Source organism: Burkholderia sp. AcTa6-5 (assembly GCF_017815075.1).
Taxonomy (GTDB): domain Bacteria; phylum Pseudomonadota; class Gammaproteobacteria; order Burkholderiales; family Burkholderiaceae; genus Burkholderia; species Burkholderia sola.
Genome location: NZ_JAGIQE010000022.1, coordinates 1 through 56,428 on the forward strand (window position 1 = coordinate 1; position 56,428 = coordinate 56,428).

52 protein-coding genes, 1 tRNA gene and 1 riboswitch (1 of these 54 cut by a window edge) are annotated in these 56,428 nt (G+C 68.0%); of the genes, 25 read left to right on the plus strand and 28 right to left on the minus strand.

All coding sequences use genetic code 11. The features are described 5' to 3' along the window. Positions 1 to 71: 71 nt before the first annotated feature. Positions 72 to 596, minus strand: coding sequence for an Lrp/AsnC family transcriptional regulator (locus tag J8I33_RS25420; RefSeq protein ID WP_040143005.1), 525 nt, complete (start codon positions 594 to 596; stop codon positions 72 to 74). Positions 597 to 811: 215 nt separating this feature from the next. Between J8I33_RS25420 and hppD the strand changes: the two genes are divergently transcribed. Then, positions 812 to 1,909: a 4-hydroxyphenylpyruvate dioxygenase gene (hppD, locus tag J8I33_RS25425; RefSeq protein WP_050011865.1), complete on the plus strand. Its 1,098-nt coding sequence runs from the start codon at positions 812 to 814 to the stop codon at positions 1,907 to 1,909. Positions 1,910 to 2,042: 133 nt separating this feature from the next. Here the strand turns inward: hppD and J8I33_RS25430 are convergent, their stop codons facing one another. Continuing rightward, complete coding sequence (locus tag J8I33_RS25430; RefSeq protein ID WP_050011864.1) at positions 2,043 to 2,237, minus strand: hypothetical protein; 195 nt, start codon at positions 2,235 to 2,237, stop codon at positions 2,043 to 2,045. Between the two features lie 330 nt (positions 2,238 to 2,567). On the opposite strand from J8I33_RS25430, the gene J8I33_RS25435 reads away from it, so the two are divergent. Continuing rightward, positions 2,568 to 6,158: an indolepyruvate ferredoxin oxidoreductase family protein gene (locus tag J8I33_RS25435; RefSeq protein WP_209939374.1), complete on the plus strand. Its 3,591-nt coding sequence runs from the start codon at positions 2,568 to 2,570 to the stop codon at positions 6,156 to 6,158. Between the two features lie 148 nt (positions 6,159 to 6,306). Here the strand turns inward: J8I33_RS25435 and J8I33_RS25440 are convergent, their stop codons facing one another. Further along, positions 6,307 to 8,577, minus strand: coding sequence for an NADP-dependent malic enzyme (locus J8I33_RS25440; RefSeq protein WP_050011862.1), 2,271 nt, complete (start codon positions 8,575 to 8,577; stop codon positions 6,307 to 6,309). 459 nt (positions 8,578 to 9,036) lie between these two features. Here J8I33_RS25440 and J8I33_RS25445 point away from each other — a divergent pair, with 459 nt between their 5' ends. The 7 genes from J8I33_RS25445 (at position 9,037) to J8I33_RS25475 (ending at position 16,574) form a co-directional block, all read left to right on the plus strand. Continuing rightward, on the plus strand, positions 9,037 to 9,723 hold the full coding sequence (locus J8I33_RS25445; protein ID WP_011546659.1) for an orotate phosphoribosyltransferase: 687 nt from the start codon (positions 9,037 to 9,039) through the stop codon (positions 9,721 to 9,723). Between the two features lie 239 nt (positions 9,724 to 9,962). Next, on the plus strand, positions 9,963 to 10,559 hold the full coding sequence (locus tag J8I33_RS25450; RefSeq protein ID WP_124556850.1) for a YbhB/YbcL family Raf kinase inhibitor-like protein: 597 nt from the start codon (positions 9,963 to 9,965) through the stop codon (positions 10,557 to 10,559). 216 nt (positions 10,560 to 10,775) lie between these two features. After that, positions 10,776 to 11,348, plus strand: a complete 573-nt coding sequence (locus J8I33_RS25455; RefSeq protein WP_011546661.1) for a flavodoxin family protein — start codon at positions 10,776 to 10,778, stop codon at positions 11,346 to 11,348. Between the two features lie 178 nt (positions 11,349 to 11,526). Then, on the plus strand, positions 11,527 to 12,477 hold the full coding sequence (gene argC, locus J8I33_RS25460) for an N-acetyl-gamma-glutamyl-phosphate reductase (protein WP_209926124.1): 951 nt from the start codon (positions 11,527 to 11,529) through the stop codon (positions 12,475 to 12,477). A 434-nt stretch (positions 12,478 to 12,911) separates the two neighbouring features. After that, the gene (locus J8I33_RS25465) at positions 12,912 to 14,333 is read left to right on the plus strand and encodes a DUF2957 domain-containing protein (RefSeq protein ID WP_050011857.1); all 1,422 of its coding nucleotides are present in this window, start codon (positions 12,912 to 12,914) and stop codon (positions 14,331 to 14,333) included. Between the two features lie 147 nt (positions 14,334 to 14,480). Beyond that, a complete protein-coding gene (locus tag J8I33_RS25470) occupies positions 14,481 to 15,722 on the plus strand; it encodes a DUF2957 domain-containing protein (protein ID WP_209926125.1) in 1,242 nt (413 codons plus the stop codon). Between the two features lie 18 nt (positions 15,723 to 15,740). Then, the gene (locus J8I33_RS25475) at positions 15,741 to 16,574 is read left to right on the plus strand and encodes an OmpW family outer membrane protein (protein WP_089488059.1); all 834 of its coding nucleotides are present in this window, start codon (positions 15,741 to 15,743) and stop codon (positions 16,572 to 16,574) included. 190 nt (positions 16,575 to 16,764) lie between these two features. On the opposite strand, the gene J8I33_RS25480 is transcribed toward J8I33_RS25475, so the two are convergent. Then, positions 16,765 to 17,694 (minus strand): LysR family transcriptional regulator, encoded by a 930-nt coding sequence (locus tag J8I33_RS25480; protein ID WP_050011854.1) that lies wholly within the window; start codon positions 17,692 to 17,694, stop codon positions 16,765 to 16,767. A gap of 94 nt (positions 17,695 to 17,788) precedes the next feature. Here J8I33_RS25480 and J8I33_RS25485 point away from each other — a divergent pair, with 94 nt between their 5' ends. Beyond that, positions 17,789 to 19,078: an MFS transporter gene (locus tag J8I33_RS25485; RefSeq protein WP_209939375.1), complete on the plus strand. Its 1,290-nt coding sequence runs from the start codon at positions 17,789 to 17,791 to the stop codon at positions 19,076 to 19,078. Positions 19,079 to 19,167: 89 nt separating this feature from the next. Here J8I33_RS25485 and J8I33_RS25490 read toward each other — a convergent pair whose 3' ends face one another. From J8I33_RS25490 to J8I33_RS25500, 3 genes are all read right to left on the minus strand, one after another. Continuing rightward, positions 19,168 to 19,806: a LysE family transporter gene (locus J8I33_RS25490; protein WP_209939376.1), complete on the minus strand. Its 639-nt coding sequence runs from the start codon at positions 19,804 to 19,806 to the stop codon at positions 19,168 to 19,170. 76 nt (positions 19,807 to 19,882) lie between these two features. Next, complete coding sequence (locus J8I33_RS25495) at positions 19,883 to 20,869, minus strand: NAD(P)-dependent oxidoreductase (protein WP_280920983.1); 987 nt, start codon at positions 20,867 to 20,869, stop codon at positions 19,883 to 19,885. 62 nt (positions 20,870 to 20,931) lie between these two features. Further along, positions 20,932 to 21,165 carry a hypothetical protein gene (locus tag J8I33_RS25500; protein WP_209939377.1) on the minus strand — a complete coding sequence of 78 codons (234 nt, stop codon included), beginning with the start codon at positions 21,163 to 21,165 and terminating at the stop codon, positions 20,932 to 20,934. A 359-nt stretch (positions 21,166 to 21,524) separates the two neighbouring features. On the opposite strand from J8I33_RS25500, the gene J8I33_RS25505 reads away from it, so the two are divergent. Genes J8I33_RS25505 through J8I33_RS25520 form a run of 4 tightly spaced genes read left to right on the plus strand, consistent with a single transcriptional unit; the run spans position 21,525 to position 25,780 of the window. After that, positions 21,525 to 22,730 carry an efflux RND transporter periplasmic adaptor subunit gene (locus J8I33_RS25505; protein ID WP_204383556.1) on the plus strand — a complete coding sequence of 402 codons (1,206 nt, stop codon included), beginning with the start codon at positions 21,525 to 21,527 and terminating at the stop codon, positions 22,728 to 22,730. A gap of 3 nt (positions 22,731 to 22,733) precedes the next feature. Further along, positions 22,734 to 23,432 (plus strand): ABC transporter ATP-binding protein, encoded by a 699-nt coding sequence (locus tag J8I33_RS25510; RefSeq protein WP_050011849.1) that lies wholly within the window; start codon positions 22,734 to 22,736, stop codon positions 23,430 to 23,432. An 18-nt stretch (positions 23,433 to 23,450) separates the two neighbouring features. After that, positions 23,451 to 24,605, plus strand: coding sequence for an ABC transporter permease (locus J8I33_RS25515; RefSeq protein ID WP_050011848.1), 1,155 nt, complete (start codon positions 23,451 to 23,453; stop codon positions 24,603 to 24,605). Between the two features lie 8 nt (positions 24,606 to 24,613). Next, positions 24,614 to 25,780 (plus strand): ABC transporter permease, encoded by a 1,167-nt coding sequence (locus J8I33_RS25520; protein ID WP_050011847.1) that lies wholly within the window; start codon positions 24,614 to 24,616, stop codon positions 25,778 to 25,780. Positions 25,781 to 25,802: 22 nt separating this feature from the next. On the opposite strand, the gene J8I33_RS25525 is transcribed toward J8I33_RS25520, so the two are convergent. Next, on the minus strand, positions 25,803 to 27,134 hold the full coding sequence (locus J8I33_RS25525) for a carotenoid oxygenase family protein (RefSeq protein ID WP_209926127.1): 1,332 nt from the start codon (positions 27,132 to 27,134) through the stop codon (positions 25,803 to 25,805). Positions 27,135 to 27,149: 15 nt separating this feature from the next. After that, complete coding sequence (locus tag J8I33_RS25530; protein ID WP_209939378.1) at positions 27,150 to 27,782, minus strand: DUF2239 family protein; 633 nt, start codon at positions 27,780 to 27,782, stop codon at positions 27,150 to 27,152. Between the two features lie 463 nt (positions 27,783 to 28,245). Here J8I33_RS25530 and J8I33_RS25535 point away from each other — a divergent pair, with 463 nt between their 5' ends. From J8I33_RS25535 to J8I33_RS25545, 3 genes are all read left to right on the plus strand, one after another. After that, positions 28,246 to 29,586 (plus strand): MFS transporter, encoded by a 1,341-nt coding sequence (locus J8I33_RS25535; protein WP_124556840.1) that lies wholly within the window; start codon positions 28,246 to 28,248, stop codon positions 29,584 to 29,586. A 62-nt stretch (positions 29,587 to 29,648) separates the two neighbouring features. Further along, on the plus strand, positions 29,649 to 31,052 hold the full coding sequence (locus J8I33_RS25540) for an enolase C-terminal domain-like protein (RefSeq protein WP_209939379.1): 1,404 nt from the start codon (positions 29,649 to 29,651) through the stop codon (positions 31,050 to 31,052). Positions 31,053 to 31,195: 143 nt separating this feature from the next. Next, positions 31,196 to 31,507, plus strand: coding sequence for a hypothetical protein (locus J8I33_RS25545; protein ID WP_209939380.1), 312 nt, complete (start codon positions 31,196 to 31,198; stop codon positions 31,505 to 31,507). Positions 31,508 to 31,574: 67 nt separating this feature from the next. Here the strand turns inward: J8I33_RS25545 and J8I33_RS25550 are convergent. From J8I33_RS25550 to J8I33_RS25570, 5 genes are all read right to left on the minus strand, one after another. Then, a tRNA-Ala gene (locus tag J8I33_RS25550) sits at positions 31,575 to 31,650 on the minus strand. A 66-nt stretch (positions 31,651 to 31,716) separates the two neighbouring features. Then, on the minus strand, positions 31,717 to 32,079 hold the full coding sequence (locus J8I33_RS25555; protein ID WP_209939381.1) for a c-type cytochrome: 363 nt from the start codon (positions 32,077 to 32,079) through the stop codon (positions 31,717 to 31,719). After that, positions 32,076 to 32,876 carry a BON domain-containing protein gene (locus J8I33_RS25560; RefSeq protein WP_050011839.1) on the minus strand — a complete coding sequence of 267 codons (801 nt, stop codon included), beginning with the start codon at positions 32,874 to 32,876 and terminating at the stop codon, positions 32,076 to 32,078. Before J8I33_RS25560 ends, J8I33_RS25555 begins: the two co-directional genes overlap by 4 nt. Before the next feature lie 17 nt (positions 32,877 to 32,893). Further along, a complete protein-coding gene (locus J8I33_RS25565; RefSeq protein ID WP_209926131.1) occupies positions 32,894 to 33,478 on the minus strand; it encodes an SIS domain-containing protein in 585 nt (194 codons plus the stop codon). 126 nt (positions 33,479 to 33,604) lie between these two features. Further along, positions 33,605 to 34,033 (minus strand): YraN family protein, encoded by a 429-nt coding sequence (locus J8I33_RS25570; protein WP_176016556.1) that lies wholly within the window; start codon positions 34,031 to 34,033, stop codon positions 33,605 to 33,607. 46 nt (positions 34,034 to 34,079) lie between these two features. On the opposite strand from J8I33_RS25570, the gene rsmI reads away from it, so the two are divergent. Next, a complete protein-coding gene (rsmI, locus tag J8I33_RS25575) occupies positions 34,080 to 34,967 on the plus strand; it encodes a 16S rRNA (cytidine(1402)-2'-O)-methyltransferase (RefSeq protein WP_124556836.1) in 888 nt (295 codons plus the stop codon). A gap of 103 nt (positions 34,968 to 35,070) precedes the next feature. On the opposite strand, the gene J8I33_RS25580 is transcribed toward rsmI, so the two are convergent. Next, on the minus strand, positions 35,071 to 35,682 hold the full coding sequence (locus J8I33_RS25580; protein WP_209939382.1) for a septal ring lytic transglycosylase RlpA family protein: 612 nt from the start codon (positions 35,680 to 35,682) through the stop codon (positions 35,071 to 35,073). Here J8I33_RS25580 and J8I33_RS25585 point away from each other — a divergent pair. The 4 genes from J8I33_RS25585 (at position 35,564) to J8I33_RS25600 (ending at position 38,190) form a co-directional block, all read left to right on the plus strand. Continuing rightward, entirely contained in the window at positions 35,564 to 35,878 is a 315-nt protein-coding gene (locus J8I33_RS25585) for a hypothetical protein (protein ID WP_209939408.1), read from the plus strand. The genes J8I33_RS25580 and J8I33_RS25585 overlap by 119 nt on opposite strands. 461 nt (positions 35,879 to 36,339) lie before the next feature. Continuing rightward, positions 36,340 to 36,984, plus strand: coding sequence for an MBL fold metallo-hydrolase (locus J8I33_RS25590; protein ID WP_050011834.1), 645 nt, complete (start codon positions 36,340 to 36,342; stop codon positions 36,982 to 36,984). Further along, entirely contained in the window at positions 36,981 to 37,640 is a 660-nt protein-coding gene (locus tag J8I33_RS25595) for an exonuclease (RefSeq protein ID WP_050011833.1), read from the plus strand. Before J8I33_RS25590 ends, J8I33_RS25595 begins: the two co-directional genes overlap by 4 nt. Before the next feature lie 79 nt (positions 37,641 to 37,719). Next, a complete protein-coding gene (locus J8I33_RS25600) occupies positions 37,720 to 38,190 on the plus strand; it encodes an Lrp/AsnC family transcriptional regulator (RefSeq protein WP_006477376.1) in 471 nt (156 codons plus the stop codon). A gap of 69 nt (positions 38,191 to 38,259) precedes the next feature. Here J8I33_RS25600 and J8I33_RS25605 read toward each other — a convergent pair whose 3' ends face one another. From J8I33_RS25605 to J8I33_RS25615, 3 genes are all read right to left on the minus strand, one after another. After that, positions 38,260 to 39,417, minus strand: coding sequence for a cation diffusion facilitator family transporter (locus J8I33_RS25605; protein ID WP_050011832.1), 1,158 nt, complete (start codon positions 39,415 to 39,417; stop codon positions 38,260 to 38,262). 242 nt (positions 39,418 to 39,659) lie between these two features. Beyond that, complete coding sequence (locus tag J8I33_RS25610) at positions 39,660 to 39,953, minus strand: H-NS histone family protein (RefSeq protein ID WP_006491875.1); 294 nt, start codon at positions 39,951 to 39,953, stop codon at positions 39,660 to 39,662. Positions 39,954 to 40,312: 359 nt separating this feature from the next. After that, the gene (locus J8I33_RS25615; RefSeq protein ID WP_050011831.1) at positions 40,313 to 40,972 is read right to left on the minus strand and encodes a pyridoxamine 5'-phosphate oxidase family protein; all 660 of its coding nucleotides are present in this window, start codon (positions 40,970 to 40,972) and stop codon (positions 40,313 to 40,315) included. 179 nt (positions 40,973 to 41,151) lie between these two features. Here J8I33_RS25615 and J8I33_RS25620 point away from each other — a divergent pair, with 179 nt between their 5' ends. After that, on the plus strand, positions 41,152 to 42,369 hold the full coding sequence (locus J8I33_RS25620) for an MFS transporter (protein ID WP_209939383.1): 1,218 nt from the start codon (positions 41,152 to 41,154) through the stop codon (positions 42,367 to 42,369). A gap of 88 nt (positions 42,370 to 42,457) precedes the next feature. On the opposite strand, the gene J8I33_RS25625 is transcribed toward J8I33_RS25620, so the two are convergent. Both J8I33_RS25625 and J8I33_RS25630 read right to left on the minus strand, forming a co-directional pair. Continuing rightward, positions 42,458 to 43,600, minus strand: a complete 1,143-nt coding sequence (locus J8I33_RS25625) for a branched-chain amino acid ABC transporter substrate-binding protein (RefSeq protein WP_050011830.1) — start codon at positions 43,598 to 43,600, stop codon at positions 42,458 to 42,460. A gap of 437 nt (positions 43,601 to 44,037) precedes the next feature. Next, a complete protein-coding gene (locus tag J8I33_RS25630) occupies positions 44,038 to 45,120 on the minus strand; it encodes a nitronate monooxygenase (RefSeq protein ID WP_209926138.1) in 1,083 nt (360 codons plus the stop codon). A 223-nt stretch (positions 45,121 to 45,343) separates the two neighbouring features. Between J8I33_RS25630 and J8I33_RS25635 the strand changes: the two genes are divergently transcribed. Next, positions 45,344 to 46,036 (plus strand): dienelactone hydrolase family protein, encoded by a 693-nt coding sequence (locus J8I33_RS25635; protein WP_050011828.1) that lies wholly within the window; start codon positions 45,344 to 45,346, stop codon positions 46,034 to 46,036. Between the two features lie 81 nt (positions 46,037 to 46,117). After that, the gene (locus tag J8I33_RS25640) at positions 46,118 to 47,596 is read left to right on the plus strand and encodes an amidase family protein (protein ID WP_050012091.1); all 1,479 of its coding nucleotides are present in this window, start codon (positions 46,118 to 46,120) and stop codon (positions 47,594 to 47,596) included. A 105-nt stretch (positions 47,597 to 47,701) separates the two neighbouring features. On the opposite strand, the gene metF is transcribed toward J8I33_RS25640, so the two are convergent. The 8 genes from metF to flhB form a co-directional block, all read right to left on the minus strand. Continuing rightward, complete coding sequence (gene metF / locus J8I33_RS25645; protein WP_050011827.1) at positions 47,702 to 48,532, minus strand: methylenetetrahydrofolate reductase [NAD(P)H]; 831 nt, start codon at positions 48,530 to 48,532, stop codon at positions 47,702 to 47,704. A 34-nt stretch (positions 48,533 to 48,566) separates the two neighbouring features. Continuing rightward, positions 48,567 to 48,920, minus strand: coding sequence for a phage holin family protein (locus J8I33_RS25650; RefSeq protein ID WP_011882923.1), 354 nt, complete (start codon positions 48,918 to 48,920; stop codon positions 48,567 to 48,569). A 96-nt stretch (positions 48,921 to 49,016) separates the two neighbouring features. Next, the gene (ahcY, locus tag J8I33_RS25655) at positions 49,017 to 50,435 is read right to left on the minus strand and encodes an adenosylhomocysteinase (RefSeq protein WP_050011826.1); all 1,419 of its coding nucleotides are present in this window, start codon (positions 50,433 to 50,435) and stop codon (positions 49,017 to 49,019) included. Between the two features lie 32 nt (positions 50,436 to 50,467). Then, positions 50,468 to 50,596: riboswitch (S-adenosyl-L-homocysteine riboswitch) on the minus strand. 112 nt (positions 50,597 to 50,708) lie between these two features. Continuing rightward, positions 50,709 to 51,443: an RNA polymerase sigma factor FliA gene (locus J8I33_RS25660; RefSeq protein ID WP_006484033.1), complete on the minus strand. Its 735-nt coding sequence runs from the start codon at positions 51,441 to 51,443 to the stop codon at positions 50,709 to 50,711. A gap of 22 nt (positions 51,444 to 51,465) precedes the next feature. Further along, complete coding sequence (locus J8I33_RS25665; RefSeq protein ID WP_124556831.1) at positions 51,466 to 52,284, minus strand: MinD/ParA family protein; 819 nt, start codon at positions 52,282 to 52,284, stop codon at positions 51,466 to 51,468. Beyond that, positions 52,277 to 54,049, minus strand: coding sequence for a flagellar biosynthesis protein FlhF (gene flhF / locus J8I33_RS25670; protein ID WP_209939384.1), 1,773 nt, complete (start codon positions 54,047 to 54,049; stop codon positions 52,277 to 52,279). The genes J8I33_RS25665 and flhF overlap by 8 nt, the downstream gene beginning before the upstream one ends. Next, positions 54,046 to 56,148 carry a flagellar biosynthesis protein FlhA gene (flhA, locus tag J8I33_RS25675; RefSeq protein WP_050011823.1) on the minus strand — a complete coding sequence of 701 codons (2,103 nt, stop codon included), beginning with the start codon at positions 56,146 to 56,148 and terminating at the stop codon, positions 54,046 to 54,048. The genes flhF and flhA overlap by 4 nt, the downstream gene beginning before the upstream one ends. Then, positions 56,145 to 56,428 carry the 3' end of a flagellar biosynthesis protein FlhB gene (gene flhB / locus J8I33_RS25680; RefSeq protein WP_050011822.1) on the minus strand. 916 nt of this gene lie beyond the right edge of the window, so the window shows 284 of its 1,200 coding nt (coding positions 917–1,200); the start codon falls outside the window, past its right edge; its stop codon occupies positions 56,145 to 56,147. The genes flhA and flhB overlap by 4 nt, the downstream gene beginning before the upstream one ends.

Below are 56,428 nucleotides of genomic sequence, written 5' to 3' on the forward strand. Positions count from 1 at the left end.
TGTTTGGCGACTTCCAGTCTCCCAGACTCAGTCCGGATGAACCATCGATACAACCTATTGAAGCTTCACAGCTAGCGCACCGAACGAATCGGCAACGCCGTCGTTTCCTTGAAGCAATCGAGCGAGAAGCTCGTCTTCACGTCGATCACCGACGGGTGATGCAGCAGATGCTCCTGCACGAAGCGGGAGAAATGCGCCATGTCCTCGACCTGTACGCGCAGCAGGTAATCCATGTCGCCCGTCATCGCATGGCACGCGACCACTTCCGGCCAGGTCTGCACGGCCGCGCGGAACAGCTCCGCGTGGGTCGCGCCCGCGCGCGCCGACGTCTCGTCGGCCCGGACCGGCGCGAGGCCGCCGCGCTTTTCGAGCCGCACGCTCACGTAGGCGAGCAGGTCGAGCCCGAGCTTCTGCGGATTCAGCAGCGCGACGTAGCCGGTGATCACGCCGATTTCCTCGAGCCGCCGGATTCGCCGCAAGCACGGGCTCGGCGACAGGTTCACGCGCTCGGCGATCTCCTGGTTCGACAGGCGCCCGTTCTCCTGAAGAATCGCGAGAATGCGCCGGTCGATGGCATCCAATTCGGCTTGCGCCATCTTCTGCCCTCCACTGAGTGTTTTGAGACTGGAAATTGCGCCATCGTAGGCGCGGGCGATTAAGTTCGCAAGTTTCCGCTCGCGGCCGCCCGCTACACTCTGTCGCATGTCTCGGCTTGCCGCGCACGCTCGTGATGGGCGCGGCCGTCGACATCGAACCACGCCGGGCACGCGCACGCCGCCCCCGGCCGATCGCCCCGCACAGGAGACACGACATGCAGATCCCCACCTGGGACAACCCCGTCGGCACCGACGGCTTCGAATTTATCGAATACACGGCACCGGACCCGAAAGCACTCGGACAACTGTTCGAACGGATGGGTTTCACCGCGATCGCGCGCCACCGCCACAAGGACGTGACGGTGTACCGCCAGGGCGACATCAACTTCATCATCAACGCCGAACCCGATTCGTTCGCGCAACGCTTCGCGCGGCTGCACGGCCCGTCGATCTGCGCGATCGCGTTCCGCGTGCAGGACGCCGCGAAGGCGTACCGGCACGCGCTGGAACTCGGCGCATGGGGCTTCGACAACAAGACGGGCCCGATGGAGCTGAACATCCCGGCGATCAAGGGGATCGGCGATTCGCTGATCTACTTCGTCGACCGCTGGCGCGGCAAGAACGGCGCGCAGCCGGGCGCGATCGGCGACATCAGCATCTACGACGTCGACTTCGAGCCGATTCCCGGCGCGAACCCGAACCCGGTCGGCCACGGCCTCACCTACATCGACCACCTGACGCACAACGTGCATCGCGGCCGCATGCAGGAATGGGCCGAGTTCTACGAGCGCCTGTTCAACTTCCGCGAGGTGCGCTATTTCGACATCGAAGGCAAGGTGACGGGCGTGAAGTCGAAGGCGATGACGTCGCCGTGCGGCAAGATCCGCATCCCGATCAACGAGGAAGGCTCGGACACGGCCGGCCAGATCCAGGAATACCTCGACGCATATCACGGCGAAGGCATCCAGCACATCGCGCTCGGCGCGAGCGACATCTATCAGGCGGTCGACGGGCTGCGCAGCAAGGAAGTGAAGCTGCTCGACACGATCGACACGTATTACGAACTGGTCGACCGCCGCGTGCCGAACCACGGCGAATCGCTGGACGAACTGAAGAAGCGCAAGATCCTGATCGACGGCGCACGCGACGACCTGCTGCTGCAGATCTTCACCGAAAACCAGATCGGGCCGATCTTTTTCGAGATCATCCAGCGCAAGGGCAACCAGGGCTTCGGCGAAGGCAACTTCAAGGCGCTGTTCGAATCGATCGAGCTCGACCAGATCCGCCGCGGCGTCGTGCAGGACAAGGCCTGACGCCCCCGCCGCGCGGCGGCTCCGGACAACCGGGGGCGGCCGCGCGATCCGGCCGCACAAAGAAAAAGGGCGGGAATCCGAGGATTCCCGCCCTTTTTGCATGCCGGCGAGGCCCGCGGGCCGCGCGATCGCATCAACGCACGTTCGCCTTCGACGCGGCGGCGCGCTCGACCGACGGCTGCGCTGCGGCGTCCTGAGCGGGCACGATCTGCTGCATCTGTGCGCCGGCTGCCGCCAGCGCGCTCGCGCCTCGCGCGTGCACCGGGCCCGTCATCGAGAAAAACGCGGCGGACACGATCAGGAAACTCTGGATATGACGTGTGTTCATTGCACCTCCTGTAAAACTGCCGGCGCCTCCCCGACTGCGTCGGAACGAACCCACGCGGCCGGGCACCTCCGGCAGGCCGACAAGATTAACGGCATTTGCCCGCAGATCAACGCCGCTTTACATGCTTTTACATGATGTAACGCATGATCTCGCCCTGTTTCATGGTGCGTGGCGGCCCTTTCCCTCGCGTTGCGACCGATGGGCGGCGGGTTTGCCCCAGTGCTACCATCCCTTAAAACCGGCGAACATGCCGGCCACTGCGGACGCGTCCAAAAGATGCCGACGCAACCGAAGTTTTGGTGATCCCAGACCGGGTGGAGGAGACAGTTAATGAATGCCCCGCTAGACGCAGACCAACGCGCGTCGCTAGAAGCCGCGCTGAAGTCCGTCACGCTTGACGACAAATACACGCTGGAACGCGGCCGCGCGTACATGAGCGGCATCCAGGCCCTCGTGCGCCTGCCGATGCTCCAGCAGGAACGCGACCGCGCCGCCGGTCTCAATACGGCCGGCTTCATCTCCGGCTACCGCGGCTCGCCGCTGGGCGGCCTCGATCTGTCGCTGTGGAAAGCCAAGCAGCACCTGGCCGCCCACCAGATCGTGTTCCAGCCCGGCCTCAACGAAGATCTCGCCGCCACCGCCGTGTGGGGCTCCCAGCAAGTGAACCTGTACCCCGGCGCGAAGTACGACGGTGTGTTCGGCATGTGGTACGGCAAGGGCCCGGGCGTCGATCGCACCGGCGACGTCTTCAAGCACGCGAACTCGGCCGGCTCGTCGCAGCACGGCGGCGTGCTGGTGCTGGCCGGCGACGATCACGCGGCGAAATCGTCGACGCTCGCGCATCAGTCCGAGCACATCTTCAAGGCCTGCGGGCTGCCGGTGCTGTTCCCGTCCAACGTGCAGGAATATCTCGACTTCGGCCTGCATGGCTGGGCGATGAGCCGCTACTCGGGCCTGTGGGTCGCGCTCAAGTGCGTGACGGACGTCGTCGAATCGTCGGCGTCGGTCGACATCGACCCGCATCGCACCGAGATCGTGCTGCCGACCGACTTCATCCTGCCGGAAGGCGGGCTGAACATCCGCTGGCCCGACCCGCCGCTCGTGCAGGAAGCGCGGCTGCTCGACTACAAGTGGTACGCGGCGCTCGCCTACGTGCGCGCAAACAAGCTCGACCGGATCGAGATCGACTCCCCGCATGCGCGCTTCGGGATCATGACCGGCGGCAAGGCGTACCTCGACGTGCGCCAGGCGCTGACCGACCTCGGCCTCGACGACGAAACCTGCGCGCGGATCGGCATCCGGCTCTACAAGGTCGGCTGCGTGTGGCCGCTCGAAGCGCAGGGCGCGCAGGCGTTCGCGCGCGGCCTCGACGAAATCCTGGTCGTCGAGGAAAAGCGCCAGATCCTCGAATACGCGATCAAGGAAGAGCTGTACAACTGGCCCGACGCGCAGCGCCCGCGGGTGTTCGGCAAGTTCGACGAGAAGGACGGCGCCGGCGGCGAATGGTCGGTGCCGATGGGCAACTGGCTGCTGCCCGCGCACTACGAGCTGTCGCCCGCGATCATCGCGAAGGCGATCGCGACGCGGCTCGAGAAGTTCGAGTTGCCGTCCGACGTGCGCGCGCGCATCGCCGCGCGGCTCGCGGTGATCAACGCGAAGGAAATGGCGCTCGCGAAGCCGCACGTGCAGACCGAGCGCAAGCCGTGGTTCTGCTCGGGCTGCCCGCACAACACGTCGACCAACGTGCCGGAAGGCTCGCGCGCGATCGCCGGCATCGGCTGCCATTACATGACCGTGTGGATGGACCGCAGCACGAGCACCTTCAGCCAGATGGGCGGCGAAGGCGTGCCGTGGATCGGCCAGGCGCCGTTCACCGACGAGAAGCACGTGTTCGCGAACCTCGGCGACGGCACCTATTTCCATTCGGGCCTGCTCGCGGTGCGCGCGGCGATCTCGTCGAAGGCGAACATCACCTACAAGATCCTCTACAACGACGCGGTCGCGATGACGGGCGGCCAGCCGGTCGACGGCGTGCTGACGGTGCCGCAGATCACGCACCAGCTCGCGTCCGAAGGCGCGAAGAAGATCGTGATCGTCACCGACGAGCCGGAGAAGTACGACAGCCAGAAGGCGCTGCTCGCGCCGGGCGTGACGATCCACCATCGCGACCAGCTCGACGACGTGCAGCGCGCGCTGCGCGAGATCGAAGGCACGACGATCCTGATCTACGACCAGACCTGCGCGACCGAGAAGCGCCGCCGCCGCAAACGCGGTACATACCCGGACCCGGCGAAGCGCGTCGTGATCAACGACGCGGTGTGCGAAGGCTGCGGCGACTGCTCGGTGCAGTCGAACTGCCTGTCGGTCGAGCCGCTGGAAACCGAATTCGGCACGAAGCGCCAGATCAACCAGTCGAGCTGCAACAAGGACTTTTCTTGCGTGAAGGGGTTCTGCCCGAGCTTCGTCACGGTCGAGGGCGGCCAGTTGAAGAAGCCGAAGGCGGTGGCGGTCGACGGCGGTGCGCTGCCGCCGATTCCCGAACCGACGCTGCCGGCGATCGACCGCGCGTACGGCGTGCTCGTCACCGGCGTGGGCGGCACGGGCGTCGTCACGATCGGTGCGCTGCTCGGGATGGCCGCGCACCTGGAAAACAAGGGCGTGACCGTGCTCGACGTCACCGGCCTCGCGCAGAAAGGCGGCGCGGTGATGAGCCACGTGCAGATCTCGCACGCGCCGACCGACATTCATGCGACGCGGATCGCGATGGGCGAAGCCGATCTCGTGATCGGCTGCGATGCGATCGTCACGGCCGGCGACGAATGCACGTCGCGGATGCGGCACGATACGACGCGCGTGGTCGTCAACAGCGCGCAGACGCCGACCGCCGAGTTCATCAAGAACCCGAACTGGGCGTTCCCCGGCGTGTCCGCAGAGAGCGACATCCGCGCGGCAGCCGGTGAAGCGGTCGACTTCATCGATGCGAACCGCTTCGCGGTCGCGCTGCTCGGCGACGCAATCTACACGAACCCGTTCGTGCTCGGCTACGCGTGGCAGAAGGGCTGGCTGCCGCTGACGCTCGCGTCGCTCGAACGCGCGATCGAGCTGAACGCGGTATCGGTCGACAAGAACCGCGCGGCGTTCGACTGGGGCCGCCGCGCCGCGCACGACCTGGCCAGCGTGAAGCAGGCCGCGGCCGGCGACGCCCGGCCCGCGCAAGGCGCGACGGTGATTTCGCTGCACACGAAGAAGGCGGTCGACGCGCTGATCGCGAAGCGCGTCGAATTCCTCACCGCGTACCAGAACGCCGCGTACGCGTCGCGTTATGCGGCATTCGTCGACAAGGTGCGCGCCGCCGAGCGCGCGCTCGCCGACGGCGACACGGTGCAGGAGCCGCTGACCGAAGCGGTCGCGCGCAACCTGTTCAAGCTGATGGCGTACAAGGACGAATACGAGGTTGCGCGGCTGCAGTCCGATCCCGCGTTCCTCGCGCGGCTGATCGCGCAGTTCGAAGGCGACTGGAAGCTGAAATTCCACCTCGCGCCGCCGCTGTTCGCGAAGACGGACGCCCACGGCCATCTCGTGAAGAAGGCGTACGGCCCGTGGATGATGTCCGCGTTCCGGCTGCTCGCGAAGGCGAAGTTCCTGCGCGGCACGGGGCTCGACCCGTTCGGCCGCACCGCGGAGCGCCGCACCGAGCGCGCGCTGATCGGCGAATATGAAGCGCTGATCGGCGAGGTGCTGGGCAGGCTGAACGCGGCCAACCGGCCGCTCGCGCTCGAGCTTGCGGCGCTGCCGGACGGCATTCGCGGCTACGGCCACGTGAAGGAGAACAACCTGCGCGCGGTGCGGCAGAAGTGGGACACGCTGCTCGCGAAGTGGCGCTCGCCGGCAGGCGGCCAGTCGCATCAGCAGGTCGCCTAACGGCGCGCGCGGCGGGCGTTCGCGGTCCGGATGCCCGCCCCGCGCCGCCGTCGCCCTTAGAGTTCACGCGAAAAAAAACGCCACGGAACGCAGGTTCCGCGGCGTTTTTCATTGTGCCGCGCGTGACGCGCGGCACACGAGCGTGGACTTACTTCGTGTTCACGTTCGCGGCGGCAACGGCCGTCATGTTGATGATCCGGCGCACGGTCGCGGCCGGCGTCAGGATGTGGACCGGCTTGGCCGCGCCGAGCAGGAACGGGCCGACCGTCACGCCTTCGCCGCCGACCATCTTCAGCAGGTTGTACGCGATGTTCGCCGCTTCGACGTTCGGCATGATCAGCAGGTTCGCCTCGCCCGACAGCGTCGTGCCCGGGAACGCCTGCTTGCGGATCAGTTCCGACAGCGCCGCGTCGCCGTGCATTTCACCGTCGACTTCGAGGTTCGGCGCACGTTCGACGATCAGCTTGCGGGCCTCGGCCATCCGGCGCGACGACGCCGACGGCGCACTGCCGAAGTTCGAGTTCGACAGCAGCGCGGCCTTCGGCGTGATGCCGAAGCGCTCGATCTCGGCCGCGGCCTGGATCGTCATGTCGGCGAGCTGGTCGGCGCTCGGCAACTCGTTCACGTACGTGTCGCACACGAACAGGTTGCGGCCCGGCAGCATCAGCAGGTTCATCGCGGCGAAGTGCTCGGCGCCCTTCGCGCGGCCCAGCACCTGCTCGATGAACTTCAGGTGGCTGTGGAACGTATCGATCATCCCGCAGACCATCCCGTCCGCATCGCCCAGGTGCACGAGCATCGCGCCGATCAGCGTGTTGAACTTGCGCATCGCGGCCTTCGCGACTTCCGGCGTCACGCCGTCGCGCGCGCCGATCTCCTGATACGCCTGCCAGTAGCGGTGGTAGCGCGCATCGTCTTCCGGATCGACGATTTCGAAATCGGTGCCGGCCTTCAGCTTCGAGCCGATCTTCGCGAGGCGCATGTCGACGACCGACGGACGGCCGATGATGATCGGCTTCGCGATCTTTTCCAGCAGCACGAACTGCGCGGCGCGCAGCACGCGCTCATCCTCGCCTTCGGCGAAAACGATGCGGGCCTCCTTCTGCTTCGCGGTCGCGAACACCGGACGCATCACCATGCCGGTGCGGTAGACGGTCGCGCCGAGCTGTTCGCGGTACGCGTCCATGTCCTGGATCGGGCGCGTGGCGACGCCCGAATCCATCGCGGCTTGCGCCACGGCCGGCGCGATCTTGATGATCAGGCGCGGGTCGAACGGCTTCGGAATCAGGTATTCCGGCCCGAACTCCAGCGAATGGCCTTCATACGCCTTCGCGACCTCCTCGCTCTGGTCGGTTTCCTGCGCCAGCTCGGCGATCGCGCGCACGCACGCGAGCTTCATTTCTTCCGTGATCGTCGTCGCGCCGACGTCGAGCGCGCCGCGGAAGATGAACGGAAAGCACAGCACGTTGTTGACCTGGTTCGGGTAGTCCGAACGGCCGGTCGCGACGATCGCGTCCGGGCGCACGGCCTTCGCGTCTTCCGGGCGGATTTCCGGTTCCGGGTTCGCGAGCGCCAGGATCAGCGGGCGCTCGCCCATCGTCTTGACCATGTCCTGCTTCAGCACGCCCGCGCTCGAGCAGCCGAGGAACACGTCGGCGCCGACGATCGCATCGGCGAGCGAGCGCGCGTCGGTGTTCGCCGCATAGCGCTGCTTCGACGGATCGAGGTTGCCGCGCCCTTCGTAGATCACGCCCTTCGAATCGGCGACGAGGATGTTCGTCTTCGTGAGGCCGAGGTTCACCAGCAGGTCCAGACACGCGATCGCGGCCGCGCCGGCGCCCGAACACACGAGCTTCACTTCCGACAGCTTCTTGCCGACGACCTTCAGGCCGTTCAGGATCGCGGCCGATGCGATGATCGCGGTGCCGTGCTGGTCGTCGTGGAAGACGGGGATCTTCATGCGCTCGCGCAGCTTCTGCTCGATGTAGAAGCACTCCGGCGCCTTGATGTCCTCGAGGTTGATGCCGCCGAGCGTCGGCTCGAGCATCGCGATCGCCTCGACGAGCTTGTCGGGGTCGGACTCCGAGAGTTCGATGTCGAACACGTCGATGCCCGCGAATTTCTTGAAGAGGCAGCCCTTGCCTTCCATCACCGGCTTCGCGGCGAGCGGGCCGATGTTGCCGAGGCCGAGCACGGCCGTGCCGTTCGTGATGACGCCGACGAGGTTGCCGCGCGACGTGTACTTCTGCGCGTCGAGCGGATCGGCGTGGATCGCCTCGCACGCGGCGGCGACGCCCGGCGAATACGCGAGCGACAGATCGAGCTGGTTCGACAGCGGCTTGGTCGGGGTGACCGAAATCTTGCCGGGTTTCGGGTTCAGGTGATAAGCGAGAGCGGCCTGCTTCAGTTGTTCGTCCATGATTGACCTGCGAGAGACATGCGAAATATTGACGACTCAGTACACAGCACCTTCGGCCGCGTCTGCCTGAATCGAGGGGATGGTCGACTGCGAGACGGCCCGCGACGCGCCGGATGGGCACGCCAACGAACCTTGGCGGGTGGCAAGAGGAAAGTACAAAGTACTGAACGATTTCTTAGGGTCGCCTAGTGTACACCCCCTAAATGACCTCCGTTGGTGCACCGCCGCATCCCCGGCGTCCGTGTCGGACTGGTCGTGCCCCGTTTGTTTCGCCGGTGGCGAGCGGCGCGGCGGCGCGCGCGAATTCCGCCGAAAACCGGCCTGAATCGGGTAAAATAGCGGGCTACGCGCGCAGCGATGCGATTGGTCCGCCAATCGCGCCCCGGCCCTTCGGGCAGGTTCCCCTTGCTGCGCCATCGGGCCCGCGCCCGCTCCTCGCTCATCACCCAAGGAATGCCCATGACAGGCTACGATCGTCAGTCGATCTCGGATACGACCGCCAAAATCCTGCTCGAAGTGCAGGCGGTGCACTTCAATGCCGAAAAACCGTTCATCTTCACGTCCGGCTGGGCAAGCCCCGTCTATATCGACTGCCGCAAGCTGATCTCGTATCCGCGCGTGCGCCGTGCGCTGATGGAAATGGCGGAAACGACGATCACGCGCGACATCGGCTTCGAGCAGATCGATGCGGTGGCGGGCGGCGAGACGGCCGGCATCCCGTTCGCGGCATGGATCGCGGACCGGATGATGGTGCCGATGCAGTACGTGCGCAAAAAGCCGAAGGGTTTCGGCCGCAACGCGCAGATCGAAGGCCATCTCGAGGAAGGCTCGCGCGTGCTGCTGGTGGAAGACCTGACGACCGACAGCCGCAGCAAGATCAACTTCGTCAACGCGCTGCGCACCGCGGGCGCGACGGTGAACCACTGCTTCGTGCTGTTCCACTACGACATCTTCAAGGAAAGCGTGTCGGTCCTGAAGGACATCGACGTCGACCTGCACGCGCTCGCCACGTGGTGGGACGTGCTGCGCGTCGCGAAGGCGTCGGGCTACTTCGAGACGAAGACGCTCGACGAAGTCGAGAAATTCCTGCACGCACCGGCCGAATGGTCGGCCGCGCACGGCGGCGCGACGGCCCCGAAGGAATGACGCCACGCCGGCGCACGCGCCGGCACACTGGCTGAAGAGCCGCCTGCTTCATCGCAGGCGGTTTTTTTTCGTCTGCCGACTAGCGCGCTGACCGATCGCGATCGCGGGCGCCGGTGTGCGTCGCTCATCGAACCCTAATGCTAGACTTGACCCATCGCCGCCCTCAGCGGCGCGGGCAACACACAACGCCAACAATGCCGGGCGCCGCGGCCCGGCCCACGTGACGGGAGAAGCGCCATATGCGTGTGGATCGCCGGATCACTCCGCCTGCGCCATCGGGCCGCCCGTCTGCGTTCCTCCTCCCCGCCCTCCTGTGCGCTGCCGTTTTCGCGGCGCTGCCCGCGCATGCGGAAGGCCCGTTCACCGTGACGAGCGACGACCTGACGCCCGGCGCCCGCGTGCGGGCCGCGAACGTGTTCGACCGCGGCGACTGCAAGGGCGCGAACCGCTCGCCGCAACTCGCGTGGCGCAACCCGCCGCCCGGCACGCGCGGCTACGCGGTCACGGTCTTCGATCCCGATGCGCCCGGGCATGGCTGGTGGCACTGGGCCGTCGCGGGCATTCCGGCGACCGTCACGAGCCTGCCGGCCGACGCGAGCGCATCCGGCTTCCTGCGCCGCATCGGCGCGAGCGAGGCACGCAACGACTACGGGATCGACGGCTACGGCGGCCCGTGCCCGCCGCCCGGCAAGCCGCATCGCTACGTGATCACCGTCTACGCGCTCAAAGGCACCGACCTGCGCATTTCGCAGGGTCGCCCCGCGCCGATGTTCGAGCACGAGATCGGCACGCTCGCGATCGGCACCGCGCAACTCACGGTCACTTACGGCCAGTAGCCGCACGGCGTCTCGCCTGGCAGTGGCGCCGCGATTGCAGACCGCCGCGAATTTCGGTGCGCCGCACGCGCACGTTGTCTCGTCATTTCGGCTTGCTAGACTCGTCGTCACCGGTCGCGGCATCCCCTGCCGCGCGACCGTCGCGCCGCCTGCCGGCGACGCGTGACGCGGCGAGCCGGCGGCCCGCCGTTCCCGTCCCTTTCCGGAGAACGCTTCATGTCGAACATCGTCATCGTCTATCACAGCGGCTACGGTCACACGCAGAAACTGGCCGAAGCCGTGCACGCCGGCGCGCAGGACGCCGGCGCGAACGTGCGCCTGATCGCCGTCGGCGACCTCGACGACGCAGGCTGGGCCGCGCTCGACGCGGCGGACGCGATCGTCTTCGGCGCGCCGACCTACATGGGCGGCCCGTCCGCGCAGTTCAAGCAATTCGCCGATGCCACGTCGAAAGCGTGGTTCACGCAGAAATGGAAGGACAAAATCGCCGCGGGCTTCACGAACTCCGCGACGATGAACGGCGACAAGTTCTCGACGATTCAATATTTCGTCACGCTGGCGATGCAGCATGGGATGGTGTGGGTCGGCACGAGCCTGATGCCGGCGAACTCGAAGGCGGCCACGCGCAACGACATCAACTATCTCGGCGGCTCGACGGGCCTGCTCGCGCAGTCGCCGGCCGATGCGACGCCCGACGAAGGGCCGCTGCCGGGCGACCTCGAGACCGGCAAGGCATTCGGCCGGCGCGTCGCCGAAGCGACCGCCCGCTGGGACGCCGGCGCCCGCTGAGCGCGCGCGTTCCCCGGCCCGCGCGCGTGCCGGCGGGCGTCAAAGGGACACGAAGATGGACGCGAAGACGGCCCGCCGGCCGTCTTTTTTCGCCCCGCGCGCTGCAGTGCCGCCGGATGACGTCTTAAAATGGCGGTTTCAGGGCGCCGCGGCTCCCGTTTCATTCAGTGAGAGCGAAATGAGCACCAAAGTTTTTGTCGACGGCCAGGAAGGCACGACCGGCCTCAAGATCTTCGAATACCTGTCGGCACGCAGCGACATCGAGATCCTGCGCATCGAGGAAGCGAAGCGCAAGGACGTCGACGAGCGCCGCCGCCTGATCAACGCGTCGGACGTCACGTTCCTGTGCCTGCCGGACGTCGCGTCGCGCGAATCCGCGTCGCTCGTCGAGAACCCGAACACCACGCTGATCGACGCGAGCACCGCGTTCCGCACCAGCGCCGACTGGGCGTACGGCCTGCCCGAGCTGACCCGCGCGCAGCGCGAGAAGATTCGCACGTCGAAGCGCATCGCGGTGCCCGGCTGCCACGCGTCGGCGTTCGTGCTCGCGATGCGGCCGCTCGTCGATGCGGGCATCGTCGCGCCGACGTTCGCCGCGCACAGCTACTCGATCACCGGCTACAGCGGCGGCGGCAAGTCGATGATCGCCGAGTACGAAAGCGCCACGCCGGGCGGCAAGCTCGCGAGCCCGCGCCCGTACGCGCTCGGCCTCGCGCACAAGCACCTGCCGGAAATGGCCGCGCACACGGGCCTCGCGCACGCACCGATCTTCACGCCGATCGTCGGCCCGTTCCTGAAGGGCCTCGCGGTGACGACCTACTTCACGCCCGAGCAGCTCGCGAAGCGCGCGACGCCGCAGGACGTGCAGCGCGTGTTCGCCGAGTACTACGCGGACGAAGCGTTCGTGCGCGTCGCGCCGTTCGATGCGGACGCGAACCTCGACGGCGGCTTCTTCGACGTGCAGGCGAACAACGACACGAACCGCGTCGACCTGTTCGTGTTCGGCAACGCGGAGCGCTTCGTCACGGTCGCGCGCCTCGACAACCTCGGCAAGGGCGCGTCGGGCGCCGCGATCCAGTGCATGAACCTCAACATCGGCGCGGCCGAGGACGCGGGCCTCAAACGCTGATTCAACATCGCATGCGATGCAAAGCCGGCCGTTGGCCGGCTTTTTATTTACCCGTATCAGGCAATATATAAAAACACCGCGCCGCGCATTTACAAATATTTACAAGCTTTCCATTGCGCGATTACAAGTGGATTAATTCGCCCCTTCCTTATCCAGTCAATCCCGAATAGGGATAAACCGGATACCCGTTGATTTAAACGCTGCTGTTATACGCCAGAAGGTGCTGCGAGAGCGTGCCGGGCGTCGCGCATCCCCCACTCCGGCAGCTTTCGGTAGCCCGTTCCGCGTTTAAATTCTTACCGTTTGCCTTATTGGGCAAGCATTCAATTCGCAGATCCCGTTTCAATCGCCTTTTTTAGACGGGTTCATCAATTGACAGCAAAAACACAGGCAGCGACATTAGCTCGCACAATTAAACGATTGGAGACAGCGGCATGTCGCACACCTTATCGAAGGGGGTGGCAACGGCCTTTGCCATTGCCCCTTTCCTGGTTGCATGTGGTGGGGGGGACTCAGGCGGCGCGCTCGCGCCGATCAACGCGCCCCAATGTTCCGGCTCGAGCTGCGGCACGCAAGGGCAGCCGCCTTCGCAACCGATCAACGGCGCACTGTGCCCGGCCAACGCGGATATCGTGAAGAGCACGTATCTCGGCGGCGCGGGTAGCGGCGAGATCGTCAGCGTCAACATCGACGCGGTCGCGATGACGTACACGCTCAAGTGGCTCGAATCGCCGATTCCGCTGAAGACGGGCACCGTCACGCCGAGCCGCGTCGGCACGACGATCACCGGCAAGGTCATTCATCCGCCGACCGGCACGCTGCCGACCGCCGAGCAGACGCGCTGCGCGTTCGTCCTCACGCCGGGCACCGGCCCCGCGCCGGATGGCTCGACCTATTCGACGGCCGCCGACTTCAACCAGGCGAACCCGCCGATGCTGCTGGTCGGCATGGGCGTCGCGGGCGGCGGCATTCCGGGCGCGACGATCCAGTACGACGGGCTGACGATCATCCCGGGCGTCGTGCAGAACGTCGGCCAGGTGCCGAACCGTCACTTCGACTTCTATCCGTTCCTCGGCTTCGCAAACACGACGACCGATCTGTCAAAACTGCCGGGCACGTACAACGCGCTGCTCTACCACCTCGTGCCGTCGGGCAACTACGCGACGAAGGGCTCGACCTCGAGCGAGACGTTCGACGCGAACGGCGCGTGCACGTCGAGCGGGTCGGGTGGCTGCCAGACGACCGGCGATCCGTGGAAAACGAGCGCGAACGGCGGCTACTTCGACAGCGCCAAGGCGCCGCAGACGCTGCCGCAGACGCAACTGCCGATCGTCGGCGCGACCGGCAAGTCGGCCACCGCGCACATGGTGATCGGCCAGCTCAACGGCGCGACGGTGCCGGTGATCGTGCGCACGGGCAACGTGAACCTCGGCACGCCGCCACTGCACCTCGATGCGCAGGTCGACGACGAATCGGGCATCGCGGTGCTCGGCGCGGCGACGGCGATCACGTCGGGCGCGATCGATGGCGGCTACGCGGGCGCGGACTCGAACTTCAAGTACACGGCCGCACTGATCCGCGGCGGCAACGCGTCGTTCATCAACCCGTCCACGCAGGCCGAGGAAGACGGCTTCACGCTCGACTACGGCCAGACGACACCGGGCCTGCTGAACGCGAAAACCGCCCCGCCGAGCGGCGCGAACTACCCGTCCGTATCGGGCGTGGTGATCGCGACGGGCGGGCTGTACGCGGCGCTGATCCAGGGCACGGTAAACGGCGGCGTCACGTCGACGTCGGCGAATTCGACGACGTCGTCGACCCCGTACTTCGGCGTGGGCGCGCAGATCAGCAAGTAGCGATCGGGGACGCGGCGGCCGGCCTGCCGCCGCGTGACGCAGGGAAGGCACGAAGGCGCCCGGCACGGCGCCAACAAGACGAGCACGACCAACAGAAGCGGCCGACAGGGAGCTGGCCGCCGCACAAGACAAATCTGGAGGAGCAACATGAAGCGCAACCTCATTCTGGCGGCGGCCTTTGCCGGCCCCCTTCTTTCCGCCTGCGGCGGCGGCAGCGACAACCCGCCGCCGCTCGTCGAAGAGCGGCTTTGCCCTACCACGCTCGACTACAACACCGTGTTTACGGGCGGCGCGGGCAGCGGCGAACTCGCGAAGGTCCAGCTCGACACGACCAAGATGACCTGGCAGGTCACCTATGTCGAATCGGCGGTGCCGCAAAAGACCGGCACCGTCACGCCGACCCGCGCGGGCACCGTCGACAGCGGCACGCTCACGCAGGAAACGCTGCTGCCGACCAACAAGCTGAACCAGTGCGCGTTCCGCCTGAACGGCGCGAGCCTCGATGCGTCGCGTCCGGCGCGCATCTTCGTCGGCTTCGGCGTCGCGGGCGGCACGATTCCCGGCAAGGAGATCCAGTTCGACGGCGTGCTCGGCCAGGCCGCGGTGCCCGACACGAAATTCCCGTACTACCCGTTCATCGGGTTCTCGTCGATCGAAACCGACATCACGAAGGTCGCGGGTACGTACAGCCACATCGGCTTCGGCGAAGTGCCGTCGCAGAAATTCGGGCCGGCGTCGATCGACGCGAAAGTGACGATCAACGCGGACGGCACGTGGACCAAGTGCGACACGACCGGCCAGTTCGCCGGCGGCGCGTGCACGCAGCAGGGCACGAACTTCGTGCAGTCGGCCGACGGCAGCGGCGCGTTCCAGTCGAACAACTACGCGAGCCAGCTGAAGCCGACGCTGTCGGCCACGCCGCAGGGCAAGGGCTTCATGGTCGTCGGCAAGCTGCGCAACCAGCTCGTGCCGATCCTCGTGCGCACGGGGGTCGCGAACCCGAACCCGACGCCGGACAGCAACGGCGTGCCGGGCCTGACCGCCGACGACGAATCGAGCATCTCGATCCTCGCGCCGCAGACGGCCGTCGCGGCCGGTTCGCAGAACGGCGAATACATCGGCGTCGACAGCCAGTTCGATTACCGGACCACCGCGCTGATCGACAAGCAGGCCACGCTGCTCGATCCGTTCCAGCCGTCGCAGGCGTCGCTCACGAGAGTGCTCGACCTGGACTACACGCAGAAGGTGCCGGGCACGGTCACGACGATCCATACGGGTTCGGGCAGCACGTCGCCGACCGGCAAGTTCATCTTCTCGGGCGGCGTGTTCGGTTTCCTCGACAACGCGGGATCGACGCCGTATTTCACGATCGGCGCATTCGTCCAGTAAGCGGAGGGGAAAGCCGTGATGAAGAAAACCCTTCTCTGCGCGGCGGCCGGCGCCGCCGCCGTGGCGCCGCTCGCCGCGCACGCGCAGAGCGCCGGCAGCAACGTCGTCACGCTGGGCTGGTTCCACATCATGCCGCAGCAGAGCAGCACGCCGATGACGACCAACGTCGCGCCGACGCCGATCAACACGCCGCTGCGGCTGCCGCCGTCGTTCACATCGGCCGGCACCGGGCTGCACACGAGCGGCGCCGACACCGTCGGCCTGACGGTCAGCCACTTCCTGACCGACCATATCGCGGTCACGTCGGTGGCCGGCGTGCCGCCGGTGTTCAAGGTGTCGGGCCAAGGCACGATCAAGCCGCCGGGGCCGGCCGGCGCGCTCGGCACGCAGAACATCGGGCTGGCCTCGGTCAATCCGATCGTGAAGAGCGTGCGGCAGTGGAGCCCGGCGGTGATCCTGCAGTACTACTTCGGGCAGGCGACCGCGAAGTTCCGCCCGTTCCTCGGCCTCGGCGTGTCGTACAACTGGTTCAGCGACCTGCAGCTCAATACGAACTTCATCAAGCAGACGCAGGACAACCTCGGCGCGATCCTCGCGGCGGGCGCGGGCAAGCCGGGTACGACGTCGGTGGAGGCGAAGGCATCGTCGTCGTGGCAGCCGGTGTTCAACGCGGGCCTGCAGTACAACCTGACGGAACACTTCGGGCTGGTCGCGTCGGTGACCTACATCCCGCTGAAGACGACGTCGACGGTGACGATCAAGGCGGCGGACGGCTCGGTGCTCGCCGAGTCGAAATCGGACCTGAAGGCGGACCCGATCATCAGCTACGTCGGGATGACATACAAGTTCTGAGCGCGGCGGCCGTCGGCGAATGGAAATGGAGCGCTGCGACTCAATCGCAGGCAAAAAAAAGCCCGCCTGATCGGCGGGCTGAATCCATATCAGAGGAGACATGGAGGAGACAGGTGCAATCATATCGAATCGGTTTCCGCAATGCAACATTTCCGTAGAGAAAATAAGGATTTTCCCTCGAACGCGGCCTCTACTTCTCCGTCACGGCGCCTGACCCCTTTCCGCTCTCCCGCTCCAGCACCTCTCCCAGTGCGTCGCGCAGCAGCGCGACCGGCCGCATGAGGCGGCCCGGCAGCGTGCCGTGCACGATCCATACGTTGATCCGCGTTTCCAGCCCCGCCGTTTCCACCACCCTCAGCGCATCGCGATGCGCGCTGCGCGCCAGCGCGTTCGGCGGCGCGATGCCGATGCCGGCGCCGCGCGCGACGAGCGACAACTGCAGTTCCGAGCCGAATGCCTCGACCGCGACGTCGAACGGCAGCCCGGCCGCGCCGAGCGCGCGGCTCAGCGCCGAACGCATCCCACAGCCGTCCTGGCTCAGTACCCACGGAAAGCCCGACAGCGTGTCGAGCGACAGCGGGCCGTCCGGCAGCGGGAAATCGCGTGCGGCCACGAGCACCGTCGGCTGCGTGGCGAGCAGCGTCGCCGTCAATGCGTCCGGCAGCGCCGCGCTCGCGGGCACCATCACGGTCGCGACGTCGAGCGCACCGCGCTCGATGCCCTGCACCAGCGCGGGCGACCAGCCGGCCGTCACGCGCAGCGTGAGGCGCGGAAACGCGTCGCGCAGCCGGTCGATCGGCCGCTCCAGCGCGAGTTCGGACAGAAACGGCGGCACGCCGATGCGCAGCTCGCCCGACGGCTCGCTGTCCGGTGTGCCCGCCGCCATCAGTTCGTCGACCGCGCCGAGCACGTTGCGCGCGAGCGCGTAGACGTCGCGCCCGGCGGCGGTCGGCTTCAGCGGCTTGCTCTGCCGTTCGAGCAACGGCACGCCAAGCAGCGTTTCGAGGTTCTGCACGCGCCGCGTCAGGCCCGGCTGCGTCAGGTGGAGCTTCGCGGCCGCGGCGACCATCGACCCGCTGTCGACGACCGCGACGAACGCCTGGAGATCACGCGTATTCAAAACAAACTCGCATAATCATGTTAGACATATTTCAATTGTCGCATAAAGATCGGACGCCTACGATGGGCGTTCCTTCGACTCCTCTTGGTTTGCAATGAACTGCCCTGTCAATCGTTGCTCCGCCCCCGTTTCTCCGACCGTCGCCGCGCCCGCGCCGCCTGCACTGAGCATCGGCATGACGCTGTTCTTCGCCGCGACGGTCGGCGTGATCGTGATGGACCTGTTCGCCGCGCAGCCGTTGACCGGCCCGATCAGCGCGGACCTGCACCTGCCGCCCGGCCTCGCGGGCCTCGTCGCGATGCTGCCGCAGCTCGGCTATGCGGCCGGGCTCGCGTTGCTCGTGCCGCTGGTCGACCTGCTCGAGAACCGCCGTTTGATCGTCGCGACGCTCGCCGTCTGCGCGACCGCGCTCGCGCTGCCCGCCTTCACGCAGTCGGGCACCGTGTTCCTGCTCGCGACGCTCGCGGCCGGCGCCGCGTCGAGCGTGATCCAGATGCTCGTGCCGATGGCCGCGTCGATGGCGCCCGACGCGCAGCGCGGCCGCGCGGTCGGCAACGTGATGAGCGGGCTGATGCTCGGGATCCTGCTGTCGCGGCCGCTCGCGAGCCTGATCGCGGGGTCGGCAGGCTGGCGCGCGTTCTATCTGCTCGCCGCGCTCGCGAACGCGGCGATCGCGGTCGTGCTCGCGCTGCGCCTGCCGGCGCGCACGCCGTCGATCACGGCCAGTTACCGCGCGTTGCTCGCGTCGATGGGACGGCTGCTTGCCGACGAACCGGTGCTGCGCCGGCATGCGCTGTTGGCCGCGCTCGCGATGGCCGCGTTCAGCGCGTTCTGGACCGCCGTCGGGCTGCGGCTCGCGCAGCCGCCGTTCGCGCTCGATCTGCACGGCATTGCGCTGTTCGCGTTCGCCGGCGCCAGCGGCGCGATCGTCACGCCGCTCGCCGGCCGCGCGGGCGACCGCGGCCACGGCCCGGCCGCGCAACGGCTCGCGCACGGCACGATGCTCGCGGCGCTCGTCGTGCTCGGCATCGCCGGCGCAGGCTGGTTCGGCTTCGATGCGCACGCGCATCGCGGCGTCGCGCTCGCGCTGCTGGCCGGCGGCGCGGCGCTGCTCGATGCGGGCGTGATCGTCGATCAGACGATCGGTCGCCGCGCGATCAACCTGCTGAACCCGGCCGCGCGCGGACGCCTGAACGGGCTGTTCGTCGGGCTGTTCTTCGTCGGCGGCGCGCTCGGCGCGGCGCTCGCGGGCAGCGCGTGGGCATGGGGCGGCTGGAGCGCGGTGTGTGGCGTCGGATTCGCGTTCGCCGGCGCGGCGACCGTGTTCGGGCTGGCGACCGGACGCGGGCCCGGCGCGGCGGCGCTGGATCGGCCGCGTGCGTGAGCCCTCACCGGTGAAGCGGCGCCCAAAAGCCGAACGCCCCACCCTCTTGCGAGAGATGGGGCATTCGGTACGCCGGGGTCGGCCGGGAATCAGTGACGGACCAGCGCCATCATCGCGCCGAAGCCGACGAACAGCCCGCCCGTCAGCCGGTTGAACACCTTCGCGACGCTCTGGCTCTTCAGCGTGGCGCCGATGCGCGTGCCGAACGCCGCGTAGACGAGATACCAGCTCACCTCGATCACCGCGAACGTGACGACGAGGATGCCGAACTGCGGCAGCGTCGGCTCGGCCGCGTTGATGAACTGCGGCAGCAGCGCGGCCGCGAACAGGATCGCCTTCGGGTTGCTGCCCGCGACCAGGAAGCCGTTGCGGAACAGCGCGACGCGCGATGTCGAGGCCGCTTGCGACGACACCGCATCGACGTCGGCCGCCGGCGCGTCGTCCACGCGCGCGCGCCACGCCTTCACGCCGAGATAGATCAGATAGGCTGCGCCCGCGAAGCGCAACGCATCGAACGTCGTCGGCCATGCTTCGAGCACCGCGCCGAGCCCGGCCGCGGAGACCGCGAGCATCAGCACCAGCGCGCTCAGGCAGCCGGCCATCGTCGCGGACGAGCGCCGCAGCCCGTGGCGCGCGCCATGCGTCATCACGAGCAGCATGTTCGGGCCCGGAATCGCCGACACGACGAACACCGTCGCCACGAAAAGCCACCACGTATGCAAGTTCATGACTGCCTCTGCCTGAAATGAATGTAGGGAAAACGGACTGTCGATTATGCCGTGCGCACCGCGCTTCTGTCGCGCGTCAGCGGCCCGCGCGGCGCAGCGCGGCCTCGCCGAGCACCGCGAAATCCTGGTCGCCGCCGCCGTGCGCGAGCGCATCGAGCAGGCTGTCGCGCACGACGCTCGCCACCGGCAGCGGCACCGACGTCGCGTCGCCGGCCTCCAGCGCGAGCCGGACGTCCTTCAGCCCGAGCCGCGCCTTGAAGCGCGCGGGCTCGTAGCGCCGCTCGGCGATCATCGCGCCGTAGCCTTCGTAGACGGGCCCCGGAAACACGCTGCTGGTGATCACGTCGAGGAAATCGCGCATCGCGACGCCGTGCGCGCCGAGCAGCGCAGACGCCTCGCCGAGCGTCTCGATCGCCGACGCGAGCGTGAAGTTCGCGGCGATCTTCGCGACGTTCGCGTGCTGCGGCAGCGAGCCGAAGCGCCAGGTCTTCTGGCCGATCGCGTCGAACAGCGGCTGCACGCGGTCGATCGCCTCGGCCGGGCCGCCGGCCATGATCGTCAGGCGCGCGGCGGCCGCGACGTCGGGCCGCCCCATCACCGGCGCGGCGACATAGTCGATGCCGCGCGACGCATGCGCGTGCGCGAGCGATTCGGCGAGCGCGACCGACACGGTCGCCATGTTCACGTGGATCAGCCCGCGCGGCGCCTGGGCCAGCAGCGCATCGTCGAACACCGCGCGCGCGGCCGCATCGTCGCCGAGCATCGAGAACACGGCGTCGCCGCGAAACGCGTCGGCCGGCGTGTCGACGATCTGCGCGCCGAATGCCGCGAGCGGCTCGGCCCGCTCGCGCGACCGGTTCCAGACCCGCACCGTGTGGCCCGCCTTCAGCAGGTTCGTCGCGATCGCCTGCCCCATTTCGCCCAGCCCGATAAACCCGAGATCCATGTCTCGCTCCTTCGCTCCGTGAAGCCGCGAGTTAAACACAGATGCCGGCGCGCTGCAGCGCCTGCCGCCGGCCGGGCGCGGTGCGCATTCGGCGCCTGAAAAAACAAAACCCCGCATGCCGGAGCATGCGGGGTTGGCCGACCGATGACCGGCCACGCCGGCCGTGGCGGCGGAACCGCTTAGTTCTGCGTGCCTGCGTCGTTCGTGCCGGCGGCCGATGCGGCTGCAGCCTTCGCCTGGCCCTTCTTCGAGCCGTGGTGCTTCAGTTGGTGCTTCGGCTTGCTGTGATCCTTCTTGGCCGGTGCCGATGCGGCAGCCGACATGTCGGCTGCCGGCGCGGACGCCTGTGCGAATGCCGAAACCGATGCGAGTGCGAATGCTGCGGCGATGATCGAAGCGAGCGTCTTCTTCATTGTTCTTCCTTTAGCGGAGAAAAAATCAAACGTACCGGTAAGTAAAGATGCGAGGCATTCGCACCGGAGCCCCAGGCCGCGAGGCTGGCTTTCGCCGTTCCGTCGCGACAAAACCTGACGCACTGGTTCCATAACGCACCGCATTCGCGGCAAGTTGACACGTTGCTTGCATCCTCGGGTTTCCCCGGGGGCGGGCGCGTCGGCCGGCGCCAGCGGGCCGGACGGGCCGCCGCCGCACGGCGCCGCAAACCGGCTCGCGCGGCGCCGGAGCGACGCTTATACTGGCGTCCATCCGTCCCTTTCCCCGGAAACCGGATCGCGGCCGGTCGCACGACCGCCGCCGTCTCGAGGCGCTCAAATTGCCCGATCACAATCTGGACAAACTGAAAATCGACCGGCGTCCGATCGCCCCGGTGCCGCGCCGGCGCCGCTGGGGGCGCTATGCGGTCGCCGCCGCGCTCGTCGTCGTCGCGATCGTCGCCGGCCTCGCGCTCACCGGCCGGCCGACCGTCGACACCACGTCCGTCACGTCCGCCTACCCGTACCAGAACGATACGCAGCTCAATGCGACCGGCTACGTCGTGCCGCAGCGCAAGGCCGCGGTCGCGTCGAAGGGCCAGGGGCGCGTCGAGTGGCTCGGCGTGCTCGAAGGCACGCGCGTGAAGCAGGACCAGATCATCGCGCGTCTCGAAAGCAACGACGTGCAAGCGTCGCTCGCCCAGGCGCGTGCGCAGGTGCAGGTGTCCCGTGCGAACCTCGGCGTCGCGCAGGCGGAACTCAAGGATGCGGAGATCGCGCTGCGCCGCACCGCCGCGCTCGCGCCGAAGGGCGCCGTGCCGGCCGCGCAGCTCGACACCGACACGGCGCGCGTGAACAAGGCGCGCGCGACGCTCAACAGCGACCAGGCCGCGATCGTGTCGGCCGAAGCGAACGCGCAGGCCGCGCAGGTGGCGGTCGACCAGACGGTGATCCGCGCGCCGTTCGACGGCATCGTGCTCGCGAAGCATGCGAACGTCGGCGACAACATCACGCCGTTCTCGTCCGCGTCGGACAGCAAGGGCGCGGTCGTGACGATCGCCGACATGGAGACGCTCGAGGTCGAGGCCGACGTCGCCGAATCGAACATCGCGAAGATCCGCGCCGAGCAGCCGTGCGAGATCCAGCTCGACGCGCTGCCCGACATGCGCTTCGCGGGCCGCGTGTCGCGCATCGTGCCGACCGTGGACCGCTCGAAGGCCACCGTGCTCGTGAAGGTGCGCTTCGTCGACCGCGACGAGCGCGTGCTGCCCGACATGAGCGCGAAGATCGCGTTCCTGTCGAAGCCGGCGACGGCGCAGGACCGGCAGCCGGTGACGGCCGTGCAGGCGAGCGCGGTCGTGGAGCGCGACGGCCGGCCGGTCGTGTTCGTCGTGAAGGACGACGCCGTGCATGCGGTGGCCGTGACGAAGGGCGCGCGGATCGGCGAGCTGGTCGCCGTGCGCGGCGTGAAACCCGGCGACACGGTCGTGCTCGCGCCGGGCGCGAAACTGAAGGACGGCGCGAAAGTGACCGTCGCGAAGAAGTAGCGCGTGAACGACGCCCGGCCACCCCTCGTCGAGCTCAGCCACGTCGCGAAGTCGTACCGGCGCGGCAACCAGATCGTGCCCGTGCTGACCGACATCACGCTCGACATCGGCGAAGGCGACTTCGTCGCGCTGATGGGGCCGTCGGGCTCCGGCAAGAGCACGCTGCTGAATCTCGTGGCCGGCATCGACCGGCCCGACAGCGGGGAACTGCGCGTCGGCGGCCTCGACATCTCGCAACTCGCCGAGGCGCAACTGGCCGAATGGCGCGCGGCGAACGTCGGCTTCATCTTCCAGTTCTACAACCTGATGCCCGTGCTCACCGCGTTCGAGAACGTCGAGCTGCCGCTGATGCTCACGCACCTGTCGCGCCGCGAGCGGCGCGAACGCGTCGAGCTGGTGCTCGACATGGTGAATCTCGGCGATCGCACGAGCCATTACCCGTCGGAGCTGTCGGGCGGCCAGCAGCAGCGCGTCGCGATCGCGCGCGCGCTGATCACCGATCCGGTGCTGATCGTCGCCGACGAGCCGACCGGCGACCTCGACCGCGCATCGGCCACCGACGTGCTCGCGATGCTGCAGCGGATGAATGCCGAACTCGGCAAGACGATCATCATGGTGACGCACGACGCGCACGCGGCCGGCGCCGCGCGCTCGCTCGTCCATCTGGAAAAGGGGGAGCTGATCGATGGGCACGCGGCCTGATCGACGCGAGCGCGCGCGATGTACGTGCTGAAGCTGATCGCGCGCAACGCGCTGCGGCACCGGCTGCGCACGCTGCTGACCGTGCTCGGGCTCACGATCGCCGTGCTCGCGTTCGGGCTGCTGCACACCGTCGTCGATGCGTGGTACGCGGGCGCGGCGGCCGCGTCCAGCGGCCGGCTCGTCACGCGCAACGCGATCTCGCTGGTATTTCCGCTGCCGGTGAGCTACGAGAACCGGATCCGCGGCGTCGACGGCGTGACGGCCGTGGTCCGCTCGAACTGGTTCGGCGGCATCTACCGCGACCCGAAGAACTTCTTCGCGAGCTTCGCGGTGTCGGAGAACTATCTCGACCTGTATCCGGAATTCATCCTGCCGGCGCAGCAGCGCGCCGACTACGATCGCGACCGCCGCGGCTGCCTCGTCGGCCGCCAGCTCGCGACGCAGTTCGGCTTCAAGGTCGGCGACGTGATTCCGCTGAAAGGCACGATCTATCCGGGCACGTGGGACTTCGTCGTGCGCGGGATTCTCGATGGCCGCGACGACTCGACGATCACGCGTCAACTGGTGTTCCACTGGGATTACCTGAACGAGACGGTGCGCAAGCGCACGCCGAAGCAGGCCGACCAGGTCGGCGTGTTCGTGCTCGGCGTCGCGAACCCCGACGACGGCGCGTCGATCGCGCGCAACGTCGACGCGGTGTTCAAGAACTCGCTCGCCGAAACGCTGACCGAGACCGAGCAGGCATTCCAGCTCGGCTTCGTCGCGATGTCGAACCAGATCATCGCGGCGATCCGCCTCGTGTCGTACGTGGTGATCCTGATCATCATGGCCGTGATGGCCAACGCGATGGCGATGAGCGCGCGCGAGCGCACGGCCGAATACGCGACGCTGAAGGCGCTCGGCTTCGGCCCCGGGTTCCTCGCGCTGATCGTGTTCGGCGAATCGGTCGTGATCGCGGTGGTCGGCGGCGGGCTCGGGATGCTCGCGACGCCGCCCGCCGCGAACCTGTTCAAGCAGGCGGCGGGCGGCATTTTCCCGGTATTCAAGGTGTCGACCGAGACGGTCGTGCTGCAGGCCGCGTGCTCGGTCGCGGTCGGCTTCGCTGCGGCAATCGTGCCGGCGTGGCAGGCGGCGCGCGTGCGCGTGGTCGAAGGCCTGCGGGCGATCGGATAGAGACGCGCATGGCGATCCCGCTCACCTACATCGCACGCAACCTGTGGACCCGGCGGCTCACCACCGCGTTGACCGCCGGTGGCATGGCGCTCGTGATCTTCGTGTTCGCGACGGTGCAGATGCTCGATGCGGGGCTCACGAAGACACTCGTATCGACCGGCGAACCCGACAACGCGGTGGTGATCCGCAAGGGCGCCGAGACCGAGATCCAGAGTTCGATCGACCATCAGCAGGCCAATGCGCTCGAGATGCATCCGGCCGTCGCGCTCGGTCCCGACGGCCGGCCGCTCGTGTCGAAGGAGGCCGTGGTGCTGATCTCGCTCGTGAAGACGTCGACCGGCAAGCCGTCGAACGTCGTGATCCGCGGCGTGTCGCCGGCGGGCCTCGCGCTGCGGCCGCACGTGACGCTCGTGGCCGGCCGCCCGTTCGCGCCGGGCTCGTCGGAGATCGTCGTCGGCAGCGCGATCGCGAAAGGCTTCAGCGGCACGCAGCTCGGCGATCGCCTGCACTTCGCGCAGCGCGACTGGACCATCGTCGGCATCTTGGACGCGGGCGGCAGCGGCTTCGATTCGGAGATCTGGGGCGACGTCGACCAGCTGATGCAGTCGTTCCGGCGCACCAGCTATTCGTCGATGGTGCTGCGCATCCCGAGCGCCGACGGCTTCGCGCGCTTCAAGGCCGACATCGACGTCGATCCGCGCCTGACCGACGAGGCGAAGCGCGAGCAGACCTTCTACGGCGACCAGTCGAAGGCGCTGTCGACGTTCATCAACATCCTCGGCATCACGCTGTCGACGATCTTCTCGATCGCCGCAATGATCGGCGCGATGATCACGATGTATGCGTCGGTCGCGAACCGCGTGGCCGAGATCGGCACGCTGCGCGCGCTCGGCTTCAAGCGCACCAACGTGCTCGCCGCGTTCCTGCTGGAGGCGTTGCTGCTCGGCTTCGTCGGCGGCGTCGCGGGGCTCGCGTGCGCGTCGCTGATGCAGTTCGCGTCGTTCTCGACGACCAATTTCCAGACCTTCTCGGACCTGTCGTTCCGCTTCGTGCTGACGCCCGCGATCGTCGTGAAGACGCTCGTGTTCTCGCTCGTGATGGGGCTCGTCGGCGGGTTCCTGCCGGCGATGCGCGCCGCACGACTGAAGATCGTCGACGCGCTGCGCGCGCAGTGACGCGCGCCGCCGACGCGCACGTTCAACGTTCGCGCGGCACCCACGCGCCGTGGAACCCGGCCGGCACGCGGCGCGGCAGGTGCACGGTCGCGACCGGCCCCGCGTCGATCGCGCGCGCATCGAGGATCACGACGTCGCTCGTGTCCGTCGCCGCGCGGTAGACCATCACCAGCAGCCAGCCGTCGTCCTCGTCCGCGCCGCCCGGGCGCGGCACGAACACCGGCTCGCCGTTCTGGTCGCCGGCCGGCACCGCGTAGTGCGTGGTCGTGCCGCGCGCGTGGTCGAAGCGCATCACGCCGCGCATTTCCGCGTTATTCGGCTGCTCGACCGCATATAGATAGCGGTAGCCGCGCCCGGTCCGGCTTTCGTTGATGCGCGGCAGCTCGATGCCGCCGTCGGCGAGCGGCCCTTCGTCGATCAGCCCGTTCGCGGTGTCGATCACGTACCGCCACAGCTCGCCGACCGGGTTGTCGGCGAAGCGGCCCGTGCGCGCGTCGAGCCGCAGGAACGACGGATAGCGCACCGCGTCGAGCACGATGCACGACGCGTCGCAGTCGTACGCGTTCACGACGTGCTGGATGAAGCACGGCTCGACGCCGAACCAGCGCACGTCGCCGCCGTGGCGCGGCAGCACGCCGATGCGCGCGGGCCGGTCGTCGTGCCAGCGCAGCGGCATCCGGTGGCCCTGCTTCAGCAGCGAGAAGTCGTAGCCGACGTTCAGGTCGAGCAGCAGGCTGCGGGTTTCGGTGATCGCGAGGTCGTGCATCATCGACGGCGCGCCCAGCTCGATCTCGAAATCGACGCGCGGCACGCCGAGCGCATCCGCGACGCCGTAGCGCAGCCACGGTGCGCGCCAGTCCGCGCGAAACAGGATCAGCTCGCCGGTTACCGGATCGACCTTCGGATGCGCGGTCATCGCGCCGTCGAAGCCCGCGTGCCGCGTCGGCACGCCGAACGAATCGAGCGCGGCGGTAATCGCGAGCGGCACGCCGCCCTCGGCCAGCGCGAGCAATTCGCCCGCATGCTGCAGCACGCTCACGTTCGGATTGGTGTCGGGCAGATGCGGCGCCTGCCCCGGTGCATGGACGGCGGCCCAGCGCCGCGTGCGCGCCCAGCGGTTCCGGTAGCCGGCCGCGCGGCCGTCGTCGAACGCGATCGCATGCAGCATCGCGGCCTCCGGCCACCACGACAGCATGTCGTTGCCGTCGAAGCGGCCGCCCGGCGGGTTCGGGCCGTTGCGCAGCAACGTGCCGTCGAGTTCGCGCGGAATGGCGCCCGTCACACGCAGGTCGACGACGTCGACTTCGTCGGCGACCGGCGCGATCGCGCCGCGGTTCAGGTCGAATACGGTCATCGCGTCGGCGCTCCGTCAGCAGTCGTCGGCGGCCGGCGGCAGATCGCCGCGCGCCAGTGCGAGCGCATGGTCGCGCACGTCGTCGGGCCAGCCGGCGATCAGTTCGGCCAGCCGCGCCGGATCGTTCGCATACAGCGCCCGCGCGGCTTCCTCGAAACCGGGCAGGTCGCCCGCCATCGCCGACATGAAGTGGTATGCGCGCGCCTGCGCGTCGCGCTGCCGGTCGGCCGCCGCATGCGTGCGTCGCGCGTCCTCGACGAGCTTGCGCAGCGCGACCGACGCACCGCCCGGCTGCGCGCCGAGCCATTCCCAGTGGCGCGGCAGCAGCGTGACCTCGCGCGACACCACGCCAAGCTTCGGCCGGCCGCGGCCGCGCTGTTCGCCCGCGACCGCGCCGCCCGGCTCGCCGGCGCTGCCGGCTGCGTCGCCCGACGGCGCCGCATAGCGCGCCCGGATGTCGTCCGCCGTGCCGCGCAGGTCGAGGTCGATCGAGCGGCCGGTCGCGTCGTCGAAGATCAGGATCGTGCCGGGCGCCGCGTCGCCGGCCGCCTGCCGGACCGCGAGCGCGACCGTCGCAAGCGGGCCCGACGCGAGCCGCCGATGGCCGTCGAAGGCCGTGTACGAAGGAAGAAGCGTGGAAGAGGTCATCGTGGTCGCCCGGGGGCTGGAATCGGAATGACGCTATTTTTATCCGGGTATTAATTGGATGTCAATATTATCCGGGTAAAAACATCGTCGACGGGTTCCATCCTGCCGGGAGAACCGGCGTGACCGATCAGGCCGCCCGCCCCGGCGTCGCGGCGCCGCGATGTCGAGCGTGCGCTGGGAGTACGTCGTCGAGCGACACGCGCCCGTCGAACGCCGACGACGGCAGCGGCATGGACGGGCGCGTACGCGAGACCGCTCGCGTCAGCTGATCGATTCAAATACTGAATCGATCAAGTCAGCAATTGGCATGAAAGCGCAAATATCGACATGACAGAATGGCCCGGACGCTCTGCCTGCCTCGGCGTCCGGTGCCCGGCCTCCGCCGGCGGCATCACTACATTACGCGCGCACCCGACGCGCGTGCCGCTCGACGGCGCCTTCCGCCCTTCGGAGGAGACAAGTCATGAATCCGCTTCACGCATTGCCGGCGTCCGCGTCGGCAACGGCCCGGCGCACCCGCGTGCGCTGGCTGGTGCTGGCCGTGCTGTTCGCGGTCACGACGATCAACTACGCGGATCGCGCGGCAATCGCGATCGCGGGCCCCGCGCTGGCCCGCTCGCTGCACCTGAGCCACGTGCAGATGGGCTTCATCTTCTCGGCGTTCGGCTGGTCGTACGTGATCGCGCAATTGCCGGGCGGCTGGCTGCTCGACCGCTTCGGGTCGCGCATCGTCTACGCATTCAGCATCTTCTTCTGGTCGCTGTTCACGCTGCTGCAGGGCGGCATCGGCTTCTTCGGCGGCGCGGCCGCGTTCGCGCTGCTGTTCGGGCTGCGCTTCCTGGTCGGCGCAGCCGAGGCGCCGTCGTTCCCGGCCAACAGCCGGATCGTGTCCGCGTGGTTCCCGGCCGCCGAACGCGGCACCGCATCGGCGATCTTCAACGCCGCGCAGTACGCGGCGACCGTCGTGTTCGCGCCGCTGATGGGCTGGCTCGTGCACGCGTTCGGCTGGCAGTCGGTGTTCGCGGTGATGGGCGTGCTCGGCTTCGCGTTCGTGCTGGTGTGGAACCGCACGATGTACGACCCGAAGGCGCACCCGACCATCAACCGCGCGGAACTCGACTACCTCGCCGAAGGCGGCGCGCTCGTCAACATCGACCAGGCGACGGGCGCACGCGAAGGCGGCCCGTCGATGCGTCACGTGAAGGCGCTGCTGAGGAACCGGATGCTGGTCGGCGTGTACGTCGCGCAGTACTGCATCAACGCGCTCACCTACTTCTTCATCACGTGGTTTCCCGTCTATCTGGTGCAGGCGCGCGGGATGTCGATCCTCAACGCGGGGCTCGTCGCGTCGATCCCGGCCGTGTGCGGGTTCCTCGGCGGGATTCTCGGCGGCGTCGTGTCCGATGCGCTGCTCAAGCAGGGCCGGTCGCTGTCGGTCGCGCGCAAGGTGCCGATCGTGTTCGGCATGCTGCTGTCGATGTCGATGATCGTCTGCAACTACACCGATTCGCATGTGCTCGTCGTGCTGTTCATGGCGCTGTCGTTCTTCGGCAAGGGGCTCGGCGCGCTCGGCTGGGCCGTCAACGCCGACACCGCGCCGCGCCAGATCGCCGGCCTGAGCGGCGCGCTGCTCAACACGTGCGGCAACCTTTCCAGCATCACGACGCCGATCGCGATCGGCTATATCGTCGACCGCAGCGGCTCGTTCAACGGCGCGCTCGTCTATGTCGTCGCGCATGCGCTCGTCGCCGTGATCTGCTACCTGTTCGTCGTCGGCGAGATCCGCCGCGTCGAGCTTCAATGAACGGCGCGGGCCGCGCCGGCGCGTCCGGCGGCCCGCACGCCAACGGAACCAGGAGCGAACCGATGTCCGAACCCAGCCGTGCCGGCACCCCGCGCGTCACGCGCATGCAGGTGATTCCCGTCGCCGGGCGCGACAGCATGCTGCTCAACCTGTGCGGCGCGCACGCACCGTACTTCACGCGCAACCTCGTGATCCTCGACGACAGCAGCGGACACACGGGCGTCGGCGAAGTACCGGGCGGCGAAGGCATCCGCCACGCGCTCGAGCGCATGACGGATCGCGTGGTCGGCCAGTCGATCGGGCGCTACCAGGCGACGCTCAATGCGGTGCGCGCGGCGCTGTCCGGTGGGGGTGCGGGTGCGGGTGCCGGCCGCACGATCCGCCATGAAGTGACGTCGGCCGGCGAGGCGGCGGTGCTGCAGCAGCCGCACGAGATCAACCTGCGGCTCGACAACGTGATCACCGCGATCGAAGCCGCGCTGCTCGACCTGCTCGGCCAGCACCTCGACGTGCCGGTCGCGGCGCTGCTCGGCGAAGGCCAGCAGCGCGATGCGGTGCCGATGCTCGCGTATTTGTTCTACATCGGCGACCGGCGCCGCACCGATCTGCCGTATCGCGACGAGGCGCACGCTTCGGACGCCTGGTTCCGGCTACGCAACGAGGCAGCGCTGACGCCGGCCGCGATCGCGCGGCAGGCCGAAGCCGCGGTCGAACGCTACGGTTTCGCCGATTTCAAGCTGAAGGGCGGCGTGATGGCCGGCGCCGACGAGATGGAAGCGATCGCGGCAATCAAGGCGCGCTTTCCCGACGCGCGCACGACGCTCGATCCGAACGGCGCGTGGTCGCTCGACGAGGCCGTCGCGCTGTGCCGCGGGCAGGGCCATCTGCTTGCCTATGCCGAAGATCCGTGCGGGCCGGAAGGCGGCTATTCGGGCCGCGAGGTGATGGCCGAATTCCGCCGCGCGACGGGGATCCCGACCGCGACCAACATGATCGCGACCGACTGGCGGCAGATGGATCACGCGGTGCGGCTGCAGGCGGTCGACATCCCGCTCGCCGATCCGCATTTCTGGACGATGCAGGGCTCGGTGCGGCTCGCGCAGCTGTGCCGCGACTGGGGGCTCACGTGGGGCTCGCACTCGAACAACCATTTCGACGTGTCGCTCGCGATGTTCACGCATGCGGCGGCGGCCGCGCCCGGCACGATCACCGCGATCGACACGCACTGGATCTGGCAGGAAGGCGACGCGCGGCTCACGCGCGAACCGCTCGCGATCGTCGGCGGCCAGGTGGCCATGCCAGAGCGGCCGGGGCTGGGGATCGAGCTGGACATGGCGCAGGTCGAGGCCGCGCATGCGTTGTACAACGCGGTGGGTGGTACGGCGCGCGACGATGCGGTGGCGATGCGGTATCTGGTGCCGGGGTGGACGTACGATCCGAAGCGGCCGAGTTTGGGGCGGGTTTAGGGGTAGTTTAGGGCGGGGTGACGGGGTGGCAGGCGGTGGCGGTTGCCAAACATGGAAAACGGTCGCATCCTGCCGACTGCCTTGATCGGCCCGTGCGGCGGACGGTCGGGGCCCCCCCGTCCATCCGCAACAGAACGCGCTCCATGACGTCATCCGATCCGACACCGCGACAGATCATCGTCTTCGTGCTGTATTCGGTGCTGTGCCTGCCCGCGAGCATGACCGTCGCCGGATATCTCGCGACCCGGATCACGCAGAACGTATCGAACTTCGAAGGCGGGGCGGGCTATGCGGCGCTGTGGTGGATCGTCATTCTGACCTGCGTGTTCTGCGGGCTGTCGATCATTCTCTGCGTGCTGCTGCGGAAGAGGACCGCGGTGCTCGCGGTCATTACGGTGGGGTTCGCGGTGCTGTCAGTGCCGACGTTCAGGTTGATCCACGAGTTGGCGACTTAGCGCGTCGGCCAAGGTCCCGCGGAAAACAAAAAGGCCTGATCTCGCGATCAGGCCTTTCAAATTCCGTTGGTGGAGCGGAGGAGGATCGAACTCCCGACCTTCGCATTGCGAACGCGACGCTCTCCCAGCTGAGCTACCGCCCCAACAGTCGACCATCATACACACGCATTTCCGCGCTTGGCAATAGGGGTTACGTCACCCGCAGCGCATTACTTTGACGGCGCGCCGGCCAGCACCCATTCGACCACCGACCGGACGTCGGCGTCGCTCATGCGCGGATGCGCGGGCATCGGAATCGCGCCCCAGACGCCCGAGCCGCCGTCCTTCACCTTCTTCGACAGCTTCGCGACGGCCTGCGGATCGGACTTGTAGCGTGCGGCGATATCCTTGAACGACGGGCCGACGAGCTTGCGGTCGACCGCGTGGCAGCCCATGCACGCGTTGCCGCGCGCGACTTTCAAGCCGTCGCCGACGTCGGCGTGCGCGGCGCCCAGCGTGCAGGCCACGAGCGCCGCGGCCGCGGCGCCCTGCACCATCCATCGTTTCATCTGCGTCATCTGCCTGCCCGTCATTGCGCCTTCGCCTTCGGATTGCCCGGATGCACGCTCGACGAATTCGAGATCGGCGCGGGCGGCTGCAGCGGCGCGGACTGCACCGACGCGTCGGGCACCGCGCCCACCGTCGCGCTGTCCGCCGGGGCGGCAGCCGCCTGCGCGCCGGATGCGCCGCTCGCGGGCGACGCGTCCTGCAGCGCCTGCGCGTCCTGCGGCTTCACGTACTGGAATACCTTCACGACCTTCTCGACGCCCGGCACCTGGCTCGCGGCTTCGGCGCCGCGATTGCCTTCATCGACCGTGACGAGCCCCATCAGATAAAGATTGCCGCGCTCGCTGACGACCTTGTAGTAGTTCGCCGAGATGCCCTTCGTCGCGATCAGCTCCGATTTCACGCGCCCTTCGAGGTACGAGTCGTTCGCGCGCGACGACAGCGACGACGCCGGCCCGACCGACAGCTCGTTGACGATGCCGTTCACGTTGTTGATGCCGCGCACGATTTCCTCGGCGCGCTGCTTCGACGCATCGTTCGGCACTTCGCCCGTCAGCAGCACGCGGCGGTTGAACACCGTCACGTTCACGTGCGACTGGTCGGGCAGCCCGTTGTTGATCTGCGTGAGCGACTTGACCTGGATCTCGCGATCCTCCGTCTGCGCGCCGAGCGTGCGGCGATCGGTCGCGATCAGCGCGCCGCCGCCGGCCGCTGCGCCCACGACCCCGAGCACACAACCCTGCAGCGACACGGCGAGGCCCGCCGTCAGCGCGGCGAGCAGCGTGGTTCTGACGAGCGTCTGTTTGACGCGGCTTTGATTCATCGACGGCTCTCCTTCGTTCAATCCTCACCCAGCAGCATCGCGTCGATGCCGTCGCACAGGCAGTGGATGGTCAGCAGATGGACTTCGTGGATGCGCGCCGCGCGAACGGCGGGCACGCTGATCGGAATATCGGTATCGGACAGCGCGGCCGCGACCGTCTGGTCGTTGCCGCCCGTCAACGCGACGACGGTCATCTCGCGCTCGTGCGCCTCGTCGATCGCCGCGAGCACGCGCGGCGAAGCGCCGAGCGCGTCGAGCACCAGCAGGATGTCGCCCGTCTGGCCCAGCACGCGCACCTGCTGCGCGAACAACTGCTCGGCCGCCGCCGCGCCCGCGAGGCCGGCCTGCGATGCGTCGGTGGCCAGCGCGATCGCGGGCAGGCCCGGACGCTCGCGCTCGAAACCGCCGACGAGCGACGCGGCGAGGTACTGCGCGGCGGCGGCCGACGGGCCGTCACCGCACGCGACGATCTTGTTGCCGTTCGCCAGTGCGGCGAACATCGCATCGACCGCGGCTGCGATCGGCAGCGACAGCGCGTCGGCCGCTTCGGCGTGAAGCGCGGCGCTGTCGCGGAATTGTTGCTGAATACGTTCGACTGACATCGATTCCTGGTGAACTGGGCGCGCGGCACAACTCGCGCGACATCGTGGGTGCGGCGAGTTTACCGTACTCCGGCGCCCTCTCCGGCGGTCCGGCAAGAACTCTTTACATCTCGTCACAGCTCGCGGCTATGCATCGTCGGTACGAAATGCGTCGCGCAGCCACGCAAGCCGTCCGGCCTCGAACGCGACGACGTCGAAACGGCACGCGGCGCCGGCGCCGTGCCGCGACCAGAACTGCAACGCCGCCGCGACCAGACGCCGCCGCTTGCGCCAGCCGACGCTCGCGGCCGCGCCGCCGTGCCGGGTGCTGCGCCGCGCGCGCACTTCGACGAATACGAGCATGCCGTCTGGCTCGCGCATCACGAGATCGAGCTCGCCGCCGCGCATCGTCACGTTCGCGGCGACGAACCCGAGGCCACGACGCTCGAGAAACTGCCGCGCGCGCTGCTCGAACGCCGCGCCGACCGGTTTGGATCGCGCCGCGCCGGAAAAGTTGTCGCCCGAACGCGGCCGATCGCTGGCGCCCTCCGGCCGCGCCGGCGCCGCGTGGCACAATGCCGTCCTTGTTCCGCTCGTGCCGCGATTGCGTGCATTGCCTGCCATGACTGCCCTCCTCGAACTCGCGCATACGCAGCACTACCCGGACGCCGCGCTCTACGTGGTCGCCACGCCGATCGGCAATACGGCCGACATCACGCTGCGCGCGCTGCACGTGCTCGGCCTCGCCGACCGCATCGCGGCCGAAGACACCCGCAATACGGGCCAGCTGCTCGCCCGCTACGGGATCTCGAAACCGCTCGTCGCCGTGCACGAGCACAACGAACGCGAAGCCGCGCAGCGCGTGATCGAACTGCTGCGTGGCGGCGAACGCGTGGCCTACGTGTCGGACGCCGGCACGCCGGGCATCTCGGACCCCGGCGCGCGGCTCGTCGACGCCGTGCGCGCGGCCGGCTTCCCGGTGGTTCCGCTGCCGGGCCCAAGCGCGGCCGTGACCGCGCTGAGCGTGGCCGGCGACTGGGCCGGCGCGTTCACGTTCGCGGGCTTCCTGCCGCCGAAGGCGAAACAGCGCGCGACCGCGCTGCAGGCGCTGGCGTCGCACCCGTACGCGCTGGTGTTCTACGAAGCGCCGCACCGGATCGCCGAAACCGTCGACGCGCTCGCCGACGCGTTCGGCCCCGCGCGCCGGCTGCTGATCGCGCGCGAGCTCACCAAGCTACACGAGCAACTGTTTCAGGGCACCCTGGCCGAAGGACAGAGCTGGCTCGCCGGCGATGCGAACCGGCAGCGCGGCGAGTTCGTGCTGGTCGTCGAAGGCGCGCCGGCGGCAAGCGGCGAAGCCGACGACACCGCGCACGACGCGCTGCTCAGGCTGCTGCTGGAAGAGGTGCCGGTGAAGAGCGCGGCCAAGCTCGCGGCCGCGCTGACGGGCGCATCGCGCAACACGCTGTATGCGCGTGCGCTCGTGCTGAAGGAAGGCGACGAAGGCTGACGCGCGACGCCGCCGCGCGGAAACACAAAGGGCTGCCGGAAGGCAGCCCTTTGCGCAGGAGCGGACGATCCGCCGGGTTGTTGCGTCGGGTTGTTGCGCCGCGTTACTTCGCCGAGATCGATGCGAACATTTCGTTGCGTGCATCGCGCGCTTCCTGCGGCGACAGCCCTTCGATCTTCACGCGGCCCGTGCCGGCGTGCACGAGGCCGATCACCTTGGCCGCCGCATACGACAGGTCGAGCACACGGCCGCGCTTGAACGGCCCGCGATCGTTGACCTTCACGACGACCCACTTGCCGGTCGATGCGTTCGTCACCTTGATGTACGACGACAGCGGCAGCGTGCGGTGCGCGGCGGTGAACGCGTTCATGTTGAAGCGTTCGCCGTTCGCGGTGCGGCGGCCGTGGAAATCCCGCCCGTACCACGATGCGCGGCCGCTCTGGCGGAAATCGGACACATCCTTGCCGTCGATCGGCTCGGCATCCGCCAGCGACGACTTCTTCGCGTCCTTGCTGTCGGCAGCCGGCATCGATGCCAGCGCAGAATCGAAATTGAGCGGCTGCTTGTCGTCGTCCGCCTTCGCGGCGGCGGCGGTCTTGTCGACCGCCTTCTTCTGGCTCACGCTGCCGGTGGTCTGGCTGGATGGCACCGCACAGCCCGTCAGCGCAAAAAACAATGCAATGGTTCCGAATCGGGTCGGAAAACGTAAATTCATCGACGTGTCGCCTTCTGGTTCGGGCCGCATCGATACAACGCTGCTTCACAACGCAGACATATGCGGCCCGGACGGCAAATGCGTGCACGCCCCGCTCGAATGCGAGCAGGCGGCTAGCATGGGCGCGGCGTTCGTCTTGGCCGCAACCGTCCTGATTAGCTTTCACGTCTGGCGCAACCTGTCCCCAACAGCCTGACCAGACCCCACATGCCGCCATCGAACATGGCTCCACGTTCGCGCGCGTCGCTACGACCAACGCACAGGAACGGCGGCACAGGCCTCATCCGGCGGCGCGGCAGCAGGGCCGCAGGCGGGCGCGCAGCACCCGGCCGGACAAGACGTGAGCACCGACTGCTCGGTGCTGGATACACCGCCGGACTCCCCGGCGGCTGATGCTTGACGGTGGATCGGACGCCTCGTTTAACGGGGCCGATACACCAGCGAATGGCGTGAAATTCACGCGCAATGGGGCGCATTATACATAAATCAAAACCTTGTCTCGAAAAGGGACCCCGGCGGACCATTGATTCTCGCTATGGCTGTAACAATCGGCATGCCCCGGGAATGCCCTGATCCGCGTGCTGCGGCATGCATCGTACGCACGGCAGGCCACGCGCGCGACCGGTACAATCGCTCCTTTTAGCCGCCGGTGCCCTCATGAAAGTCACGCTCATTCCGGTCACGCCGTTCCAGCAGAACTGCTCGCTGCTCGTCTGCGAGAAGACGGGCCGCGCCGCCGTCGTCGATCCGGGCGGCGATCTCGACCGGATCGAACAGGAAGTCGCGCGGCAGAACGTGCAGGTCGAGAAAGTGCTGCTCACGCACGGGCACATCGATCACTGCGCGGGCGCGAAGACGCTCGCGACGCGCTACGGCGTGCCGATCGAGGGGCCGCAGGAAGAAGAACGCTTCTGGATCGAGAAGCTGCCGACGCAGAGCGAGCGCTTCGGCTTTCCGGCCGCCGACGTGTTCGAGCCCGACCACTGGCTGAACGACGGCGACACCGTGCGGTTCGGCGACGAGACGCTCGAGGTCTATCACTGCCCGGGCCACACGCCCGGCCACGTCGTGTTCTTCAGCCGCGCGCATCGCGTCGCGATCGTCGGCGACGTGCTGTTCGCGGGCTCGATCGGCCGCACCGATTTCCCGCGCGGCAATCACGAGGATCTCGTGCGTTCGATCAAGGAAAAGCTGTGGCCGCTCGGCGACGACGTCACGTTCGTGCCCGGCCACGGCCCGGTGTCGACGTTCGGCGACGAGCGCCGCACGAACCCGTTCGTATCCGACAAGGTATTCGGATGAACCAGACCGCCATCCCGGAAATTTACGTCAGCACCGACGTCGAAGCCGACGGCCCGATTCCCGGCCCGCATTCGATGCTGAGCTTCGCGTCGGCCGCCTATACCGAGGACAAGCAACTGATCGCGACGTTCTCGGCGAACCTCGAGACGCTGCCCGGCGCCAGCGCTCACCCGGTGCAGGAAGCGTGGTGGAAGACCGAGCCCGAAGCCTGGGCCGCGTGCCGGCGCGATCTGCAGACGCCCGACGCGGCGCTGGTCGCGTACGTCGAATGGGTCGAGGCGCTGCCCGGCAAGCCGGTGTTCGTCGCGATGCCGGCCGGCTTCGATTTCACGTTCATGTTCTGGTACATGATGCGGTTCGCGGGGCGCTGCCCGTTCTCGTGGTCGGCGCTCGACATCAAGACGCTCGCGTTCGCGATGACGGGCCTGCCGTACCGCAAGGCGATCAAGCCGCGCTTTCCGAAGCACTGGTTCGACGACCATCCGCACACGCACGTCGCGCTCGACGACGCGATCGAGCAAGGCGCGCTGTTCTGCAACATGCTCGCCGACCTGCGCCGGCAGCAGGCCGCGCTCGCGGGCCTGGCCGTGTCGGATACCGATCGGTCGGAAAGCGCGGGGGCGGGACAAAATCCCACGGATCCGCGAGCAAATTAGCGAATCTCGCTCAACGGCGCGTCGCCAGATTGCCTTTCGTTCCCCGGCGCTCTAACATTCAGCGTGTTGTAGCTGCCGCATGGAGGCGCAGGTGACGCTCGATTCCTTTTCGCAAAAAATCCTTCGCCTGTTGCAGCTCGACGCGCGCCGTTCCGTTCAGGAAATCTCCGACCAGGTCGGGCTGTCGAGCACGCCGTGCTGGCGCCGCATCAAGGACATGGAACAGTCGGGCGTGATCCAGCGCTACACGGCGCTGCTCGATCGCGAGAAGCTCGGCCTGCACGTCTGCGCGCTCGCGCACGTGCACCTGACGCGCCACAACGAAGGCGGCGTCGAGCAGTTCGAGCGCGAGATCGCGACCTGCCCGGAAGTCACCGAGTGCTACAGCACGACCGGCGAAGCCGATTACATCCTCAAGATCGTCGCGCCGGACATCAAGGCCTACGACGTGTTCCTGCACGAACGCATCTTCAAGATCCCGGCCGTGTCGCAGGTGCGCACGAGCGTCGTGCTGCGCGAAATCAAGTTCGACACGCAACTGCCGCTGTAACGCGCGGGCCTGCCCTGCGGCGGGCCGCGTTCGCCGTTGCCGGTGCCAGTGCCGGCCGCCGGTTGCCGGTCACGTCTGCCCGGTCAACGTGCGCGTGAAGCCGATCCGGCGTGCGCCGAACTCGCGCTTCAGCGTGTCGATGTCGAGCCGGGCGGCCAGCGCCGCATCGGTGTCGCGCGGATCGCCGTCGAGCGTCACGTCGACCTCGAGCCCCGTACTCAGGTAATGCAGGTTGATCGCCGCCGCATGCAGCCCGCGCTGCGCGAGCGCGGCCTCGAGCCGCGCCGCCAGTTCGCCGCGCGGCGGCAGCGCGAGCGCCGGACGGCGCGCCGCATCGTTCTCCGGGTCGACATGGATCAGCGCATCGAGCACGCGCGGGTCGGACAGCACGCGCGCCCGCGCGGTCTCGGCGATGTAATGCCCTTCCGAGACGGAGATCTTCGGATCGACGAGGATGTGCGCGTCCACGAGCGCGGCATCGCCCATCTTGCGCGTGCGCAGGTCGTGCACGTCGCGCACGCCGGGCGTCGCGACGAGCAGCGCGCGGATCTCGGCCGTGTCGGCCGTATCGAGCGCGCGGTCGGAGAGGTCCTGCAACGCGTCATAGCCGAACGTCCAGCCCATGCGCGCGACCATGAAGCCGACGATCGCCGCCGCGATCGGGTCGAGCAGCCGCACACCGGCCAGGCTGCCGACGATGCCGATCGCGACGACGAGCGACGACGCCGCATCCGAACGCGCATGCCATGCGTTGGCGACGAGCATCGCCGAGCGCACGCGCCGCGCTTCGCGCAGCATGTAGCGAAACAGCGCTTCCTTCGACACGAGTACCGTCAGCGCCACGATCAGCGCGGAAAAATGCACGGCCGGAATGTTTTCGAGATTAACGAGGCGGTCGCCGGCGCGCCAGAGCATGCCGATACCGACCGCGATCAGGATCGCGCCGAGAAACAGCGACGCGACCGTCTCGTAGCGGCTATGGCCGTAATTGTGGTCGGCATCCGGCGATGCGCCGCTATGCCGATTCGCAACCAGCACGACAAAATCCGAGATCAAATCGGAAATCGAATGCACACCGTCCGCAATCAATGCTTGCGAATGCGCAATCACGCCGACCGCGATCTGAAATGTCGCAAGTACGACATTGAGGACAATACTGACGAGCGTGCTCTTGCGCGCAACGGCGTGCTTATCTGCGCTCTGCGCGTCGCCGGAAAACGTGGACATGAAATATGAGATATCGGTGTGCGGTACGCAATTCTATCAAAGGCGCCCCGCAAGCCCGGCCAATATCCACAAATTTCTCATTTAAATCAATCGCTTATGCGAACGTGTCGCATTTTCATTCACCGGACATGCTTACAGTTTCATGACGACCCAGCTGGGCCGCCGGTGTCCGGAAAACAAAAAAGCCGCGCTCCTCGACGGACACGCGGCTCTTTCGAAGAGCGGGCAACCTAAACGAACGTTTAAATCGCAAACTGTTCGCGGTTCTTGCCGGCGATCCAGCGCGGCGGCTTGCCACGACCCGACCACGTCGCGCCCGTTTCCGGATCGCGATACTTGGCCGCCACGCCTGCGCGCGGACGACCGACCTTGCCGGCCTTCGCGCGGCTGAGGCCGAGTTCGGCGAGCGAAAAGCCGTAGTCGGCAATTTTCTGCTTCACGTCATTCAGCACTTCAGCGTATTCACGCGACTTCGCTTCTTCGATTTGCTTCTCCAGCTTCTCCCGCTGGGCCAGCAGGTCCTTGTAAGAAGACATAGTTTCCCTTTCTATCTATCTGACCAATGGCGCCGGTCTGAGCCAGCTCACCATTCATGAAATATATGTGCCTCGGATTTTTGAAGGCAGAGATTAGCACAAAAAAGATTTGATAGAAGCGAGATTCATGAAAATCCCGAGATCAATTGAAATTCGCACATGTCATTTTGACCGGCCGCGGCCTTTTCTCAAATTTTTACGCTCCTCCATAGAGATTAGGACATTAGCGATTGGCTATTAGGTCTTTCAACATACGCAATTACCCTGCATTGAAGAAAATCAAAGCTTTCATCGGACGAGAGTTTCGCGAAAACCAGATGACGCCGTTTGCTAAACGAACAAATCACTGACCCGTGACGTCACGTCACATCCTTTGCGCGGGCGATCAGCTGTTCGCGCAGCGCACCGATGTCGGCCGACGGCGCGTCGAACGGCGTGCGCACGCGGCGGCCATCGCATCGCCAGTCCGCGCCATGGCGATCGACGCCGAGCAGGTCAAGCCCGTCGCGGCGGGCGTCGCCCGCGTCGTATGCCGCCCACAGTGCCCGTTCGTCGTCGAACGCGAGCGGCGGCAGCGCATCGAGCTGCACGCCGTCGATCCAGCCCATCCGCCCGAACCCGACGATATGGCGCAACCGCTCGATCTCGAGCGCCCAGAACCCGAAATCGCCGAGCGCGAGATAGCGCGCGGCGCTCGGTTCGTAGCGCAGGTAACGCGCGGCGACGTGTGGATCGTCGCCGAGCGGCACGAACCGGCCCAGCAGCGTCGCACGCTCGGCACTCAACACATCGCCGGGGCTGGCGTCGACGACGAGGAAACCCGCGCGCGGATCGGCGGCGAGATTGCGCGTGTGCTCGGCCAGACCGCTCACCAGGATCACCGGCCGATGGCTTGCATCGGGTGCAAACGGCACGACCGTCGGATACGGGAAGCCCTCCGGTTCGCGCGCATGGGTGGCGAGCGTGCCGAACGTGCAGCGGTGCAGCAGATGCAGCGCGAAGGCGGGATCGATGTTCAAGGTGACTCCTGCGGTCGAAAGGCGGCGCGTCGGCCAGGGTTTCGATGTTACCCGCGGGCGCCGCACGCCGCGCATCGGCCGAACGGCCATCGCCCGGCAGGATCGTAAGCGGTTCGATAGAATCGGACAAATCCGATCGGCGCCGCGTGCGCCCGCGCATTTTCCTGACGAGCCTTCCCGTGTCCGAATCCCCTTCCTCCGAATCGCCGTCCCCGTTCGCCGCGCCGCCCGACGCGCATCGCGTGCTGCCGCTGCCGGCGCGCCAGCGCGCGCGCACGGCGTCGATGGCGCTGTTCTTCGTCGCCGGCATGATGTACGCGTCGTGGGGCGTGCACGTGCCGACCGTGCGCGACAAGTTCGCGCTGAGCCCCGGGCTGCTGTCGATCGCGCTGTTCGCGGTCGCCGGCGGGTCGATCGCCGCGATGCTGACCATCGCGCGCTGGATCGCGCGCGTCGGCTCGCGCACCGCGTGCGTCGCCGGCGGGCTCGTGATGTCCGCGTGCGCGGCGCTGATCCTCGTCGTGCCCGACTACTGGATGCTGCTCGTGGTGCTCGCGCTGTTCGGCTTCTCGATGGCGACACTCGACGTCGCGATGAACGCCGAGGCCAGCGCGGTCGAAATCGCGCTCGGCAAGCCGATCATGTCGTCGCTGCACGGGATGTTCAGCATCGGCGGGATGGCCGGCGCGGCGGCCGGCGGCGCGCTGCTGTCGGCCGGCATGGCGCCGGTCGCGCATCTCGCGCTCGCGGCGGCGGCGAGCGCCGCGGTGCTCGTGGCCGCGAGCCCGGCCGTGCTGCCGCACGTACCGCACCACGAACAGGCGCACGGTGGCGGCAACCGCTGGCGCTCGCCCGCGTTGTGGATGCTCGGCGGCATCGCGCTGGTTGCGCTGATCGCCGAAGGCGCGATGTACGACTGGGCGACCGTCTACATGCGCGACGTCGTCGCGGCGAGCCCCGCGCTCGCGAGCGCCGCGTACGCGGCGTTCTCCGGCGGGATGGCCATCGCGCGCTTCGCGGGCGACGCGGTGCGCGCCCGCTTCGGCGCGCCGCAGCTCGTGTTCGCGAGCGCGTCGCTCGCCTGTGCGGGGATGATCGGCGCGCTGCTGCTGCCGAATCCGGTCGCGGTGCTGACCGGTTTCACGCTGATGGGCCTCGGGCTGGCCAACATGATGCCGGTGCTGTTCGCGGCCGCCGCGCGCGTGAAGGGCATCCACGCGGCCGAAGGGCTCGCGCACGTGGCCGGGCTCGCGTATTTCGGACTGCTGTTCGGTCCGGTCGTAATCGGCGCGGTCGCGCAGGCCGCGAACCTGACGATCGGCCTGTCGGTCGTCGCACTGTGCGCGGCGCTCGTCGCGCTCGTCGCACCCAGGGTGCTCGCGCACCTGAAGATCTGACGGCGCGGCGGCGTAAGCCGGCCCAAAAAGAAAGCGCGCATGCGTTGCCGCATGCGCGCTTTCCCCCCTTCTGTCGGCCGCTGAAGCGTTACATCTTCACTTCGTCGAGCAGCGACTTCTTGCCGCTCTTGTAGTTGTACAGCGAAATCACGCCGTGCTGCAGGTCGCCCTTCGCGTCGAAGGTCGTCGTGCCGATCACGCCCGTGTACTTCGTCGCCGGCATCGCCGCGAGGATCTTCGCCGTGTCGGTCGAGTTCGCGCGCTTCATCGCGTCGGCGATGATGTACACGGCGTCATACGTGAACGGTGCGTAGATCTGGATCGGCTGGCCGAAGCGCTTCTCGTACTTCGCCTTGAACGCCGCGCCGCCCGGCATCTTCTCGAGCGAGGCACCGGCTTCCGAGCACACGATGTTGTCGGTCGCGTCGCCGGCCAGGTCGGCCAGCTTTTCCGTGCACACGCCGTCGCCCGCGAAGATCTTCGCGCGCAAGCCGAGCTGCTTCGCCTGTTTCGCGAACGGGCCGCCGGTGGCGTCCATGCCGCCGTACATGATCGCGTCCGGGTTTTCGCCCTTGATCTTCGTCAGAATCGCGCGGAAGTCGACCGCCTTGTCGTTCGTCGCGTCATGCGACATCACCTTCAGGCCGAGCGCCTTCGCCTTCTTCTCGAACTCGTTCGCGAGACCCTGGCCGTACGCGGTCGAATCGTCGACCACCGCCACGCTCTTGATGCCCTTCGAGTGCGCGTAGTTCGCCAGTGCCGGGCCCTGCTGCGCATCGGTCGCCACCACGCGGTACGTGGTCTTGAAGCCTTGCTGCGTGTAGGCCGGGTTGGTCGCCGACGGCGAGATCTGCACGATGCCCGCATCGCTGTAGATCTTCGAGGCCGGGATCGACGTGCCCGAGTTCAGGTGGCCGACCACCGCGACGACCTTGTCGTCGACGAGCTTCTGCGCAACCTGCGTCGCCTGCCGCGGGTCGGCGGCGTCATCCTGCGGGTCGAGTTGCAGCGTGATCTTCTGGCCGCCGATCGTGAGACCCTTCGCGTTGATCTCCTCGACTGCGAGACGCGCGCCGTTTTCGTTGTCCTTGCCCAGGTGTGCAATGCCGCCCGTCAACGGCGCGACGTGGCCGATCTTGACGACTTGATCGGCGGACGCGTTGCTTGCAGCTGCAGCGCACAGCATTGCCGCTGCGGTGATCGGCAACAGCTTTTGCATCTTGATATTCATGTAAGTCTCCAGTTCGGTCCCAAAAAACGCCATCGCCCGGTGCCCCGCTGCCATCCCCGTGTTTGCAATCACTGGACGATTCGCCGGTTGCATCCTTCATGCACTTGGCCTCAAGCACGTGAAAACCGCCGCTTTTAGCAGCCGCCCGCTCGTACTTGCGCGCAAGTGTAGGTGATCAAATTAATTTGTGGGACTTTTTTAGGATAGTGGTAACACTACCGATATGCGCGCTTTGGAAGGATGATTCGAATCGCGTTGCAAGCCCCGGCGGATAAGGGTTTCCGCTAATTTCGACGCACTGTCGAAAGGTCGTTTCAAGCGAGTCGCGCGGGCATTTCGATTCGGTATTTTGTGACCTGGATCATTGAATGAAACGCGCGTGACACCACGCGCGTTTCGTCGCCCCACATGAACGGTTCAAGCGGCCGAAACGGTGTTCAGGCAGCCGATGCGCGCCATTCCGCATCGAGCGCGGCGACCAGCTGCGACGTCGTCAGCGCATCGCCGCGCCGCCGCGCGAGCGGCGCGCCCTGGCCGGCCCACAGCGACAGGTAGTCGCCGTCGTTCGCGCGCGCGGCCGCCTGCCGCAGCGGCTGGGTCAGCGCGTTCTGCACCGGATACGGTGGGACGTCGGCCACGTGCTCGCCGAGCCGCGCCATCAGCGTGTTGCGCAGCCCGCGTGCGTGACGGCCGGTGATCGCACGGGTGACCTGCGTCGACGTATCGGCGCTCGCGAGCAGACGCGCCTTCCAGTCCGCGGCGATCGCGCTTTCCGCGCACGTGAGGAACGCGGTGCCGAGTTGCGCGGCCTGCGCGCCAAGCGCGAGCGCGGCCGCGATGCCGCGGCCGTCCATGATGCCGCCCGCGGCCAGCACCGGCAGGCCCGTCGCGTCGACGAGCTGCGGGACGAGCGCGAGCGTGCCGATCAGCGCGTCGTCGGCGGCACCGATGAAGGTGCCGCGGTGGCCGCCCGCCTCGGCGCCCTGCGCGGAGATCGCGTCGGCGCCGGCCGCCTGCCACGCGAGCCCTTCGGCCACGTGCGTCGCGGTGCCGATCACATAGGTGCCGGCGGCTTTCAGGCGTGCGACGTCGGCTGCGTCGAGCACGCCGAACGTGAAGCTCGCGACCGGCACGCGCAGCGCGACGAGCGCATCGAGCTGCGCGCGGAAATCGGGCGCGTAGCGCGCGGGCGCCGTGCCCGGCGGCAGGCCGAGCGTGGCGTTCAGCGGGTCGATCGCCGCCAGCGCGCGCGCGACGGTCGCCGCGTCGGGCGCAGCTTCATCGGGCAACACGAACAGGTTGATCGCGAACGGGCGATCGGTCGCCGCGCGGATCGCGGCGACTTCGGCGTCGATCCGTTCGGGCGCGAGCGCGCCGGCGCCGAGGCTGCCGAGCGCACCGGCATTCGATGCGGCGGCGACCATCGCGGTCGTGGTCGCGCCGACCATCGGCGCCTGCACGAGCGGCAGGCGCAGGCCGAAGCGTGCGGAAAAGGGCGTGGAAAACGAGCGGGCAGACATGACGAATCCCTCGATGACGATGCGCGAAAGCGCTTTGTAAAGGCCGACCCGTCGACTCTATCGAAGCGGCGCGGCGCCGAAAAATGAAAAATCGAGATCGAAACGATCGCTGCGCGAGAAGCGGCCGCGTGCGCTGCAGCAGCGGGCGATTGGTGGCACACTAGGCCGCCTCTTTTCATCCCCGGGGGCGCCTCCCGCACCCCGCACGCCAGGAGTTCAGAACGTGACTGCCCAATGGATCGACATCCCGACCGGTAACGACAGCTTCGGCGGCTATCTCGCCCTGCCCAAGCGCGGCAAGGGCCCTGCCGTCATCATCATCCAGGAGATCTTCGGCGTGAACGCGCACATCCGCGCGGTCGCCGATCAGTACGCGGCCGACGGCTTCGTCGCGCTCGCGCCGGACGTATTCTGGCGCACGCAGCCGCGCGTCGAGCTGACCTACGAGGGTGCGGATCGCGACAAGGGCATCGAGCTGCTGAAGAAGACCGACGTGGGTCTCGCGGTCGCGGACATCGTCGCGGCGGCCGACGCGTTGCGCGCGCGCCCCGAAGTGGCCGGCAAGCTCGCCGCGATCGGCTACTGCTTCGGCGGCCAGCTCGCGTATCGCGCGGCCGCGACCGGCAAGCTGGACGCGGCGGTGGCCTATTACGGCGGCGGCATCCAGAATGCGCTCGACCTCGCCGGCCAGGTCACGCAGCCGATCCTGTTCCACTACGCGGAAAACGACCACGGGATTCCGCTCACGGCCGTCGATCAGGTGAAGGCCGCATTCGCCGGCCGCGGCAACGCTTCGTTCCACGTGTACCCGGGCGCCGAGCACGGCTTCAACTGCACGGACCGCGCGTCGTACAACCAGCGCGCCGCGGCGCTCGCGCACGGCCGGACGCTGACCTTCCTCGCCGAGCATCTCTAAAAAGGCCCGGCCGCGGGCCCGGCGCACCGGGCCCGCGTTATGCTCGCACCATCGCCACGAGTCACAACGGGGGTGACCGCGATGCACTCGGACTATCTCGCGCATGACGCAATCGGCCTCGCCGCGCTCGTGCGCGACCGCCACGCCAGCCCGCGCGAACTGCTCGACGCCGCGATCGGCCAGGCCGAAGCGGTGAACGGCGCGATCAACGCGATCGTGCTGCAGGACTACGAAGCCGCGCGCGCGCGTGCGGCGGCCGCGCCCCAACCCGGCGCCGACGCGCCGTTCGCGGGCGTGCCGTATCTCGTCAAGGATCTCGGCGCGGCGGTCGCCGGGCTGCCGCTGTCGATGGGCAGCCGGCACTACCGGTACTTCGTGCCGGCCGACGATTCGCCGGTGATCGCGCGCAGCCGCGCGGCGGGCCTGAACGTATTCGGCAAGACCAACACGCCCGAGATCGGCCAGATGCCGTACACGGAACCGGAACTGTTCGGCGCGTGCCGCAACCCGTGGAATCTCGACCACACACCCGGCGGGTCGAGCGGCGGCGCGGCGGCGGCCGTCGCGGCCGGCATCGTACCGCTCGCGCATGCGTCCGACGGCGGCGGCTCGATCCGCATTCCGGCGTCGTGCTGCGGGCTGTTCGGGCTGAAGCCGAGCCGCAACCCGGTGCTCGTCGACCTGCCGTCGAACGGCGAACTCGTCGTCCAGCACGCGGTGTCGCGCAGCGTGCGCGACAGTGCGCTGCTGCTCGACGTGACGACCGGCCAGACGCTGCCGCCCGGCGCGCCCGGCACCTTCCTCGGCGCGCTCGATACGCCGCCCGGCCCGCTGCGGATCGGCCTCGTCGTCGATCCGATGCTCGCGCCGGCACTCGCCGACGACACGCGCGCGGCGCTCGACGACGCGGCCGCGCTGCTCGAATCGCTCGGCCACCGCGTCGAGCCGGCGACGCTGCCGATCGACTACGCGCGCGCGGCCGAAACCTTCCTGACGCTGTGGGCGACGATCGCCGAGGACATGGTGCTCGGCGCACGCGCGCTGACCGGCCGCACGCCCCGGCGCGGCGAATTCGAGGCCGCGACGTGGGCGATGGCGGTGGTCGGCCGGCGTCTCGCGCGCACGCGCCTGCCGGACGTGCTCGAATGGCAGCGCCAGCTCACCGTGCAGGTCGCCGGTCTCGTGTCGCGTTACGACGCGATCCTGTGCGCATCGCTCGCGGGGCCGCCAGTGAAGATCGGTGAATTGCAGCCGACGCCGTTCGAATCCGCGCAGATGAAGCTGCTCGCCGCGCTGCCGGTGAAGCCGCTGCTGAAGGAAATGCTCGCGAAATCGTCGGAGAAGGCGTTCGCGTGGGCCGGCTGCACCGAGCTGTTCAACCTGACCGGGCAGCCGGCGATGTCGGTGCCGCTGTACTGGAATGCGCGTGGGTTGCCGATCGGCGTGCAGTTCGCCGCGCGCCACGCCGACGACGCGCTGCTGCTCCGGCTCGCGCGGCAGCTCGAACACGCGCGGCCGTGGTTCGACCGCCGTCCGCCGCTGATGCAGGCGCAGCGCTGATTCGGCGGCTTGCGCCACGCGGCATGCGCGGCGCGTCACGATAAAAAAGCCCCGCCGGCGCAAACCGGCGGGGCTTTCACGCAGGCAACCGCGTGACGGCGCTCGTTACACCGCGAGCCGTTCGCAGATCGTCCGCGTCGCGACCGCTGCGTTCAGCGTATAGAAGTGCAGCCCCGGCACGCCCGCGTCGATCAGGCGCTGGCACAGGCTCGTGACGACGTCCGCGCCGAACGCGCGGATCGACTCGCGATCGTCGCCGAAGCTCTCGAGCCGGCGCGCGACCCAGCGCGGCACTTCGGCGCCGCACATCTCGGAGAAGCGCATCAGCTGCGAGAAGTTCGTGATCGGCATGATGCCCGGCACGATCGGCACGTCCACGCCGAGCTTGCGCGTGTCGTCGACGAAGCGGAAATACGCATCCGCGTTGAAGAAGTACTGCGTGATCGCGGAATTCGCGCCGGCTTTCACCTTGCGCGCGAAATTCTCGAGATCGGCCTTCGGCGAACGCGATTGCGGGTGGTACTCCGGATAGCCGGCGACCTCGATGTGGAACCAGTCGCCATGCTCGGCGCGGATGAAGCTGACGAGCTCGGACGCATAGCGCAGCTCGCCGACCTCGCCCATCCCCGACGGCAGGTCGCCGCGCAGCGCGACGATGTGCCGGATGCCGTGCGAGCGGTACTGGTCGAGGATCGCGCGCAGGCTGTCGCGCGACGAGCCGATGCACGACAGGTGCGGCGCGGCCTCGAGGCCGTCCTTCTGCATGTCGAGCACGGTATCGAGCGTGCCCTGCTGCGTCGAGCCGCCGGCGCCGAACGTCACGGAGACGAATTTCGGCTTCAGCGGCAGCAGCTGCGCGCGCGTGGCGCGCAGCTTCTCGACGCCGTCCGCCGTCTTCGGCGGGAAGAATTCAAACGAGAGTTCGATCGGTTTCATGATTCGATGGGGTTGAGCCTGCGCCCGCTCGCCGTCAGCCGATGTCGCGCTGGCCGAAGATCAGGGCGGACAGCAGCCACGACACGATGCTGTACAGGATCGAACCGAAGAACGCGGACCAGAACCCCGACACCTCGAAGCCCTTCAGCAGCGACGACGCGAACCAGAAGCACAGCGCGTTCACGACGAGGATGAACACCCCGAGCGTGACGATCGTGACCGGCAGCGTCAGCAGGATCAGCACCGGCCGGATCACCGTGTTGATCAGCCCGAGCACGACCGCGACGATCAGCGCGGTGCCGAAGCTCTTGATGTGGATCGACGGCACGAGGTACGTGATGATCAGCAGCGCGAGCGCGTTGATGACCCAGGTGAGAATGACGCTCATGGAGGGCTCCGGTTCGGTTGTCGATCGGTACGATCGGTGAGCGCCGCCGCGCCGTGCGCCCGCCACGGGCGCGCACGGTGCGGCGGCCGCCGCGCATCAATAGCGGTAGTGGTTCGGCTTGAACGGGCCGTCCTTCTGCACGCCGATGTACGCAGCCTGCTCGTCCGACAGCACCGACAGGTTCGCGCCGATGCGCGCGAGGTGCAGGCGCGCGACCTTTTCATCGAGATGCTTCGGCAGCACGTACACCTTGTTCTCGTACTCGTTGCCGCGCACGAACAGCTCGATCTGCGCGAGCGTCTGGTTCGCGAACGAGTTCGACATCACGAACGACGGGTGGCCGGTCGCGCAGCCGAGGTTCACGAGGCGGCCTTCGGCCAGCAGGATCACGCGCTTGCCGTCCGGGAAGATGATGTGGTCGACCTGCGGCTTGATGTTTTCCCACTGGTACTGGCGCGTCGACGCGACGTCGATTTCCGAGTCGAAGTGACCGATGTTGCAGACGATCGCGTTGTGACGCATCGCCTTCATGTGATCGTGGTTGATCACGTGGTAGTTGCCGGTCGCCGTCACGAAGATGTCGGCCTTGTCCGCCGCGTATTCCATCGTCACGACGCGGTAGCCTTCCATCGCCGCCTGCAGCGCGCAGATCGGATCGATTTCGGTGACCCACACGGTCGCGCCCAGGCCGCGCAGCGACTGCGCGCAGCCCTTGCCCACGTCGCCGTAGCCCGCGACGACCGCGACCTTGCCCGCGATCATCACGTCGGTCGCGCGCTTGATGCCGTCGACGAGCGATTCACGGCAGCCGTACAGGTTGTCGAACTTCGACTTCGTGACCGAATCGTTCACGTTGAACGCCGGGAACGGCAGGCGGCCGTCCTTTTCCATCTGGTAGAGACGGTGCACGCCGGTCGTGGTTTCTTCGGTCACGCCCTTGATGTGCGCGAGGCGCTTCGAGTACCAGTTCGCGTCGACGTCGAGGTGCGCCGCGATCGACTTGTACAGCGCGACTTCTTCCTCGTTGGTCGGCTTCGCGATCACCGAACGGTCCTTCTCGGCCTTCGCGCCGAGGATCAGCAGCAGCGTGGCGTCGCCGCCGTCGTCCAGGATCATGTTCGCGAATTCGCCGTTCGGCCATTCGAAGATGCGGTGCGAGAACTCCCAGTATTCGTCGAGCGACTCGCCCTTGAACGCGAACACCGGCGTGCCGGCTTCGACGATCGCGGCCGCCGCGTGATCCTGCGTCGAGAAGATGTTGCACGACGCCCAGCGGACGTCCGCGCCGAGCGCCTTCAGCGTCTCGATCAGCACGCCCGTCTGGATCGTCATGTGCAGGGAACCGGCGATGCGCGCACCCTTCAGCGGCTGCTGCGCCTTGTATTCGTCGCGGATCTGCACGAGGCCCGGCATTTCGGTCTCGGCGATGTTCAGTTCCTTGCGGCCCCAGCCGGCCAGCGCCATGTCGGCGACGACGTAATCGTGGGAAGCCTTGGAATCGATAATGGCGTTCATCACGCCCTCCTTTCTAAAAAGTTTCTAGATTGGTGACGTGAGCGCCGTTCAGGAAGCGGGGCCGGCGCGACGGTCGCTCGAAACGATCGCCGCACGGCTGCTTGGTGAAGCCTTCCGAGCCTGGCGGACGCTGATGGTCCGTCGCAACGCTCCTCGGAAAACGGAGGGGATTGTAGCAAATCGGCGCGCGAAATGCGCAACGACGACGCGTCGGCACGAGACGCGCGCGGCGCGGGCACGCGCGGCCGTGGCCGAAAGGGCAGGACTTCGGGGTCAGGACTCCGCGCCGACCCACGCCTGTTCGCGCAGCCGTGCGCGCAGGCGCGCGACGGCCTGGCTGTGGAGCTGGCATACGCGCGATTCGCTCACCTCGAGCACCGCGCCGATTTCGCGCAGATTCAGACCCCGTTCGTAGTACAGCGACATCAGCAGCTTCTCGCGCTCCGGCAGCCGCTCGATCGCCTCGACGAGCGCCTCGCGCAGGTGCTCGTCGAGCAGCGCCGACAACGGATCGGCATGATCGACGCGATAGCGGTCGAGGAACGGCTCGTCGTCGGCCGCGCGATCGAAATCCTCGTAGTAGATGAGCTGGCTGCCGTGCAGGTCCTGCAGCATCCCCTGGTATTCGTCGAGCGGCATGTTGAGGTGCTGCGCGATCTCGGTCTCGCTCGCCGAGCGGCCGAGGTGCTGCTCGACCTGGTGCACCGCATGCTCGACCTCGCGCGACGTCTTGCGCAGGCTGCGCGGCAGCCAGTCGTTGCTGCGCAGCTCGTCGAGCATCGCGCCGCGGATGCGCTGCGTCGCGTAGGTCTCGAACTGCGCGCCCTGGTCTTCCTTGTAGCGGCCGGCCGCGTCCATCAGGCCGATCATGCCGGCCTGGATCAGATCGTCGAGATCGACGCTCGCCGGCATCTTCGCGACGAGTTGCAGTCCGAGGCGGCGCACGAGCGGCGCATATTGCGCGAGCACGTCGGCCTGGGACATCTTTCCTTGAGCGTTGTACATCATGGCTCCCTCCTTCGGGTGGCGCTCACGCGGCGTGTGCCGCGCCCGCCTCATACGACGGCTTGCCGCCGGCGTGGACCGCGCGGCCCGCGCCCGAACCGGGGCGCATCGGCCAGTACAACAGGTCGGCGGCAATCTGCCGGTAATCGCGCGCGGCAGCCGACGACGGGAACGCGTCGACTACCGCATGCATCAGTTCGCGGGCGTGCTCGACGAGCGGATCGGCGCTCACGCAGCCCGCGTCGGCGATCGACACGGTCAGGTAGCGGCTCGCAACGCCCGCGAGGTTGTCGAAGGCCGTCTTCGCGTCCGCGTGGCTGGCGACCTGATTGGTCAGCACGCGGAACTGCGCGAACGCGTGCGCGAAATGCAGCCGCTTCATGCACGCATACGCCTCGGTGATCGCCTGCACGGCAACCCGCGTGACGATCAGCACGTCGTGCGCTTCGCGCGCGAGCGCCGACAGCGATCCGTCGGTGCCGAGCTGCGCGTCGACGAGGACGATGTCGGCCGGGCCGTCGATGAAGTCGCTCAGCTGCGCGTCGCTGTAGCCGGCGCGCGCGAGCTGGGCGGCGCCGCACAGGCCGAAGCCGGCCGCCACCCGCGTGCGTTCGCCGTCGCGCAGCCACGCGCCGGCGAGCGTCGCGCTGGCCGAATGCACGTCGGCGCGCTCGTCGACGACCAGCACGTCCTTGCCGAGCGACGCGAGCGCCGCCGCGAGGTTCACCACGGTGGACGTGCAGCCGACGCCCGCCGGCCCGCCCGTCACCGCGACGATGCGCGACGCGCGCCCGGCCAGCAGGCGCCGCAGCCCTTCGGCCTGGTCGATGATCCGTTTATCCAAATCGCACCTCGTGCAGCTCGGCGGTGGAACGTGCGGTCAGTGCGGAAAGCAGCGTCGGCATGTCCTCGTCTTGCGGCACGAAGGGCGAGCCGTCGCGCGGCACACAGAACGCGCTCTTCAGCAGGAATTTGGTCGACGCGACGTACAGGTTCTCCGGCACCTTCTGGCCGGTCGACACGTAGTGGACCGGCAGCTTGTAGCGGATTACCGTGTCGAGCACGCTGCCGAGGTGGGTCGCCTCGTCGAGCTTCGTGAGGATGCAGCCGGCCAGGTCAGGGTGCTCGCCCGCGCTGCGGTACGCCTGCACGACTTCGTTCAGCGTATCGCCATGGCTCGTCGCGTTCAGCAGCAGCAGGCGCTGCACCGGCGCGTTCGCGCCGTGCAGCATCGCGATCTGGTCGGACACCGCGCGGTCGCGCTGGCTCATGCCGATCGTGTCGATCAGCACGATGTGCTTGTTGCGCAGCTCGGACAGCGCGAGCGCGAGGTCGCCCGCATCCTTCACCGCGTGAACCGGCACGCCGAGGATCTTGCCGAAGATCCGCAGTTGCTCGTGGCCGCCGATCCGGTAGCTGTCGGTGGTCAGCAGCGCGACCTTGCTCGCGCCGAAGCGCATCACGCAGCGCGCGGCCAGCTTCGCGGTGGTGGTCGTCTTGCCGACGCCGGTCGGCCCCATCAGCGCGAACACGCCGCCGCGCTCCATCAGCGCGTCCTCGCTGTCGAGCACCGGCAGGTTCGATGCGAGCACCGACTGCGCCCATTCGGCGGCCTGCTCGAAGGTCTGCGCGCCGTCGCCGGACGGCAGGTTGTCGACCAGCATCCGCACGAGCTGCGCGGAAAAGCCGGCCGCGAACAGGTGCTTCGTCAGCGCGCCGTGCACGGCGCTGCGACGCTGGCGGTCGTGCCACATCAGGCTGTCGAACTGCTCTTCCATCATCCCGCGCAGCTCGCCCAGCTCCTGCATCACCGTGTCGTTGACGATCCGCTCGATGCGCGACTTCACCGCATCGGCCACCACGGCGGCCGCGTCGGCGGACAGGCGCGTGCGGTCGGTCTGCTTGGCGCCGTACGCGGCGCCCGTGTCGGCTGCGCGCTTCGCCGCGGCCGGCGCTCCGGCGGCCGGGATCCGGCGCTCGGCGTCGCGCACGATGTCGCGCGCCCAGTCGGGCGGCGTCGCGCGGGCGGCGGCTTGCGGCGCGGGCGCGCTCGCCTGCGGCTCGGCGGGCGCCTGCGCACGGGCGATCAGCGCGTCGCGCTGCTGCGTCAGGCGCTTCGCGTGCTCGACCAGCCACGGTGCGGGTTCGGAAGTGGCGGCCGGCGATCCGGCGGCCGGCGATCCGACCGCGGCCGATGCAGCGCTCGACAGCGCTGCCGCCGCGGGCGCGTCTGCATCGATCGACGCGGGGTGCGCATCCGCGTCTTGCGCGTCGGCGCTCGCGCCGAACACGGACGAGAACACGTCCGGCAGCCCGCCTTCGCCGGCCGCATACGGATTGGCGGCCGGGCGCGGGGCGATCCCCGGGCGCGACACGATGCCCGGCACGGCGGCGGCCGGCACGGAGTCCGGCACGCGCGACGTGGCGAGGCGCCCACGCGCGGCCGGCGGCGCCACCGCGGCGAGATCCGAATCGGCGAGTGCAACGATTTCGACGCTGCCGTCATCGAGCGTGCGGTTCGACAGCACGACCGCGTCGGCGCCGAGCGCCTCGCGCACGAGACGAAGTGCGTCGCGGCTCGTTGCGCCGGTGAATTTGCGAATGTTCAAGCGGAACCCCCGATGACGTTAACGACTTTGATCGTGCGTGTGTCCGGCACTTCGGCGTACGACAGCACTTTCAGTTGCGGCAGGCTGCGGCGCAGGAAACGCGCGAGCATCGCGCGCAGCGCGTGCTGCACGAGCAGCACGGGCGGCAGCCCGAGATTCTGTTGACGCAGCATCGCTTGCTGCGTGCCGGTCAGAAGGTTGTGCGCGAGGCCGGGTTCGAGGCCCGGGTTCGCGCCGGTGGCGAGCGCCTGCGACAGCACGCGCTCCAGGTTCGCGTCGAGGCCCATCACCTGCATTTCGCCGTTGCCCGGATACCACTGCTGCGTGATCGCGCGGCCGAGCGAGAGCCGCACCGCGGCCGTGATCTCGAACGCGTCGCCGCGGCCCGCATGCTCGGACACGGCCTCGAGGATCGTGCGCATGTCGCGAATCGGCACGCCTTCCTCGAGCAGGTTCTGCAGCACCTTCTGCAGCGTGGTGAGCGAGATCGTCTTCGGCACCAGGTCCTCGACGAGCGACGGCGCGTCCTTGCCGGTGCGCTCGACGAGCGCCTGCACTTCCTGGCGGCCGAGCAGCTCGGCCGCGTGCTGGACGACGAGATGGTTCAGGTGCGTCGCGACGACCGTGCTTGCGTCGACCACCGTGTAGCCGTACACCTGCGCCTGCTCGCGCAGCGCGACGTCGATCCACACGGCCGGCAGCCCGAACGCCGGGTCCTGCGTGACGGCGCCCGGCAGCGCGGCCGTCACCTGGCCCGGGTTGATCGCGAGCCACTGGCCCGGGAACACTTCGCCGAAGCCGATCTCGACGCCCTTCAGCGCGATCCGGTACGCGTTCGGCCGCAGTTCGAGGTTGTCGCGGATATGGATCACCGGCGGCAGGAAGCCGATTTCCTGCGCGAATTTCTTGCGGATGCTCTTGATGCGCTTGAGCAGCTCGCCGTCGCTGTTCTTGTCGACGAGCGGGATCAGCCGGTAGCCGACTTCGAGGCCGAGCGGGTCGATCAGCTGCACGTCGTCCCAGGTCGCTTCGTGGCTGTCGGCCGGCAGCACGGCGGGCGGCGCGATGTCGGTCACGTCGCCGGCCGCCTTGCGGGCCGCCGCGCGCTTGGTCTGCGTGCGCGCCAGCCAGATCGCGCCGCCGCCGAGCGCGAGGAACGCGAAGTGCGGCATGCCCGGGATCAGCCCCATCAGCACGATGATCGCGCCGGTGATGTTCAGCACGCGCGGGTTCGTGAACAGCTGGCCGGTGATCTGCGTGCCGATGTCCTCGTCGGTGGCGACGCGCGACACGATCACGCCGGCCGCGGTCGAGATCACGAGCGACGGGATCTGCGCGACGAGGCCGTCGCCGATCGTCAGCAGCGTGTAGTTGGTGCCGGCCGCGGCGAAGCTCATGTCGTGCTGGACCATCCCGACGATCAGCCCGCCGATCACGTTGATCGCCATGATGATCAGGCCGGCGATCGCATCGCCGCGCACGAACTTCGACGCGCCGTCCATCGACCCGTAGAACTCGGCTTCCTGCGAGACGGCCAGGCGCCGCTTGCGCGCCTGTTCCTCGTTGATGAGGCCCGCGTTCAGATCGGCGTCGATCGCCATCTGCTTGCCGGGCATCGCATCGAGCGTGAAGCGCGCGGACACTTCGGCGATCCGCCCCGCACCCTTCGTGATCACCATGAAGTTGATGATCATCAGGATCACGAACACGACGATGCCGACCGCGAAGTTGCCGCCGACGAGGAAGTGGCCGAATGCTTCGATCACCTGGCCGGCCGCGTCGGGCCCGGTATGGCCTTCGAGCAGCACGACGCGGGTCGACGCGACGTTCAGCGACAGGCGCAGCAGCGTCGAGAACAGCAGCACGCTCGGGAACGCCGCGAAGTCGAGCGGCTTCATCGTGTACATGCTGACGAGCAGCACCATCACGGACAGCGCGATGTTGAACGTGAACAGCAGATCCAGCAGCATCGGCGGCAGCGGCAGGATCATCATCCCCAGGATCATGCAGATGAGGATCGGGCCCGCGAGCGCGCGCAGGTTGGTGCCCGCGAACGGGTTCGCGCGCTTGCCGAACAGGCCGGTGGTCGGGGTGCTCATGCCGCGTTCCCTTGCTGGCCGAGGGCGTCCTCGGCTTCTTCACGTTCGTCGTCGGCGGCGACCGACGTGCCCTTGTCGAGTTCGGCCGGCACGTCGAGATCGACCGGCATCGCCGGGAACGCGCCGCCTTCCGAGCGGAAGCGCTTGAGCTGGTAAACCCATGCGAGCACTTCGGCCACGGCCGAGTACAGCGAACCGGGGATCTCGCGCTCGAGTTCGACGTTGTGATACAGCGCACGCGCGAGCGGCGGCGCTTCGAGCAGCGGCACGTTGTGTTCGG

Bases quoted from the DNA above. Each gene is read 5' to 3' on its own strand.
- J8I33_RS25445 (WP_011546659.1), top strand. From the start codon at position 9,037: ATGACAGGCTACGATCGTCAGTCGATCTCGGATACGACCGCCAAAATC.
- J8I33_RS25580 (WP_209939382.1), bottom strand. From the start codon at position 35,682: ATGAATTTACGTTTTCCGACCCGATTCGGAACCATTGCATTGTTTTTT.
- J8I33_RS25595 (WP_050011833.1), top strand. From the start codon at position 36,981: ATGAACCAGACCGCCATCCCGGAAATTTACGTCAGCACCGACGTCGAA.
- J8I33_RS25520 (WP_050011847.1), top strand. From the start codon at position 24,614: ATGGCGATCCCGCTCACCTACATCGCACGCAACCTGTGGACCCGGCGG.
- J8I33_RS25525 (WP_209926127.1), bottom strand. From the start codon at position 27,134: ATGACCGTATTCGACCTGAACCGCGGCGCGATCGCGCCGGTCGCCGAC.
- J8I33_RS25515 (WP_050011848.1), top strand. From the start codon at position 23,451: ATGTACGTGCTGAAGCTGATCGCGCGCAACGCGCTGCGGCACCGGCTG.
- J8I33_RS25605 (WP_050011832.1), bottom strand. From the start codon at position 39,417: ATGTCCACGTTTTCCGGCGACGCGCAGAGCGCAGATAAGCACGCCGTT.
- J8I33_RS25455 (WP_011546661.1), top strand. From the start codon at position 10,776: ATGTCGAACATCGTCATCGTCTATCACAGCGGCTACGGTCACACGCAG.
- J8I33_RS25470 (WP_209926125.1), top strand. From the start codon at position 14,481: ATGAAGCGCAACCTCATTCTGGCGGCGGCCTTTGCCGGCCCCCTTCTT.
- J8I33_RS25500 (WP_209939377.1), bottom strand. From the start codon at position 21,165: ATGAAGAAGACGCTCGCTTCGATCATCGCCGCAGCATTCGCACTCGCA.
- J8I33_RS25640 (WP_050012091.1), top strand. From the start codon at position 46,118: ATGCACTCGGACTATCTCGCGCATGACGCAATCGGCCTCGCCGCGCTC.
- J8I33_RS25555 (WP_209939381.1), bottom strand. From the start codon at position 32,079: ATGACGGGCAGGCAGATGACGCAGATGAAACGATGGATGGTGCAGGGC.
- J8I33_RS25560 (WP_050011839.1), bottom strand. From the start codon at position 32,876: ATGAATCAAAGCCGCGTCAAACAGACGCTCGTCAGAACCACGCTGCTC.
- J8I33_RS25530 (WP_209939378.1), bottom strand. From the start codon at position 27,782: ATGACCTCTTCCACGCTTCTTCCTTCGTACACGGCCTTCGACGGCCAT.
- J8I33_RS25540 (WP_209939379.1), top strand. From the start codon at position 29,649: ATGTCCGAACCCAGCCGTGCCGGCACCCCGCGCGTCACGCGCATGCAG.
- J8I33_RS25590 (WP_050011834.1), top strand. From the start codon at position 36,340: ATGAAAGTCACGCTCATTCCGGTCACGCCGTTCCAGCAGAACTGCTCG.
- metF (WP_050011827.1), bottom strand. From the start codon at position 48,532: ATGAAACCGATCGAACTCTCGTTTGAATTCTTCCCGCCGAAGACGGCG.
- J8I33_RS25630 (WP_209926138.1), bottom strand. From the start codon at position 45,120: ATGTCTGCCCGCTCGTTTTCCACGCCCTTTTCCGCACGCTTCGGCCTG.
- ahcY (WP_050011826.1), bottom strand. From the start codon at position 50,435: ATGAACGCCATTATCGATTCCAAGGCTTCCCACGATTACGTCGTCGCC.
- J8I33_RS25650 (WP_011882923.1), bottom strand. From the start codon at position 48,920: ATGAGCGTCATTCTCACCTGGGTCATCAACGCGCTCGCGCTGCTGATC.
- J8I33_RS25660 (WP_006484033.1), bottom strand. From the start codon at position 51,443: ATGATGTACAACGCTCAAGGAAAGATGTCCCAGGCCGACGTGCTCGCG.
- rsmI (WP_124556836.1), top strand. From the start codon at position 34,080: ATGACTGCCCTCCTCGAACTCGCGCATACGCAGCACTACCCGGACGCC.
- argC (WP_209926124.1), top strand. From the start codon at position 11,527: ATGAGCACCAAAGTTTTTGTCGACGGCCAGGAAGGCACGACCGGCCTC.
- J8I33_RS25495 (WP_280920983.1), bottom strand. From the start codon at position 20,869: ATGCGGGGTTTTGTTTTTTCAGGCGCCGAATGCGCACCGCGCCCGGCC.
- hppD (WP_050011865.1), top strand. From the start codon at position 812: ATGCAGATCCCCACCTGGGACAACCCCGTCGGCACCGACGGCTTCGAA.
- J8I33_RS25600 (WP_006477376.1), top strand. From the start codon at position 37,720: ATGGAGGCGCAGGTGACGCTCGATTCCTTTTCGCAAAAAATCCTTCGC.
- J8I33_RS25450 (WP_124556850.1), top strand. From the start codon at position 9,963: ATGCGTGTGGATCGCCGGATCACTCCGCCTGCGCCATCGGGCCGCCCG.
- J8I33_RS25440 (WP_050011862.1), bottom strand. From the start codon at position 8,577: ATGGACGAACAACTGAAGCAGGCCGCTCTCGCTTATCACCTGAACCCG.
- J8I33_RS25485 (WP_209939375.1), top strand. From the start codon at position 17,789: ATGAACTGCCCTGTCAATCGTTGCTCCGCCCCCGTTTCTCCGACCGTC.
- J8I33_RS25625 (WP_050011830.1), bottom strand. From the start codon at position 43,600: ATGAATATCAAGATGCAAAAGCTGTTGCCGATCACCGCAGCGGCAATG.
- J8I33_RS25535 (WP_124556840.1), top strand. From the start codon at position 28,246: ATGAATCCGCTTCACGCATTGCCGGCGTCCGCGTCGGCAACGGCCCGG.
- J8I33_RS25420 (WP_040143005.1), bottom strand. From the start codon at position 596: ATGGCGCAAGCCGAATTGGATGCCATCGACCGGCGCATTCTCGCGATT.
- J8I33_RS25545 (WP_209939380.1), top strand. From the start codon at position 31,196: ATGACGTCATCCGATCCGACACCGCGACAGATCATCGTCTTCGTGCTG.
- J8I33_RS25435 (WP_209939374.1), top strand. From the start codon at position 2,568: ATGAATGCCCCGCTAGACGCAGACCAACGCGCGTCGCTAGAAGCCGCG.
- J8I33_RS25490 (WP_209939376.1), bottom strand. From the start codon at position 19,806: ATGAACTTGCATACGTGGTGGCTTTTCGTGGCGACGGTGTTCGTCGTG.
- J8I33_RS25610 (WP_006491875.1), bottom strand. From the start codon at position 39,953: ATGTCTTCTTACAAGGACCTGCTGGCCCAGCGGGAGAAGCTGGAGAAG.
- J8I33_RS25565 (WP_209926131.1), bottom strand. From the start codon at position 33,478: ATGTCAGTCGAACGTATTCAGCAACAATTCCGCGACAGCGCCGCGCTT.
- J8I33_RS25475 (WP_089488059.1), top strand. From the start codon at position 15,741: ATGAAGAAAACCCTTCTCTGCGCGGCGGCCGGCGCCGCCGCCGTGGCG.
- flhA (WP_050011823.1), bottom strand. From the start codon at position 56,148: ATGAGCACCCCGACCACCGGCCTGTTCGGCAAGCGCGCGAACCCGTTC.
- J8I33_RS25430 (WP_050011864.1), bottom strand. From the start codon at position 2,237: ATGAACACACGTCATATCCAGAGTTTCCTGATCGTGTCCGCCGCGTTT.
- J8I33_RS25465 (WP_050011857.1), top strand. From the start codon at position 12,912: ATGTCGCACACCTTATCGAAGGGGGTGGCAACGGCCTTTGCCATTGCC.